Genomic DNA, 56,953 nt, shown 5'->3' with positions numbered 1-56,953 from the left:
TCGTCGTCTCCGGCGGCCGCGGCGTCGGCAACGCGGACAACTTCAAGCTGGTCGAGGAGCTGGCCGACCTGCTCGGCGGCGCGGTCGGCGCGTCCCGCGCGGCTGTCGACTCCGGCTACTACCCGCACCAGTTCCAGGTCGGGCAGACCGGCAAGACGGTGTCCCCGCAGCTCTACGTCGCGCTGGGGATCTCCGGCGCGATCCAGCACCGGGCCGGCATGCAGACCTCGAAGACGATCGTCGCGGTCAACAAGGACCCCGAGGCGCCGATCTTCGAGCTGGCCGACTTCGGCGTGGTGGGCGACCTGTTCAAGGTCGTCCCGCAGGCGGCGGACGAGATCCGCAAGCGGAAGTAACCCCGCTTCTGGTCACGGCCCGGCGATTTTCCGCCGGGCCGTCTCCATTTCCCCTGGTACGCCACCGCACCGCGCCCGTGGCGCGCAACCCGCCCGCCCACCGCGTCCTGACCCGGCCGGCTCGCCGGCGGCGGAGCGCCCCAGCACCGCCGGTCCGCCCGCGGCCCGCTCCGGGCCCTCCGGCTTCCCCTCGCCGCGGGCCCGGCCACGCCCTCGGCCCGCCCGCGACGCGGGTTTCTCGTCCGTCCGGGACCAGCCGGAAAGCGGGAGCCGCGGGTCGGCCGGGTAATGCGCGCGGGCCGCGGTTCGGCTGGCACCGGGCACGCCTCACGGCAGTGTGAGGCATCTCTCGCGCGCGGCGGGGGAGCGCGAGCCGTGGTGCCGCGCGGGGACGCCCCGGCGAGGTCCGGGGTGGCGCCGTCGGTGCCGGGGCCGGTGCGGGCGGGTTGGTTGGCAGCGGGACCAGCAGAACGGAACGAAGGGTCCGGCGATCGTCCTGGACGCGTAGCGGCCAGATCGCCGGGCCCGGCCTCGGCGTGAGCGGCGGTCCGTACACCGCTGGGCCTACGACATGAGGATCTGGCACTTGAACTTGATCTTGCGGGGGAAGCGCGGCACCGTGATCGTCGGCGGTGGCGTCCGGCCGTGAGTGAGTCGGGGCGTTCCGAGGAACTCGTTCTAGAGTGGGAAAAATGGCCTACCTCGATCATGCGGCGACCACGCCGATGCTCCCCGCGGCGTTGGACGCCTACGCGACCGCGGCCCGGGCGATCGGCAATCCGTCATCCCTGCACGCGGCCGGGCGCAGCGCCCGGCGGATGGTCGAGGAGTCGCGGGAGCGGATCGCGGCGGTGATCGGGGCGCGGCCCTCCGAGGTGATCTTCACGGGTGGCGGGACCGAGGCGGACAACCTGGCCACCAAGGGCGTCTTCTGGGCGCGGCGGGACGCCGATCCGGGGCGCCGCCGGGTGGTGGTCTCCGCGGTGGAGCACCACGCGGTGCTGGACGCGGTCGGCTGGCTCGGCCGGCACGAGGGCGCGGAGGTGACCTACCTGCCGGTGGACGGGACCGGGCGCGTCGACCCGGCGGGCTTCGCCGAGCTGGTGCGGGCGCACGGCGACGAGACCGCGGTGGTCAGCGTGCAGTGGGCGAACAACGAGGTCGGCACGGTGCAGCCGATCGCCGAGCTGGCCGCGCTGGCGGCCGGGGCCGGTATCCCGTTCCACACCGACGCGGTGCAGGCGGTGGGGCAGGTGCCGGTGGACTTCGCGGGCAGCGGGGTGGCGGCGCTCACGCTGACCGGGCACAAGCTGGGCGGGCCGGTCGGGGTCGGCGCGCTGGTGCTCGGGCGGGACGTGGCCTGCACGCCGCTGCTGCACGGCGGGGGCCAGGAGCGCGACGTGCGGTCCGGGACGCTGGACACCCCCGGAGTGGTGGCCTTCGCGGTGGCTGTCGAGACCACCGTGCGGGCCCGCGAGCAGTACGCGGAGCGGGTTGCCGCGTTGCGTGACGAGCTGGTGCGGCGGGTGCTCGCGGCGGTGCCGGACGCGATCCACAACGGTGACGCCGAGCACCGGCTCCCGGGGAACGCGCACTTCTCCTTCCCCGGCTGCGAGGGCGACGCGCTGCTGCTGCTCCTGGACGCGAAGGGGATCTACTGCTCGACCGGTTCGGCCTGTTCGGCGGGGGTGGCGCAGCCCAGTCACGTGCTGCTGGCGATGGGCGCCGACGATGCCCGGGCGCGGTCCTCGCTGCGGTTCTCGCTGGGGCACGACAGCACCGAGGCGGACCTGGACGCGCTGCTGGCCGCCCTGCCGGGCGCGGTGGAGCGCGCCCGCCGGGCCGGGGCGTGGAAGACGCCCAGATAGGCTTGGGCCATGCGAGTTCTTGCGGCCATGTCCGGCGGTGTCGACTCCGCGGTCGCGGCGGCCCGCGCCAAGGATGCCGGGCACGACGTCACCGGCGTTCACCTGGCGCTGGCGCGTAACCCACAGACCTACCGGACCGGCGCGCGCGGCTGCTGCACGCTGGAGGACTCGCGGGACGCGCGGCGGGCCGCCGATGTGATCGGCATCCCGTTCTACGTGTGGGACATGGCCGACGAGTTCCACGCCAGCGTCGTCGACGACTTCGTCGACGAGTACGCGGCCGGCCGGACGCCGAACCCCTGCCTGCGATGCAACGAGAAGATCAAGTTCGCGGCGGTGCTGGATCGGGCGGTGGCGCTCGGCTTCGACGCCGTGGTCACCGGGCATCACGCCCGGCTCGGCGCGGACGGGCTGCTGCGGCGCAGCGTCGATCTCGCCAAGGACCAGTCCTATGTGCTCGCCGTGCTGACCCGCGCACAGCTGGACCGGGCGGTCTTCCCGCTGGGTGACTCGACGAAGGAGCGGGTGCGGGCCGAGGCGGCGGAGCGCGGGCTGGCCGTGGCCGACAAGCCGGACTCGCACGACATCTGCTTCATCGCGGACGGCGACACCCGCGGCTTCCTGGAGGGGCGGCTCGGGTCCGCGCCCGGCGACATCGTCGACGGGCGGACCGGGGCGAGGCTGGGGACGCACAACGGGGCGTACGGTTACACGATCGGCCAGCGCAAGGGGCTGAACCTGCGGGTCCCGGCCGAGGACGGACGCCCCCGGTACGTGCTGTCGATCACTCCGGTGACCAACACGGTGACCGTGGGACCCCGGGAGGACCTCGAGGTCGACACGGTGACGGCGACCCGGCCGATCTGGCACGAGGCCTCCGCGAGCGTCCGTTGTGACGTGCAGCTGCGGGCTCATGGCGAGGTGGTGCCGGCCTCGGTGACCGTCGCCGCCGGGGAGCTGACCGCGCGCCTGGAGACGCCGGCCCGGGGGGTTGCCGCCGGCCAGGCGATCGTCGCCTACCGGCCGGATCCGGGCGGGGACATCGTGCTCGGCTCGGCCACCATCACGGCGGGCACCCGGGAGTCGGCCCATGCCTGATCTGCCCTGGCCGCCGGGCGCCGCGACGGGCATCGGCTCGCTGCCCGGCACCGACATCGCCGAGGCCCAGCGCATCGTCCTCGGTGAGCTGCCCGACCTGTCGCACCTGCCGGAGCTGCCGGACCGCGGCCCGGGGGCGGAGATCATCGGCCGCGGCGCGGGTTTCCTGGTCGAGATGCCCGTCCAGCTGTACGCGGGCCGCTGGCAGATCGCCAGTCGTCCCGGCACGGACCTGCGGCGTACGACGGACCTGCTGGAACGCGATCTGGACCAGCTCACCGAGCAGGCCGACGGCTTCACCGGCACGCTGAAGGTCCAGGCGGCCGGGCCGTGGACCCTGGCGGCCTCGCTCGACCTGCCGATCGGCGGGCGGATGCTGCGCGACCCCGGCGCGGTCCGCGACCTGACCGACTCGCTCGCCGAGGGGCTCCGGCGGCACGTCGCCGACGTGCGCAAACGGGTGCCGGGCGCGACAGTGCTGCTACAGCTCGACGAGCCGTCGCTGCCCGCGGTGCTGGCCGGGCAGGTGCCGACCGAGAGCGGCCTGAGCGCGTACAAGGCGGTGGACGGGCCGGACGCCGCGACCCGGCTGCGGACCGTGGTGGAGGCGGTGGGGGCGCCGGTCGTGGTGCACTGCTGTGCGCCGGACCTGCCCTGGCAGGTGATCCGCGACTCGTCGGCCCGGGCGGCCGCGTTCGACCTGTCGCTGGTCAAGGATCTGGACCCGGTGGGCGAGGCGATCGAGGCCGGCCTCGGGCTGTTCGCCGGGGTCACGCCGGCCAAGCCGGACTCCAGGCAGATCGCCGAGCGGGTGCGGCGGCTGTGGCAGCGGCTGGGCTTCCCCGCCGCGCGCCTGCCACGGCAGGTGGTCGTCACGCCGGCCTGCGGCCTGGCCGGAGCCTCCGTGCCGTACGCGCGGGCGCTGCTCAAGGCGTGTCACGAGGCGGGGCGGCGGATCTCCGAGGTGTGACCCCGGTTTTGTCGGGGGGTGCGACTACCGTGCCACGTAGGTTTCGCGAGACACGGAGGTTACGGTGACATCACCCAGCGCCGAGGCCAGCGCCCGCCACGCCGAGCTCGCCGACGAGATTCGCGGTCATCAGTATCGCTACTACGTCCTCGACGCGCCCACCGTCTCCGACGCGGAGTTCGACAAGCTGCTGCGCGAGCTCGAGGCGATCGAGACCGAGTTCCCCGAGCTGCGCACCCCGGATTCTCCCACGCAGAACGTGGGCGGCACGTTCTCCACGCAGTTCACCCCGGTCGAGCACGCCGAGCGGATGATGTCGCTGGACAACGTCTTCGACTTCGACGAGCTGAACGCCTGGGCGGAGAGGACGGCGCGCGACGCCGGCGGCCCGGTGCGGTTCCTCTGCGAGCTGAAGGTGGACGGCCTGGCCATCAACCTGACGTATGAGAAGGGCCGGCTGGTCCGCGGCGCCACCCGCGGTGACGGGCGCACCGGCGAGGACGTGACGCCCAACGTGCGCACCATCCGGGAGATCCCGGAGCGGCTGACCGGCGACGACGTGCCCGACCTGCTGGAGGTGCGCGGCGAGATCTACTTCCCGGCCGAGGCGTTCGCCGATCTCAACGCGTCGCTGGTGGAGCAGGGCAAGGCCCCGTTCGCGAATCCGCGGAACGCGGCGGCCGGCAGCCTGCGGCAGAAGGATCCGCGGATCACCGCGTCCCGCGGGCTGCGGATGGTCGTGCACGGCATCGGCGCGCGGGAGGGCTTCAGCCCCGCCTCCCAGTCCCAGGCGTACGAGGCCCTGCGGGCCTGGGGGCTGCCGACCAGCTCGCGGTGGAGGCTCGTCGACGACATGGCGGGCGTCCGCGAGTTCATCGACTACTACGGCGAGCACCGGCACGCCGTCGAGCACGAGATCGACGGCGTGGTGGTCAAGGTCGACGCGGTGGCGATCCAGGGCCGGCTCGGCTCGACCAGCCGGGCGCCGCGCTGGGCGATCGCCTTCAAGTATCCGCCGGAGGAGGTCACCACCAAGCTCCTCGACATCGCGGTGAACGTGGGGCGCACCGGGCGGGTCACGCCGTTCGCGGTGCTGGAGCCGGTGCCGGTGGCCGGGTCCGTGGTCGCCCAGGCCACCCTGCACAACGCGCAGGAGGTGGTCCGCAAGGGCGTGCTGATCGGCGACACCGTGGTGCTGCGCAAGGCCGGTGACGTGATCCCGGAGATCCTCGGCCCGGTCGTCGACCTGCGGCCGGCGGACGCCCGGCCGTTCGTGATGCCTACCGAGTGCCCGTCGTGCGGCACGCCACTGGCGCCGGCCAAGGAGAACGACGTCGACATCCGCTGCCCCAACAGCGAGTCCTGCCCGGGCCAGCTGTGGGAGCGGCTGACCACGCTGGGCAGCCGGGACGTGCTCGACATCGAGGTGCTGGGCTCGAAAGCGGCCAAGGCGCTGCTCGACTCGGGGGTCCTGCGCAACGAGGGCGATCTGTTCTCGCTGACCGAGGAGGACCTGCTCCGGGTGCCGTTCTTCGTCAAGCAGGACGGCACGCTCAGCACGAATGCCGGGAAGATGCTGCGCAGTCTGGAGGAGGCGAAGTCGCGGCCGTTCGGGCGGGTGCTGGTGGCGCTCTCCATCCGGCACGTGGGGCCCACGGCGGGCAATGCCCTGGCTCTGGAGTACGGCTCGATGACGGCGCTGGAGGAGGTGCTGGCGCGGACGGCCGCCGACCCGGAGGTGGTGGCGGCCAGCGCCGAGGCGGCTTCGCTCGCCACCGTCACGGAGACCGAGGACGGCGGGGCCGCCGAGGCCGCCGAGGGCGCGGCGGTGGAGACCGCCAAGCGGAAGGCGAAGGCGATCGACCCCATCGCGGCCGTCGAGGGGGTCGGGCCGATCATCGCGGACAGCCTGCGTGAGTGGTTCACCGTTCCGTGGCACCGCGAGATCGTCCGGAAGTGGCGCGACGCCGGCGTCAAGATGGCCGACGAGCGGGTGGAGACCGGGCCGCGGCCGCTGGACGGGCTCACCGTGGTGGTCACCGGCACACTGGCCGGGTTCACCCGTGATCGGGCGGCCGAGGCGATCACGTCGCGGGGCGGCAAGGTGAGCGGCTCGGTGTCGAAGAAGACCGGCTTCGTGGTGGTCGGGGAGAACCCGGGCAGCAAGTACGACAAGGCGGTCAGCCTCAAGGTGCCGGTGCTCGACGAGGCCGGCTTCGGGGTGTTGCTCGCCGACGGGCCGGACGCCGCGAGGGCGGTGGCCGAGGGCGCCGCCGAGGAGACCCCGGCGCAGGGCGTTGCCGCCGAGGAGACGCCGGCGCAGGGCGCTGCCGCCGAGGAGACCTCGGTGCAGGGGGCTGCCGCCGAGGAGACCCCGGCGCGGGGCGTCGTCGCCGAGGAGGCCCCGGCCGGCTGACGAGCCAGGCGGGGTGGCCGGGGCCCGGCCGGCGGCAACGGTCCGGGCGACGGGATGGTAGGGCTTCGATGAGTGCCGGATGTCACCCGAATTGGTGATCTTGAGAGGAAAACCCGTTTCGGGACACCTGTCGGATACATTGCTGGTTGCCGCTTTCTATCGTGTAGGCGATCGGTGATCGAGGCCATCGTGGAGGTCGTATGGACGCCGTCCGCCCCCGTACGGCTGCCTCCGGGCCCCGGCGCCGCCGCGCGCTGATCGTCACCGCGGCGCTGACCGCGGGCGCCGATCTGGCGCTCTGGGCGGCTGCCCCGGGCGCGTTCCGGGAGCTGCCGCCGGCGTACTGGATGATGGCGGCGCTCGCGGTGGTGGCCGACGCCCGGCCGCATCCGCTGCCCGGCCGCCGGGTCAGCCGGGTCATCCTGCCGTCCATCTGCTTCACCTTCGCGATCGTGCTGGCCTGGGGATTCGTGCCGGCCCTCGCGGTGCAGCTGGTCGCCGTGACCGTCGCCGGGGCACGGATGCGGCACGCGGTGCCGCGATCGGTCCACCTGGCGTTGCAACACGCCGCCGGGCTGGGGGCGGCGTCGGTGGTGGCCGGGCTGGTCTCGTGGCGGATCGGGGCCCGGCCGGACCTGCGCGACGCGGCGCTGACCTGCGCCGCGGCGGGGGCCTGGATGGCCGCCCGCCATGCGGTGGCGGCTCTGGTGCGGCGGTGGACGTCGGAACGGCGTACCAGGCATCGCCGCCGTGCCCGCGCCGACCTGCTCGGCACCGCAGCGCTGCTGCTGCTGGCCCCGGTCCTGCTGGTCGCCGCGCAGGTCAGCCCGGCCCTGCTGCCGCTGTCGCTGCTCGCCCTGCACGCCGTGCACCGGATGGTCCGCTGGGCCGGCGAGTCCGAGCGGGCCACCCGGGTCGACCCGCTCACCGGGCTGCCGAACCGGCGGGCCCTGCAGTCCACCATGTCCGAACGCGGGCCGGACCGGCAGCGCGCGCTGATCCTGCTCGACCTGGACCGGTTCCGCACGGTCAACGACGCGCTCGGGCACGGCGCCGGGGACCGGCTGCTGGCCCGGGTCGCCGACCGGCTCACCGCCGCGGTGCCCCGGCACGATCTGGTGGTACGGCTCGGCGGGGACGAGTTCGCGGTGCTCGCCACCCGGGTCGAGGGCGCGGCGTCGGCCCGGCGGATCGCCGAGCACCTGACCGAGGCGCTGAGCCGGCCGTTCCCGATGGACGGCACCCCGGTCGAGCTGACCGCCTCGATCGGGATCGCGCTGCAGTCCGGCCGTCGCGACGGCGCCACGCTGCTGCGCGAGGCGGAGACCGCGATGTACGAGGCCAAGGAGCGCGGCGACCAGGTGGCGGTGCACGGCCCGGACGCCGCGCACGCCTCGCCGGAACGGCTGGCCCTGCTCGCCGACCTGCGCGCCGCGCTGCGCGCCGAACCGCCCGGAGACGGGATAGAGCTCTACTACCAGCCGCAGATCGCCATCGCGACCGGCGAGGTGCTCGGCGTGGAGGCGCTGCTGCGCTGGCGGCACCCGCGGCGTGGCCTGGTCGGCCCGGAGGAGCTGCTCCGGGTGGCCGAGCCGACCCCGGTGATGCGGCTGCTCACCGCCCGGGTGCTGGACGAGGTGGTGGCGCAGCTGGCGGACTGGCGTCGGCGCGGGCGGCCGCTGCGGGCCGCGGTCAACGTGAGCGCCCGCGACCTGCACGCCGGCGACATCGCGGACCGGGTCGGCGGGCTGCTGCGCGACTACGAGGTGCCAGCCGACCTGCTGCAGCTGGAGATCACCGAGAGCGCGCTGATGACCGACCCGCACCGGGTGCTGGACACCATCACCCGGCTGGACCGGATGGGCGTGGCCATCTCGCTCGACGACTTCGGCACCGGTTTCTCCTCGCTGCAGCATCTGCGCCGGCTGCCGCTGGCGGAGGTGAAGATCGACCGCTCGTTCGTGCTCGGGATGGCTGACGACCGCGGCGACGCGGCGATCGTCCGCTCGGTGATCGGGCTGGCCGAGTCGCTCGGGCTGCGCGCGGTGGCCGAAGGGGTGGAGGACGAGGTCACCTGGCGGCTGCTCGCGGCGGCCGGCTGCCACGCCGCGCAGGGCTGGTTCCACGCCCGCCCGATGCCCGCCGCGGAGCTGGCCGGATGGCTGGCGCGCCATCGTCCCGTGCGGCCCGGGGTTCTTCGCGGGCCCTGGATCCCGGCGAAATAGACTCTGGGTGTTTGGACACCGACGCTTGAACAAGGGGGCAGGATGGCCGCCATCTCCCGCGAAGAGGTAGCGCACCTGGCGCGCCTGTCGCGGCTCGCCGTGACCGAAGAGGAGCTCGATCGATTCGCGGGACAGCTCGACGTGATCCTGCAGTCGGTCGCCCGGGTCGGTGAGGTGGCCGCGGAGGACATCCCGCCGACCTCGCACTCGGTCCCGCTGACCAACGTGTACCGCGAGGACGTTCCCACGCCGAGCCTGGCGCAGGAGGCCGCCCTCTCCGGCGCCCCCGACGCGTACGAGGGCCGGTTCCGGGTGCCGCGCATCCTGGACGAGGAGGAATGACCGTGAGCGACCTGACCCGGAAGACCGCTGTCGAGCTGCGCGAACTGCTCGACGCGAAGGAGGTTTCCGCAGTCGAGGTGGCCACGGCCCACCTGGACCAGATCGCCGCGGTGGATGACCGTGTCCACGCGTTCCTGCACGTGGACCGCGAGGGCGCGCTCGACGCGGCGCGCCGGGTCGACGCCGGTGAGATCACCGGGCCGCTGGCCGGCGTGCCGATCGCAGTCAAGGACGTGGTGACCACCAAGGGCATCCCGACCACGGCCGCCTCCAAGATCCTGGAGGGCTGGAAGCCGCCGTACGACGCGACGATCGTCGAGCGCCTCAAGGCGGCCGGCATGCCGATCCTCGGCAAGACCAACATGGACGAGTTCGCGATGGGCTCCTCCACGGAGTACAGCGCGTACGGGCCCACCAACAACCCGTGGGACCTGGGCCGCATCCCGGGTGGCTCGGGTGGCGGCTCGGCGGCGGCGCTGGCGGCGTACGAGGCGCCCCTGGCGATCGGCACCGACACCGGCGGCTCGATCCGCCAGCCGGGCGCGGTCACCGGCACGGTCGGCGCCAAGCCCACCTACGGCGGCACCTCGCGGTACGGACTGATCGCGTTCTCCTCCTCGCTCGACACCCCCGGCCCCTGCGCCCGGACGGTGGAGGACACCGCTTTGCTGCACGCCGTGATCGCCGGCCACGACCCGCGCGACTCCACCTCGATCGCGCAGCCGGTGCCGGACGTGGTCGCCGCCGCCCGCCTGGGCCTGCAGGGTGACCTGACCGGCGTCAGGCTGGGCATCGTCAAGGAGTTCACCGGGGAGGGCGCCGAGCCGGGCGTGCTGGCCGCCTTCCGGGAGTCGCTGGAGGCGCTGGTCAAGCTGGGCGCCGAGGTCGTCGAGGTGTCCTGTCCGCACTTCGAGTACGCGCTGCCGGCGTACTACCTGATCGCCCCCAGCGAGTGCTCCTCCAACCTGGCCCGCTTCGACGGCGTACGGTACGGGCTGCGCGTCGGCGACGACGGCCAGCGCTCGCTCGAGGAGGTCATGTCGCTGACCCGGGAGGCCGGCTTCGGTCCCGAGGTCAAGCGCCGGATCATCATCGGGACGTACGCGTTGTCCAGCGGTTACTACGACGCGTACTACGGTCAGGCGCAGAAGGTCCGCACCCTGATCACGCGCGACTTCGAGACGGCGTTCTCGAAGGTGGACGTGCTGGTCTCGCCGACCACGCCGTTCGTGGCGTTCCCGTTCGGCTCGCGTACCTCGGACCCGTACCAGATGTACCTGGCCGACCTGTTCACGATCCCGACGAACCTGTACGGCGGTCCGGCCATCTCGGTGCCGTGCGGCCTTTCCGAGGGCCTGCCGGTCGGCTTCCAGATCATGGCTCCGACCATGGCCGACGACCGGATGTACCGGGTCGCCGGCGCGCTGGAGTCGGCGGTCGGCACGCTCACCCCGCCGGCCCTGTAACAGCCGGACGCCGGGAGGGGCCGGAGCGCGCTCCGGCCCCTCCCGGCCGGCTCGGGCCGGCCTGCTCCCTACTTCGGGGTGGACTTGGAGTCGAGCCAGGCGTTGATCAGCCTGCTGTAGTCCTTGCCGGTCTTCTCCTGGACGAACGCCACGAAGGCCGCCCGGTCCTGGTTGGTGTTGCGGTGCTCGGCCACCCACGCCTTCATCAGGGCGAAGAACTTCTTGTCGCCGAGCGCGTCGTTGAGCTCCTTCAGCATCCCCGCGCCGCAGACGTAGACGTTGCTCTCGGCGAAGTTGGCCGCCTTCGGCTTGCCGGGCGGGCCCACCGACTTGCGCAGCTCGGCGTCCCGCTTCCGGATGAAGCGCTCCAGGTCGGCGTCGCTGAACTTGTACAGCTTCTGCTCGTACAGATACTGCATGTACTGGGCGAAGCCCTCGTTGAGCCACAGATCGGTCCAGCTGCTCGGTGTGACCGTGTCGCCGAACCACTGGTGGGCGTACTCGTGGACCAGCGTCTCCTCGAACCAGTCCTGGTCGGCCTTCGCCCACTTGCCGGTGGGGCGCCCCAGGCTCAGCATCTGCTGGGTCTCCATGGCCGAGACCGAGCCGTTGACCAGGGCGCCGGCCGTCTCGAACGGGTACGGCCCGAGGTTCGCCTCCAGCCAGCTGATCAGCGCCGGCGACTTCTTCAGCACCGGCAGCAGCTTGTCGTCGGTCTTCGGCAGCACCCAGTAGCTGAGCTTCAGACCGTGCGGGCCGGTCTGCGTCACCTCGTGGAACTTGTCCACCGCGAGCGTGGTCAGGTACGCCGCGGTCGGCACGGCGGAGGTGTACCGGTAGGTGTTGCCCTCGACCGGGCCCGGCGTGCCGCTCGCGACGGCCGCCCAGCCCTTGGGCACGGTGACCGCGATGTCGTACATCGCCTTGTCGGAGACCAGCTCGTTGGCCGGATACCAGGTCATCGCGCCCCACGGCTCCTGCATGGTCCACAGGCCGCCGGTCTTGGTCGGGCGCAGGCCCACGCCCTCCTTGGCGTCGCTGCGGTGCGACGGGTAGCTCACCTGCTTGGGCGTGCCGTGGTAGTCGACCACCAGCGTGACCGGCCGGTCGGCGACCAGCCCGGCGGGGACGGTGAGCTTCTGCCCGGCCAGGGTGCCGGTGGCCGGAGCACCGTCCACGGTCACCTTGTCGACCGACAGGTTCGCGAAGTCCAGCTTGATCTCACTGGACGCGGCGGTCGGGCGGATGCGCAGGGTCGCCGTACCGGTGAAGATCTTGGTGGTCGGTTTCCAGTCGAGCTTCAGGTCGTACTGGAGGACGTCGAGCCCGGCGTTGCCGTGCTCGGGGTAGAGCCGGTCGGCGATCGGGGTGGACCGCCCGCCCTGCCAGGCCGTGTAGTCGACAGCCGGTGCGGCGCTCGGCGCCGCACCGGACGGAGATACTGGTTCAGTGGTGTCTGTGCAGCCCGCGCACAGGACCGCCGTGGCCAGGGCCACGCCGGCGAGAGATCGAAACATGGGCGGGAGGCTACCGCGAAGATCATTTTCTGTGGGGGCACGTAAACCCGGCGACGAGGCTTCATACCGGGCGACTAGGCTGGTCGTCTGTCCGTATACCGATGCCGCAGTGAGCCGGAGCCGAAGCACATGACCATCATCGCGCTGCCGTCCTACGACGACGCCATCAGCCGCTACGAGCCGGTCATCGGCCTGGAGACGCACGTCGAGCTGGGCACCCAGACGAAGATGTTCTGCGGCTGCCGGACCGACTTCGGCGCCGAGCCGAACACGCAGGTCTGCCCGGTCTGCCTGGCCCTGCCGGGCGCTCTGCCGGTGATGAACCGGGCCGCCATCGAGGCGACCATCCGGATCGGCCTCGCGCTGAACTGCGAGATCGCGCAGTGGTGCCGGATGGCCCGGAAGAACTACTTCTACCCGGACATGCCGAAGAACTTCCAGACCTCGCAGTACGACGAGCCGCTCTGCGTCGACGGCTACGTCGACGTGACCCTGGACGGCAAGGAGTACCGGATCGGCATCGAACGGGTGCACATCGAGGAGGACACCGGCAAGACCCTGCACGTCGGCGGGGCCACCGGCCGCATCCACGGCGCCACCGAGTCGCTCGTCGACTACAACCGGGCCGGCATCCCGCTCGTCGAGATCGTCACCAAGCCGGTGCCGGGTCTCGGCGCGTTGGCCCCCGAGGTCGCCAAGGCCTACGTCGCCGAGCTGCGTGACATCGTCCGCTCGCTGGGCGTCTCCGACGTGCGGATGGAGCAGGGCTCGATGCGCTGCGACGTCAACACGTCGCTGAACAAGCCGGGCGAGGAGTGGGGCACCCGCACCGAGACGAAGAACGTGAACTCGCTGCGCTCGGTCGAGCGCGCGGTCCGCTCCGAGATCATCCGGCAGGCCGGCCTGCTCGACGAGGGCGTCCGGATCTTCCAGGAGACCCGGCACTTCCAGGAGACCACCGGCGACACCCGGCCGGGCCGCTCCAAGGAGACCGCGACCGACTACCGCTACTTCCCCGAGCCCGACCTGGTCCCGATCGCGCCGGACCCGGCGTGGGTGGAGGAGCTGCGCGCCTCGCAGCCGGAGAAGCCCAGCGTGAAGCGGGCCCGGCTGCGCGAGGAGTGGGGGATCTCCGAGGTCGAGATGCAGTCGGCGGTCAACGCCGGCGCGATCGAGCTGATCGAGGAGACCATCGCGGCCGGCGCGTCACCTGCCGGCGCCCGCAAGTGGTGGCTGGGTGAGCTGGCCCGCCGCTCCAACGAGCTGGGCATCGAGCTCGCCGAGGTGGGCGCCGGTCCGGCGCAGGTCGCCGAGCTGCAGAAGCTGGTCGACGACGGCAAGCTGAACGACAAGCTGGCCCGGCAGGTGCTGGAGGGCGTCGTCGCCGGCGAGGGCTCGCCGGCCGAGGTGATGGCCGCGCGCGGCCTCGAGGTGGTCTCGGACACCGGCGCGCTGCAGGCCGCGGTGGACGAGGCGATCGCCGCCAACCCGGACATCGCCGCGAAGATCCGCGACGGCAAGGTGGCGGCCGCGGGCGCGCTGGTGGGCGCGGTCATGAAGACCACGCGAGGCCAGGCGGACGCCAAGACCGTCCGCGACCTGATCCTGTCCCGGCTCGGGGTTTCCTGATTTAGCTGTACGGTGTTCGGCCGGGTCCGCTGGGCGTTCCGCGACCCGGCCGGTCATCGCCCTTCGCCCGGCCCGTTTCCGGCGGGCCGGGCATCGGCTCGGCTCCTTGCCGGCAGTGCGCTTCGCGGGCCGCGGTCTCAGCCCTCCGCTTCCAGGCCTCGGGCCTCGCTTGTCCGGTCGCCGGTGTCGTCCACCAGGCCGGGAGCCATGCTGCCGCCGTGCGCCTCCTCCGGCCGCTCCTCGTCGGCGGCCCATCCGGCATCGGCCGGCTGCGCCTCGTCGTGGATCACGGAGTCGGGGTCCTGTTCCGGATTGACGTCGCTCATGATCGGCGTATACCCATCCGCCGCCCGCTGACTCCTCCCCGGCTCAGCGGCCGACAGCCGCCCGGTGGCCTCCAGCCGGAGCGCTCGGCGCCGGAGACTGCCGCTCGGTGACTCCTTGCCGGGTCAGCGGCTCGGCCGGCGCACCGGAGTGCTGGAGACCGTCGCCGGGGTCGAGGGCGCCGGAGTGACCCCCTTCTCCTCGTCGTCGAGGCCGACCACGTTGCGCTGCATCTCGACGTTCGACTCGCCGGTGCCGCCCAGCTCGATGTCGTCGTACGCCTTCAGTTCGTGGTTCTCGTCGAAGTACAGCACCGACAGCGAGAGCGGCGTCGGCTCCTCGTTCTCCAGCCCGCGCAGGCCGGCGCCACCTGTCGACCCCTCGACCATCAGGCGGGTCGGCATCGGGGCCGCAAGCGCCGCCGACGCCGACGGCGCGGGGGAGGGCGACGCCGACGCCGACGGGTCCGGCGTGGGCGGCGACGGCGCCGGCAGCATGGCGACCGAGCGCTTGTGCTTGTGGCCGGAGAGCACCAGCGGAACCACGCCGGACAACGGCTGGGCCATCGCCGGGTCGTGGACGAGCGCGATGTCCACCTTCCTGCCGGACTCCTGGATCGTCTTGACCAGGCGTTCCCCGGAGGCGGTGAGCAGCTCCGCGCCGGCGTTGTCGCCGGCCGTGTTCGACTCGCTCTTGTCCGGGGTGAACTGGGGGTCGCCGATCCCCGCGATGGTCAGCCCGTCGACCGTGGTGAGCTTGTCGTCGAGCACGACGGCGTTGCGCTGGCGGCCGACCGCGGCCTGGACGGCGACCGAGTCGTGGTTGCCGCGGACATAGATGTACGGCACGTTTGTCGACGGGATCGACGAGACGTAGGAGGTCTCGGCGCTGCTGCCCCAGTCGACCATGTCGCCGGTGTCGATCACCGCGTCGATGTCGAAGGTCTGCACCACGGTGCGGATCAGGCCCCACGCCGCCGGGTTCAGGTGCAGGTCGGAGACGTGCAGGATGCGGGTGGTGTTGCCGGCCGGCTCGTAGACCGGCAGCGCCGACACCGTGGTGTAGATCCGGCTGACGTTGCTGACGATCTGCTGCAGCTGATCCGCGTACCGCCCGTAGTTGTCCGCGATCCGCCGGGCGTCACCGACCACGGCCGGCGCGTTGACCAGCAGGCCCTCGTAACGCGGCTCACTGATCGCGTTCGGCCGGATGGTCGCGGCGGCCAGCCCGACGCTGCCGACGCTGACCACCAGCGCGGTCAGCCCGGCCGCCGCGGTGCGCCGGACGCTGCGGAAGATCAGCGCGGCCGCCAGGACCGCGCCGAGCACCGACAACCCGACCGTACGCAGGGCGAGCCGGGTCACCCCGTCGGTGACCTCGTCGACCGCGCGGTCGCCGGCCGTGCTGATCGCGGTCGGGTTGTCGATCAGCGCCTCGGTGCGGCTCTGGTCGAGCGAGCCGAGCTCCACCTTGAGGTGCAGCGTGCCACGGTGGCTGTCCAGGTGCAGCGACCCGAGCGGCGGGATGTCCACCTCGGTGCCGCCCAGCACGGTGGGCCGCAGCGACATCTCCGCCCGGAACGGGCCCACGTCGATGCCGGTGTGCGCGAACAGCATCACCCCGATCATCGCGGCGGTGATGCTGACCAGGCCGACCGCGGCGGCGATCCGGGTGCTGCGGAACCACCGGTGCCTCCAGACCCGGACGGTCAGGTCGGCCGCCGCGCGCAGGCGTCGGCGCCACGCGGGTGTGGCCGGGACGGTGAGCTCACTCATCGCGGCTCACCTGCCCAGCCGTGCGGATGGCGAAACAGTCATCGCCGTCTCAGCCCCGGCCGGGCGTGCGGCGGGGCGCTCATCCCCGTCCGAATTCCGATGGGCCTGTGGCGAAGCCGTCATCACCGTCTCAGCTCCGGCCGGCGCCGCCGTCCGAGAAGACGAGCCGGATCAGGCGGTCGTCCTCGGGGTCCGGCTTGCCGGTGTCCTCCTGGTTGGAGGTGCTCACCCAGAACGACCCGTCCGGCGCGGCGACCAGGGCGCGCAGCCGGCCGTACTTTCCGGTGAGCAGCTCCTGCGGGGTGCCCAGGACGGTGCCGTTGCCGGTGACGTCGAGCAGGTAGATCCGCTTGCCGAGCAGGCAGGCGGTGGCCACCATGGTCTCCAGCGAGGCCACCCCGCCGCACGACGAGTCGGCGGTCGGCCAGGCCATCAGCGGGTTGACGAACTTGCCACCGCCGGCCGTGCCGTCGGCCTTGGGCCAGCCGTAGTCCTTGCCCTTCTGCACCACGTTGAGCTCGGAGAACTTGGGCTGGGTGTTGTCGGTGGCGAACATCCGCCTGCTCTTGTCCCAGGTCAGGCCCGGCACGTTGCGGTGGCCGGAGGACCAGACCAGGGAATCCTTCACCGGGTTGCCCGGGGCCGGCCGGCCGGCCGTGGTCATCCGCAGGATCTTGCCGCCCAGACTCTTCGGGTCCTGCGCCTGGGCGCCGGTGGAGGTGCCGTCGCCGGTGCCCGCGTAGAGGTAACCGTCCGGCCCGAAGGCCAGGGCCCCGCCGTTCTGCTGGGGGGAGCGCGGGATGCCGGTGAGGATCGGTTCCGGCGCCTGGCCCAGGACCAGCTTGCCGATCCGGTTGTCGGTGGCGGTGGAGTAGTAGACGAAGATCGTCTTGTCGGACGTGTACTTCGGCGAGACGGCGATGCCCAGCAGGCCGCCGTCGCCGGAGGCGCGCACCTCCGCCAGGCGGGCCGCCTCGGTGACCTCGAGGCCGTCCGCGTCCGAGTCGGGACCGACCTTCAGGATGCGGGCCGTGTCGCGCTCGGTGACCAGGGCCGACCCGTCGGGCAGGAAGGCGATGCCCCAGGGCACCTCGAGGCCCTTGGCCAGCACCGTGACCGCGACCTCCCGGTCACCCGGGGCGTCGCTGGCGGTGGCGGCGATCGACGGGGCGGGCAGATTGGGCGCGGTGCCGGCCTGGTCCGGCCCGGGTGGGCCGAAACTGCACCCTGCGGTCAGCGCCAGCACGACCGTCAATGTCGCGACCGCGGCACGGCCCCGGCGGGAACGCACGGCCAGACCACCCCCTCAGCTCTGCTGCCGGTCACAGGGTAACCGCGGCCCCTGACAGTTCCCGGGGAGGCGGGTCACGGCCGCACGGTGGCTGGTTCGCCCTCCTCGTCAGCCGTGTCCGCGTCCTCCGCGGACGCCGGTGACTTGCCGGCCGCGGCCAGCACCAGCGGCAGGTTGTCCCGGGTGACGCCGGTCAGGCGGATCACGTTCCCGTTGTCGAGCAGGGCGGACACCCGGCCCCGCTGGTCCGGCGCCAGCTCGGTGATCCGGCTCCAGGGCACCCGGTTGCCGCCGAACAGGGCGCGGACCCGCAGCTCGTCGGCGTAGACGTCGGTGCCCGCGCGCCAGGACCAGGCAAGCGCGCCGAGCGGGACCAGCAGCACCGGTGCGAGCGCCCAGGAGGCGCCGGCCAGCGGCACCGTGCCGACGAACGCGATGCCGGAGGCCACCAGCGTGGCGCCGGATTTGCGAACGCGCAGGACGGGACGTTTGCTCACGCCTCCCATCCTCCCACTGGCGCACCGGCGGGTTTTCCGCAGCCCCGAGTTGACCCCGCGTCCGTCCATGGCCTTGCGATCCGTGGCCGGGCGGTCCGTAACCGATCCGGCGGCGTTTCGTTGTCCGGTGCAGCGACCGCTTGTTCCGCCCCGCGCGTCGGGAGCCGATCCCCGGCCTGAACGCAGAGGACTTCGTCGTGGCCGTGCCGCCCCGCACGCCGGCCCGCCCGGGCGCCGACGGCCGGGCGGTCCTGCTCGCCGTCGCCTCGGCGGCGGTTCTCGTGCTGCTCGCCGTCGCCGCCGGGCTGCTGCCCGGCCCGGCCGCACAGGCCGTGGGGGTGGGCGCCGCCGGCCTGTGCGCCGCCGCCCACCTGGTGGCCCGTCCCCGCCCGGTGCCCGCGCTCCGGTCCGGGTCCGGGGTGGCGCTGGTGCTCACCGCGGTGGCGGTCGCGGCCGCGGTCGGCATGGCGGCGGTGTGGCGCCCGCTGACCTCGCCCGGCTTCGGCGCCGAAGCCGTCGTCTTCGCGGTGATCATGGTCAGTGTGCTGGTCATGCGCGAGTTGCTGGTGGTCCGCGACATCCGGAGGTACGCGGCCCGCCTGCGGGTCACCGAGGCGCACTTCCGGTCACTGGTGGCCGGCGCCACCGACCTGACCCTGGTGCTCGACGAGCACCTCACCGTGCGCTGGCAGTCGCCGGCCGCGGCGCGGCTGTTCGGGCTGCGCGACGACGAGGTGGTGGGCCGCGCGTTCGGCGAGCTGATCCACCCGGAGGACGCCGGCGACGCGCTCGCGGTGATCGGGGCGGTGCTCGCCGGCGAGCACGAGGGCGGCCCACCGGTGCTGGTCAGCGCGCGGCTGCGGGACGGCGCCCAGCTCTGGCGGGACACCGAGTCGACCATCTCCGACCAGCGCGCGGTGCCCGAGGTCGCGGCGCTGGTGGTGCACGTGCGGGACGTCGGCGAGCGCCGCCACCTGGAGCGCACCCTGCACCGCCTGGCATACCTCGACCAGCTCACCGGCCTGGCGAACCGGCAGGCGCTGATGCGCGACCTGCTGGCCTCCCGCCGCCGCCCGGGGCCGCAGGGCACGCTGCTGGTGGTCGACCTGCACGGGCTGGCGGAGGTGAACGACACCCACGGGCGGGCGGCCGGCGACGCCGTGCTGATCGAGGTGGCCCGCCGGCTGCGCGCGCTGACCGGAGCCGAGGACGTGCCGGCCCGGCTGGGCGGGGACCAGTTCGCGGTGCTCACGCCGGAGTCGGCGGTCCCGGCTTACGCACTGGCCACCCGCATCGTGACAGCGCTCGGCGAACCGTTCGCGCTGCCCGGCGCGCAGGTGCGCCTGCACACCAGCGTGGGCCTGGCCGAGCTGGCCGGAGCTCCCGGGCCGGACGGGGCGCTGCGGCGCGCCGACCTGGCCCGCCGGCGCGCCCACCAGCTCGGCCGGGACTCGGTGGAGTGGTACGACCCGGATGTCGGGCTGCAGCTGCAACGCCGGACGGACCTGGAGCGCGAGCTGCCCGGCGCGGCCGGTCGCGGCGAGCTGGACGTCGTCTTCCAGCCGGTCACCGACCTGCGCGACGGTCGCCCGGTGGGGGTCGAGGCGCTGCTGCGCTGGTGGCACCCGCGGCTCGGGGTGATCCAGCCGGAGGAGGTGCTGCCGATCGCCGCCGATCTGGGCATCACCGCGGAACTGGACGAGTGGGTGCTGGACGTGGCCTGCCGGCACCTGCGGGACTGGACCGGCGCCGACGGCGGGTTCTGGGCGTCGGTCGGCGCCGGCCCGCGGGAGCTGCTCACCGCCCGCTTCCCGGAGCAGGTCACCGCCGCCCTGCGGCGGCACCGCGTGGCCCCGGAACGCCTGGTCGTCGAGATCGCCCAGACGTGGATCGCCGAGGACGGGCCGGCGATCGTGGCGGCGCTGGCCGGCCTGCGCCGGCACGGGGTGCGCGCCGCGCTTGACGACTTCGGCTCCAGCCGGACGTCGTTGACGCAGCTGCGCCGGCTCCCGGTCGACATGCTCAAGCTCAGCGAGCCGGCCGGGGGCGCGGAGCTGGAGGTGGTGGTCGGCCTGGCCCGCCGGATCGGGCTGGACATCGTGGCCAAGGGCCTGGACACGCCGCAGCACATCGAGCGTGCGCTCGCGGCGGGCTGCCGGTACGGCCAGGGGCTGGCGGTGGCCCCGCCCGCGCCGGCCGAACGCATCGAGGCCTACCTGGAAAGCCACCGGGTCGACCGCAACCAGTGACCGCCTCGGCGCCAGCGGGTTCGACAGACGCCCGGCAGTCAGCCGCCACCCCGGAGGCGTCGCGCGGGCCTCGAGAGGCCTGCGAAGTGGCCAGTCCGGGCGGCTGGGAGGTGTCTCGCGGGCTTCGGGTGGGCGCGGTGGGTCACGGGCGGGGTGGGGCGGTGCTTCCGCGGGGCGTCAGGTGGGCGGTCTGGGCCTGGACGTTCCCCACCCTCCGGCCGTCGATCGCGTTCAGCAGCTCCCGTGCCGCCTGCGCCCCGTACCCGGAGACGTCCCGGCTCAGCGCGGTCAACGGCGGGTGCACCAGACTGCACAGCGGCGAGTCGTCCCAGGCCACGATCGACAGGTCGCCCGGCACCGACAGGCCCATCTCCTGCGCCACGGCCAGACCCGCCACAGCCATCACGTCGTTGTCGTAGATGATCGCGGTCGGGCGGTCCCCGCCGATCAGCAGCCGGCGGGTGGCGCGGCTGCCCTCCTCGCCGGTGTAGTCGGCCGGCACGGTCACCGCGTCGGTCAGCCCCAGCGACGCGCACACCTGGTTGAACGCCTTGGTCCGCACCTGGGTGTGCAGCAGGTCCGGCACCCCGCTGACCCGGGCGATCCGGAAGTGGCCGAGCGCCACCAGGTACCGCACCGCCTCGGTGATCGCGCCGCCGTCGTCGGACCAGATCTGGGTGACCGCGCCGGCCTCGCCGGACCCGCCGATCACCACGGCGGGCAGCTGGAGCTGCTGCAGCACCGGGATGCGGACGTCGTTCTCCCGCAGGTCGGTGACGATCACGCCGTCGATCCGGCGCTCGCCCCACCACCGCCGGTAGACCTCCACCTCCTGCTCCGGGGAGGCCACCACCTGCAGCGTCAGCGCGTACGACTGGGCGCCGAGCTCGGCCTCGAAGCCGCTGATCAGGCCCATGAACCAGGGCTCGATGCCGAGGATCCGGGCGGGCCGGCAGAGGGTCAGGCCGACGGCGCGGGCCCGCGCGCCGGAGAGCGCCCGGGCGGCGCTGTTGGCGTTGAAGCCGATCTCCTGCGCGATGGCCAGGATCCGCTTGCGGGTCGCCTCGGAGACGCCGGGCTGTCCGTTCAGCGCATAGGACACGGCGCCCTTGGACACACCGGCACGCCGGGCGATGTCGGCGATCGTGGGCCGTTTCACTCAGTCTCCTCTGTGCCCGCCCGTGTGCGGAGAAGCCGGAAGCCGGAACCGGGAGCGGAAAGGTGGAAAGGCGGTGGTTTGCGGCTGAGCTTATCCGGCGGTGGCCGAGGGGAGCCGAACCGGCATCCGGAGTGTACTTGACCGGTTAAGTCACGGGGAGTCGATCGAGATCCGTCACGCTGCCGCCGGGGCCACGGCTTCGCCCAGCGGGAAGACGTCTCATCGAACGAGTCGGACGCCACGCACTAGCCTGCAGCCATGGCACTGCGACCTGACGAGTTCTACGAGCACGCCCTCGCCGCGACCGACGACGACCGGAGGCTGCCGCCGGCCCGGATGACGATGTGGGAGGTGAGCCCGTTCGAACCGGAGGGGTTGCGCGTCTCGCCCCTGCGCCCGCCGGTCCTGCCGGAACCTCCGCGGCACGGTGAGGACCCGTCGGACTGCGACAGTTGCCGGCACCGTGACCAGGGCATCTGGCTCGACGACCACTGGCGGCTGACCAGGGTGGCCGGCGCCGGCGTGCCGCTGGTCCTGATGCTCCATCCGCGTGACCACCACGATCTGGCCGATCTTCCGGACCCGCTCGCCGCCGAGTTGGGCGTGCTCACCAAGCACATCGCCGGCCACGTCCAGGCGCTGCCGCACGTCGCCCGGGCGCACGTCTCCCGATTCGGCGACGGCGCCGCGCACCTGCACCTCTGGTTCTTCGGGCGTCCGGAGGGCCAGGGCCAGTTCTTCGGGTCGTGGCTGCCGGTCTGGGACGATCTGCTTCCGGCGTACCCGGACGACGTGGCCGAGGCCGACGCCGCGAAGGTCGCGCAGGCGCTGGCCGAGTCCTACGGCGGCCGGGTGCCGCGTGGAGAACCCGGCGCGGCCGGGTGACGCGCTGAAAAGCGCCGAGAAGGCGGAAAAGCGTGAGGAGACCACGGCGGCCGGGTGCCGCGTGGAGAACGCCGCGCGGCGGGTGACGCGCTGAAAGCGCCGAGAAGACCGGGCTGACGCCGTACGACGCGAACGGAAGCGGCCGGGACCCAGGTCCCGGCCGCGCCGAAGGAACAGCTCTATTCCGGAACGCGCCGGTAGGCGCCGTCGCTCGCGCTGGTCGCCATCGAGGCGTAGGCGCGCAGCGCCGCCGAGACCGGCCGCTGCCGGTTGGCCGGGGAATACGGCTTGGGACGCCGCTCCTCCTCGTGCCGGCGCTGGGCCAGCACGTCGTCGTGGACGTTGAGGGTGATGCTGCGGCCCGGGATGTCGATGGTGATCTCGTCACCGGTCTGGACCAGCGCGATCAGGCCGCCGCCGGCCGCCTCGGGGGAGACGTGGCCGATGGAGAGGCCGCTGGTGCCGCCGGAAAACCGGCCGTCGGTGATCAGCGCGCAGGCCTTGCCCAGGCCCCGGCCCTTGAGGAACGAGGTCGGGTAGAGCATCTCCTGCATGCCGGGGCCGCCCTTGGGACCCTCGTAGCGGATGATCACGACGTCGCCCTCGACGACCTCCTTGCCGAGGATGCCGGCGACCGCGTCGTCCTGGGACTCGTAGACCCGGGCCGGACCGGTGAACTTCCAGATCGATTCGTCGACGCCGGCGGTCTTGACGACGCAACCGTCCGGGGCGAGGTTGCCGAACAGGATCGCCAGCCCGCCGTCGACCGTGTACGCGTGCTCCACCGACCGGATGCAGCCCTCGACCGCGTCGGTGTCCAGCTTCGCCCAGCGGTTCGTCGTGCTGAACGGCTCGGTGGTGCGCACCCCGCCCGGCGCGGCGTGGAACAGCTCCAGGGCCTCGGGCGACGGGTTCCCGCCGCGGATGTCCCACTTGTCCAGCCAGACGGACAGCGACGGGGCGTGCACCGCGCGGACGTCCGTCTTCAGCGCGCCGCCGCGGTTCAGCTCGCCCAGCAGCGCCGGGATGCCACCGGCCCGGTGCACGTCCTCCATGTGGTACTTCGGGCTGTTCGGCGCGACCTTGGCCAGGCAGGGCACCCGGCGGGAGATCGCGTCGATGTCGGCCACGCTGAAGTCCAGGCCGGCCTCCCGCGCCGCGGCCAGCAGGTGCAGCACGGTGTTGGTGGAGCCACCCATCGCCACGTCCAGGGCGACCGCGTTCTCGAAGGCGTCCCGGTTGGCGATCGAGCGCGGCAGCACCGACTCGTCGTTCTTCTCGTAGTACTCCTTGGCGATCTCCACGATCAGCCGCCCGGCCTCGGTGAACAGCGCCTTGCGCGAGGCGTGCGTGGCCAGCGTCGAGCCGTTGCCGGGCAGCGACAGGCCGATCGCCTCGGTCAGGCAGTTCATCGAGTTGGCGGTGAACATGCCCGAGCACGAGCCGCAGGTCGGGCACGCGGAGCGCTCGATGGTGTCGAGCTGGGCGTCGGTGACGTTGTCGTTGGCGGCCGCGCTCATCGCGTCGACCAGGTCCAGCTTCTCGTGGACGATGCCCTCGACGGCCACCGTCTTGCCGGCCTCCATCGGGCCGCCGGAGACGAAGACCGTCGGGATGTCGAGCCGCAACGCGGCGATCAGCATGCCCGGGGTGATCTTGTCGCAGTTCGAGATGCAGACCAGGGCGTCGGCGCAGTGCGCGTTCACCATGTACTCCACCGCGTCGGCGATCAGCTCGCGGCTGGGCAGCGAATAGAGCATGCCGCCGTGGCCCATCGCGATACCGTCGTCGACGGCGATCGTGTTGAACTCCCGCCCGACGCCGCCGGCCGCGGCCACCGACTCGGCGACCAGCCCGCCGAGGTCCTTGAGGTGCACGTGCCCCGGTACGAACTGGGTGTAGCTGTTGGCGATGGCGACGATCGGCTTGCCGAAGTCGTCGTCGGTCATGCCGGTGGCGCGCCAAAGGGCGCGCGCGCCGGCCATCGTGCGACCGTGGGTCGAGGTCCGGGAGCGCAGCTCAGGCATTTCCCCATAGTGCCACCGAGCAGGGGCGCGACGGCCAGGGACGTCCACAGCGCGGGACGCCCAGGGTTTCGCGATCGATGAAGATCCGGCAGAGTGTGTGCGTGCATTCACCGTCCGGTATGGAGCTTGCCGGCCTCGCTGGCCTGCTCGCCGCCGTCCCGGCCGTCGCCCTGCTCGGGCAGTCGGGCCGCCGCCACACCGGGGCCGCGCGCCGCGCGCATCTGCTGCTCGCCGCGGGCGGCGCGTTGATCGTCGGGGCCGCCCTGGCCGGTCTGGCCACCGCGGTGCTCACCGAGCACCGCGGCGGCGGCCTGGCGCCGGGCGCCACCACGCTGGCCACGCTGATGGCGGTCGGCATGGCGACCGGCACGCTGGCGCTGCTGGCCGGCACCGTGGCGTTGCCCGGCGCGGCCCGCGGACCGGCGGCGGCGCTGCGCCACGTGCTGGACGGCCTGGTCATCGCGGCGGCGATCTGGTTCGTGGGCTGGGTGCTGGTGGCCCGGCCGACCCGGCTGCTCGGCGGCGCCACGCCGTACCAGTGCGCCGCGGTGATCCTGCCGGCCGTGCTGGCCGTGGTGGCGCTGGGGCTGACCGGGGTGCTGGCGTTGCACGCGCACCGGCCGCGGCGGCACACGGTGCGGGTCGGCGTCGGGGTGAGCCTGTCCGCGGTGGCCTCGGCCGGGGTGTCCGGCGGCATCTGCCGCCGGGGCGACGAGCTGGTGCTGACCTCGGTGCTGCTGCTCAGCGCGGGGCTGATCCTGGTGGCCTGGGCGGTGCGGGCCGCGGACCGGCCGGTGCGGGTGACCGGCGACGTGCTGGAGCGCGGCGGGGCGTACGCGGTGGTCCCGATGCTCGGGGTGGTCGCCGCGCTCGGCTACCACCTGGCCGAGGGCGGCACGCTCGACGCGTACGGCTATTTCGGGATCAGCGTCGAGGGTCTGGCCCTGGTCGCCCGGCAGTTCCTGGCGCTGGACGACGTGCGGCGCTACACCGTGCAGCTGCGCCAGCGGGAGAAGCACTTCCGTGACCTGGCCCACACCGACCCGCTCACCGGCCTGGCCAACCGCCGTGGGCTGCAGCTGGCGCTCAAGGGCCAGGACGGGCGGAAGGCGCTGATCGGCATCGACATGGACGGCTTCAAGACCGTCAACGACCTGCGCGGGCACGACGTGGGCGACGCGGTGCTGGCCGAGGTCGGCGCCCGGCTGCGGCGCAACCTGCTGGACGGCGACGTGGCGGCCCGGCTGGGCGGCGACGAGTTCGCGGTGCTGATGCGCGGCGACGCGGACGAGGCGGTGCTCGCCGCGCACCGGCTGCTCGCGGTGCTGGGCGAGCCCTACGACGTGGACGGCGGCCAGATCTTCCTCTCCGCCAGCGTCGGCGTCGCCTCCACCGGCGAGCTGCTGCACGACGCCGACCTGGCCCTGCGCTACGCCAAGCAGCGCGGCAAGAACCGGGTAGAGCGGTACCAGGCGGGCTACGACGAGCTGCTGCGCCGCCGCGGCACGCTGACCGGTGAGCTGCGCCACGCGATCGACCGTGACGAGCTGCGCCTGGTGTTCCAGCCGGTGGTGGCCCTGCCGTCGATGCGGCCGGTGGGCGCCGAGGCGCTGCTCCGCTGGACGCACCCGGAGCTGGGCCCGGTCCGGCCGGACGAGTTCATCCCGGTGGCCGAGGAGTCCGGCCTGATCAACCGGATCGGCGCCTGGGTGCTGGAGCAGGCCTGCCGGCAGCTCGCCGACTGGCTGGCGGCCGGCCACGACATCTGGATGTCGGTGAACCTGTCGCCCAAGGAGCTGCACAACGCCGACTACGCCGCCCAGGTCGCCGACATCCTCGCCGAGCTGGGCGTCCCGCCGCAGCGGCTGGTGCTGGAGGTGACCGAGCACGCGGTCGCCACCGACATGGAGGAGCTGGTCCGGCGCCTGGCCGAGCTGCGCGAGACGGGGGTGCGGATCGCGCTCGACGACTTCGGCGCCGGGTACTCCTCGCTGACCCAGCTGCGCACTCTTCCGGTGGACATTCTCAAGATCGACCACGCGCTGGTGGCCGAGCCGGAGTCCCGGACCGGCACGGCGGCGCCGCTGGTGGACGTGGTGGTCCGGCTGGGGCACCGGCTCGGGCTGGAGGTGCTCGCCGAGGGGATCGGCACGCAGGCCCAGCGCGAGGTGGTCGAGGAGGCCGGCTGCCGGCTGGGCCAGGGCTCGCTGTTCGGCTGGGGCGTGCCGGCCGAGCACTTCGAGTCGCGGCTGGAATCGCTGCGCCCGGTCGGCCCGCGGCCGCTGCCGGCGCCGCGCTCGGGGCCGCCGGCCGGCGCGCCGGCCCGCAGCCAGGTGATCCGCCTCGGCCCCGGAATGCGGCAGCTCAGAGCGTTGTTGCCGACCGATCCGGAATTCTCCGCCTCGGTCGGTGATCAAAATGTGGGATCAGTTGACTCAGGCCGTGAGATGGGGCAAGGTTAGCCGCATGTGCTTCGCGTCCCGAGTACTTATCTGAGCGCACCGCTCCTCTGCCGAGGAGGGTGCGCTAGGTCCCGTGCTTCTGCACGAGGACCTTTTTTGTTGCTCGAGTGCTGGACGCCAAACCGAAAAGGTCTGAACTGCCATGACGAGACCCACGCCTGAAACCCTCGCCCATCGAGTCACTCCGGCCACCGTCGCGGCGGCCGTGAACACCGCTCCGGTCGCCACGGCTCCGGTAGCCACCACGGGCGCCGGCGCGCTCGTCCGGTCGCTCGAGGCGCTCGGGGTGGAGGTCGTGTTCGGCATTCCGGGCGGGACCATCCTGCCGGCGTACGACCCGCTGTTCGACTCCAAGGTCCGGCACATCCTGGTCCGGCACGAGCAGGGCGCGGGGCACGCCGCCACCGGGTACGCCCAGGCCACCGGCAAGGTCGGGGTGTGCATGGCGACCAGTGGGCCGGGCGCGACGAACCTGGTCACCGCGATCGCCGACGCGTACATGGACTCGGTGCCGATCGTCGCGATCACCGGCCAGGTCTCCCGCTCGGCGATCGGCACGGACGCCTTCCAGGAGGCGGACATCCAGGGCATCACCCTGCCGATCACCAAGCACAACTTCCTGGTGCAGACACCGGAGGAGCTGCCCCGCGTGCTCGCCGAGGCGTTCCACCTGGCGGCCACCGGCCGGCCCGGCCCGGTGCTGGTCGACATCCCGAAGGACGTCCAGCAGTCGCAGACCACGTTCGCCTGGCCGCCGACCCTGGACCTGCCCGGGTACCGGCCGACCCTGCACCCGCACGGCAAGCAGATCCGCGAGGCGGCCCGGCTGATCGCGACGGCCAGGCGCCCGGTGCTCTACGTCGGCGGTGGCGTGCTGAAGGCCGGCGCCACCGAGGGGCTGCGCAAGCTGGCCGAGCTGACCGGCATCCCGGTGGTCACCACGCTGATGGCCCTCGGCGCCTTCCCCGACTCGCACCCGCAGCACCTGGGCATGCCCGGTATGCACGGCACCGTCCCGGCGGTCTACGCGCTGCAGAAGTCGGACCTGCTGATCACCCTGGGCGCCCGGTTCGACGACCGGGTCACCGGCCGGCTGGACTCGTTCGCGCCGGACGCCAAGGTGGTGCACGCCGACATCGACCCGGCCGAGATCGGCAAGAACCGGCACGCGGACGTCCCGATCGTCGGCGACGCCCGGCACGTGATCGACGAGCTGATCGCCGCGGTCTCCGCCACGGCCGGCGGCGTCGAGCAGTACACCGCCTGGTGGAACACGCTCAACGAGCTGCGCGAGCGGTACCCGCTGGGTTACGAGGAGCCGACCGACGGCACGCTGGCCCCGCAGTACGTGATCGAGCGGATCGGTGAGCTGGTCGGCCCGGACGCGATCTACTGCGCCGGCGTCGGGCAGCACCAGATGTGGGCGTCGCAGTTCATCAGGTACGAGAAGCCGGGCTCCTGGCTCAACTCCGGCGGCGCCGGGACCATGGGGTACGCCGTGCCGGCCGCGATGGGCGCCAAGGTGGGCCGGCCGGACACCCCGGTCTGGGCGATCGACGGCGACGGCTGTTTCCAGATGACGAACCAGGAGCTGGCCACCTGCGCGCTGGAGGGGATCCCGGTGAAGATCGCCGTGATCAACAACGGCAACCTGGGCATGGTCCGGCAGTGGCAGACCCTGTTCTACGACGGCCGGTACTCCAACACCGAGCTGGGCACCCACAAGCACCGGATCCCGGACTTCGTGAAGCTGGCCGAGGCGCTCGGCTGCGTCGGCCTGCGCTGCGAGTCGAAGGCGGACGTCGACAAGGTCATCAAGCAGGCCATGGAGATCAACGACGCCCCGGTGGTCATCGACTTCACGGTCGGCAAGGACGCCATGGTGTGGCCGATGGTCGCGGCCGGCACCAGCAACGACGAGATCATGTTCGCCCGGGACGTGCGTCCCACGTTCGACGAGGACGACCTCTAGGTCATGACGAACTGCACCGAGCGGCGGCCAGCCGCACCTGAGGACGGCCTCGCAGGCGAGGGCCGGGCGGGCATGACGGAGGAGGCACAGTGACGAACAAGCACACGCTCAGCGTGCTGGTCGAGAACAAGCCAGGTGTGCTGGCCCGGGTCAGCGGGCTGTTCTCCCGGCGCAGCTTCAACATCGACTCCCTGGCGGTCGGCGAGACGGAGAACCCGGACGTCAGCCGCATCACGATCGTGGTCAACGCCGACTCCTCACCCCTGGAGCAGGTGACCAAGCAGCTCAACAAGCTGGTCAACGTCCTGAAGATCGTGGAGCTGGACCCGGTGCAATCGGTCCAGCGTGAGCTCCTGCTGGTCAAGGTGCGCGCCGACCGGGCGCAGCGTGGCCAGGTGCTCGAGACCGTCGAGTTGTTCCGGGCGCGGGTGATCGACGTCGCTCCGGACACCCTGACGATCGAGGCCACCGGTAATCCCGACAAACTGGATGCGTTGCTGCGCGACCTCGAGCCGTACGGCATCAAGGAGATGGTCCAGTCGGGTCTCGTGGCGATCGGCCGCGGTTCCCGCTCCATCACCACCGGCCCCGCGCTGCGTGCCGCTTAGTTTTCCCCCGTCCGACCGCCCCACCCACCGCCCTAGAGCGGACTGAAGACTCAACATTCGAAGAAGGAAGTTCATGACCGCGGAAGTGTTCTACGACGACGACGCCGACCTGTCGATCATCCAGGGCAAGAAGGTCGCCGTCATCGGCTACGGCAGCCAGGGCCACGCGCACTCGCTCTCGCTGCGCGACTCGGGTGTCGAGGTCGTGGTCGGTCTGCAGGAGGGTTCCAAGAGCCGCCCGAAGGCCGAGGAGCAGGGCCTCACGGTGAAGACCCCGGCCGAGGCTTCCGCCTGGGCCGACGTGATCATGGTGCTGGCGCCGGACACCGCGCAGCGCAAGATCTACGCCGAGTCGATCGCCCCGAACCTGTCCGCGGGCAAGGCGCTCTTCTTCGGCCACGGCCTGAACATCCGCTTCGAGCTGATCAAGCCCCCGGCGGACGTGACGGTCGCGATGGTCGCCCCGAAGGGCCCGGGCCACCTGGTCCGCCGCCAGTACGTGGACGGCAAGGGCGTGCCCGCCCTGATCGCTGTCGAGCAGGACCCGGACGGCAACGGCCAGGCGCTCGCCCTGTCCTACGCGAAGGCGATCGGCGGCACCCGCGCCGGCGTCATCAAGACGACGTTCAAGGAGGAGACCGAGACCGACCTGTTCGGCGAGCAGGCCGTGCTCTGCGGCGGCACCGCGGCGCTGGTGCAGACCGGGTTCGAGGTGCTCACCGAGGCCGGCTACGCGCCGGAGATCGCGTACTTCGAGTGCCTGCACGAGCTCAAGCTGATCGTGGACCTGATGTACGAGGGCGGCATCTCCCGGATGCGCTACAGCGTCTCGGACACCGCCGAGTTCGGCGACTACGTCTCCGGCCCCCGGGTGATCAACTCGGAGACCAAGCAGGAGATGAAGCGGATCCTCTCGGACATCCAGTCCGGCGAGTTCACCCGCCGCCTGATCGCCGACGACGAGGCCGGCGGCCCGGAGCTCAAGAAGTACCGGGAGCAGGGCGCCGAGCACCCGATCGAGGTCACCGGCAAGAAGCTGCGCGGCATGATGAGCTGGGTGGACCGGCCGATCACCGAGACCGCCTGATCTCCGCGACGCGAAGGAGCCCGACCGGTCGACCGGTCGGGCTTTTTCCGTGAGTGAACCGGACCGGTGGGGCCGCGGGTCCGTACCATTCGGGTCCGTCAATGCCGACGAACCCGGATGGAGGCTCCATGACGTCCGTCGTCCTGGTAACCGAGGAATTGGCGCCCGCCGCGATCGAGGTGCTCACCGCCGACCACGAGGTCAGATCGGTGGACGGCACGGACCGGCCCGCGCTGCTCGACGCACTGCAACCGGCCGAGGCGGTGATCGTCCGGAGCGCCACCCGGATCGACGCCGAGGCCCTGGAGGCCGCACCACACCTGCGCGTCGTGGCGCGGGCCGGGGTGGGGCTGGACAACGTCGACATCCCGGCTGCGACCGCCCGCGGCGTGCTGGTGGTCAACGCCCCGACCAGCAACATCATCTCGGCCGCGGAGCAGGCGGTGGCGCTGCTGCTGACCACGGCCCGGCACACCGCGAGCGCCAGCGCGGCGCTCAAGGCGGGGCACTGGAGGAGGTCCGCGTACACCGGTGTCGAGGTGTACGGCAAGACCGTCGGCGTCGTCGGGCTGGGTCGGATCGGTGTCCTGGTGGCCCAGCGGATGGCGGCCTTCGGGACGAACCTGATCGCCTACGACCCGTACGTCCAGCCGGCCCGCGCCGCGCAGCTCGGCGTCCGCCTGGTCGGCCTGGACGAGCTGATCCGGGAGAGCGACTTCATCTCGGTGCACCTGCCGCGCACGCCGGAGACGATCGGCATGATCGGCGAGAAGGAGCTGGCCGAGGCGAAGCCCGGGGTACGGATCGTGAACGCGGCCCGGGGTGGCCTGGTCGACGAGCGCGCGCTGGCCGACGCGATAGCCGCCGGGCGGGTGGCCGGGGCCGGGCTGGACGTGTTCGAGACCGAGCCGCTGAGGTCGTCGCCGCTGTTCGCCTTCGACACCGTGACCGTCACCCCGCATCTGGGCGCGTCCACCGTCGAGGCGCAGGACAAGGCAGGCCTGGCGGTGGCCCGGAGCGTGCGGCTGGCGCTGCGCGGCGAGTTCGTGCCGGACGCGGTCAACGTCCGGGCCGGCGGGGCGCTGGACGAGGACGTACGCCAGCTCCTGCCCCTGGCCGAGAAGCTCGGCCGGGTCTTCACCGCGGTCGCCGGTGGTGTGGCCGCCCGGGTCACCGTGGAGGTCCGCGGCGAGGTCGCCACGCACGACGCCGGCGTGCTCCGGCTGGCCACCACGAAGGGCCTGTTCGCCTCCGTGGTGGCCGAGCGGGTGACCTATGTGAACGCGCCGCAGCTGGCCGCCGGCCGGGGGGTCGAGGTGGAGCTGGCGACGTCGGAGGACGCCGGCGGGCACGAGAGCCTGATCGTGGTCCGGGGCGCCCTCGCGGACGGCCGCACCGTCGCGGTGGCCGGGGCCGGCGCCAAGCTGGTCGAGGTGGACGGCTTCGAGCTGGATCTGCCGGCCGACGGCGTGCTGCTGTTCTTCCGCTACCGGGACCGTCCCGGTGTGGTCGGCCGGATCGGCACCACGCTGGGCCGGGCCGGCGTCAACATCGCCGCGATGCAGGTCGCCCGGAAGGCCGCCGGCGGCGAGGCGCTGATGACCCTCACCGTCGACTCGTCCGTCGACCCGGAGCTGCTGGCCACGGTGGCCGCCGGGGTGCGCTCGACCAGCGCGGCCGCGGTCGATTTGCGGGCTGCGTAGGGCCTGTCCCGCGGACAGGCCCTACGCCACCCGGGCGGGTGGCGGATACACCGTGCCGTCCTGGAGGTCCAGCAGGTCGAGGTTCAGCTCGGCGGCCAGCCGCTCCACGGTCTCCAGGACCACGTCCGGGCAGTTCTCGTCCAGGCGCATCTGGATGTGGTCCGCGGCGGCGTGCAGCGGGGTGCTCGCCCACGGCGAGCCGGGTGCCGTCGCCCGCGGCCCGCGATCCGGGTAGGTGCTGGTCAAGGCGTCGTAGAAGGCGACGACGCGGGGGTCGGCCGGGCGCTGCGGGTGTACGCCCGCGGCGCACCGGGCATTCGCCGCGCGCACCTCGTCCGGCGCCGCCGTCGGGTTCATCGCCCACACCACTAGGTCGAAACTCACCGGCGCATGGTGCCACTACCGCCGCCCGTACGTTGAGAACCCGTGTGCCGACACGCGGGGATGCGTCTTGCGCGTCTTTAGTCCGCATCGCTAGCGTTGGTCCCAGCCGCACGTTCTTCGGTGGGCGCGTCTTCGGGTGACGCGGTCTGCCGTGGGCCGGGCGGTGGGATTTCGGCGGGACCGAGCCACGCGTACTCGTCGCAGCAGCCCCCGTGATCGTTTGCCGCGATCCGGGGGCTGTTCGTGTCCGGGGTAGTTCACCATGTGGGACTCGCGTTCCGAGTCGCGGGACTGCGGGTTACCGTGTGTGTTGCTTGTCCGGACGTGTGTGGGGAGTCGACGTGAGCGTGGCGCGGATCGCGGTGGTGGCCGGCGACGGCATCGGAACCGAGGTGACCGCGCAGGCGCGCAAGGTGATCGACGCGGTCCTGCCCGGGGTCGAGTACCAGGAGTACGACCTGGGCGCCCGCCTCTACCACCGCACCGGCGAGGTCCTGCCGCAGTCGGTCCAGCAGGAGCTGGCCGGCCACGACGCGATCCTGCTCGGCGCGATCGGCGACCCGAGCGTCCCGCCGGGCGTCCTGGAGCGCGGCCTGCTGCTCAGGCTCCGCTTCGACTTCGACCAGTATGTGAACCTCCGCCCGTCCAAGCTATGGCCGGGCACCACCAGCCCGCTGGCCGGCGTGAAGCCCGGCGAGATCGACATGGTGGTGGTCCGCGAGGGCACCGAGGGCCTCTACGTCGGCGCCGGCGGCGTGCTGCACAAGGACACCCCCGCCGAGATCGCCACCGAGGAGAGCCTGAACACCAGGCACGGCGTCGAGCGGGTGATCCGGGACGCGTTCGACCGCGCCCAGCGCCGCGAGCGCCGCCACCTGACCCTGGTGCACAAGACGAACGTGCTCACCCACGCCGGCAACCTGTGGTCGCGGGCCTTCGCCGCGGTCGCCGCCGAGTTTCCCGACGTCACCACGGAGTACCAGCACATCGACGCGGCCAGCATGTTCATGGTCAGCAACCCGCAGCGGTACGACGTGATCGTCACCGACAACCTGTTCGGCGACATCCTCACCGACATCGCCGCCGCCGTGACCGGTGGCATCGGCATGGCGGCCAGCGGCTCGGTCAACCCGGAGCGCCGGTTCCCGTCGACCTTCGAGCCGGTGCACGGCTCCGCGCCGGACATCGCCGGCCAGGGTGTCGCCGACCCGGCCGCGGCCATCCTCTCCGCGGCGCTGCTGCTCGAGCACCTGGGCCGGCACGCCGAGGCCGGCCGAGTAACCGAGGCGGTCGCGGCCGAGGTCGCGTCCCGCACCGCGGGCGCGCCGCTGCGTACCGCCGAGGTCGGCGACCGGGTCGCCGCCGCCGTCTGACGCTCCGCGTCCCCGCGCTTCACGACGCCCCACGGTCATTGTTTTAACGACCGTTCGGGGTAGATTCATGGGCGCACCACGGGTACCCCTCGCATGCTTGTTTCCCAGAAAGCAGGTCCTCTTGTCATGAGCGGTGGTGACGGCCTCGAATTCGAGATCCGCCCGAACCCGGCGCCGGTAGGCGACGCAGAGCGTGCCGCGCTGCTGGCCAATCCCGGATTCGGCCGGATCTTCACCGACCACATGGTCACCGTGCGTTACGCCGAGGGCAAGGGCTGGTACGAGCCCCGCGTCGAGGCCCGCGCGCCGATCCCGATGGACCCGGCCAGCGCCGTGCTGCACTACGCGCAGGAGATCTTCGAGGGCCTGAAGGCGTACACGCTGCCCGACGGCGGCGTCGCCATGTTCCGCCCGGACGCCAACGCCGCGCGCTTCGCCCAGTCGGCCCAGCGGATGGCCATGCCGCAGCTGCCCGAGGAGCTGTTCCTCAGGTCGCTGCACGAGATCATCTCGATCGACCGGCGGTGGATCCCGGAGGGCGAGGACGGCAGCCTCTACCTGCGCCCGTTCGCCTACGCCAGCGAGGTCTTCCTCGGCGTGCGCCCCGCGCGGGAATATCTGTACCTGGTGATCGCCTCCCCGGTCGGGGCGTACTTCTCCGGCGGCGTCAAGCCGGTGTCGGTCTGGGTCACCCCGGACTACACCCGGGCCGCCCCCGGCGGCACCGGCGCGGCCAAGTGCGGCGGCAACTACGCCGCGGGTCTCTCCGCGCAGGCCGAGGCCATCGAGCACGGCTGCGACCAGGTGGTCTACCTGGACGCGGTGGAGCGCAAGTACATCGACGAGCTGGGCGGCATGAACGTCTTCCTGGTGCTGGACGACGGCAACCTGGTCACCCCGCCGCTGACCGGCACGATCCTGCCGGGCATCACCCGCGACTCGGTGATCAAGCTGGCCGGGCGGGCCGGCCGACGCGTCGAGGAACGCCCGATCAGCCTGCAGGAATGGCGCGACGGCGCCCGCTCCGGCCGGGTCCGCGAGGCCTTCGCCTGTGGGACCGCCGCGGTGATCACCCCGATCGGCACGCTGAAGAGCCTGGACGGCGAGGTCACCATCGCCGGCGGCGCTCCCGGCGAGGTGACGATGGGCCTGCGCGGGGAGCTGGTGGACATCCAGCGTGGCCGCGCGGAGGACACGTTCGGCTGGGTCCACCGCGTCTTCTGAGAAGACCGTCCCGGGTCAGCGGAGGCGTTTCGCTCTCCGCTGACCCGCTTTTCGTCGGTACGGGTTGTGGCCATCTCGCCGCTTGCCGCGCGCCGGGTCAGCCCTCCAACAGGTGGCGGCGCATCGCGGCGATCTCGGCGCCGGTCAGGCCGATCTCGCGGACGTAGTCCTCGACCGAGCCGTGCAGCGCCCGCAGATCGTCCAGGAACAGCCGCATCGCCGCGGGCGGCGAGTCGAACATGTGCTCGTTCCCGGCGATCGTCTCCGGGCTCGTGGTCAGCAGGTACTCCGTGAGCGGGGCCATCGCCGCAGTGGTCAGCGCGTAGTCGGTGGCGATGTCGTGGTCGGAGACCCCGAGCAGCGCGAGCGTGAGGGCGCAGATCGTGCCGGTCCGGTCCTTGCCGGCCATGCAGTGCACCACCACCGGCGCGGCGGCCGGGTCGGCGATCAGGCGCAGCGAGTCCAGGATGCCGGCCCGGCCGTCCTCGGCGAAGTTGAGATAGCGGTCGGCCAGCCAGCGCTCGTGCACCGTGCCCTCGGGGTGCTCGACCTCCTCCCAGTCGATGTGCTCGAGCACCAGGTTGCGGTAGTCGGCGCCGTACCGCTCGTGCACCCGGCCGAACCTCTCCACCTCGAACGGGCGGCGCAGGTCGATCACGGTGCGGATGCCCAGGGCGGTGAAGGCGGCGGCGTCGTCGTCGCCGAGCCGGTGCAGCGAGTCGGCCCGGAAGAGCCGTCGCCAGCGGACGGTCCGGCCGTCGAGACCGGGGTAGCCGCCGACGTCGCGGAAGTTGTAAGTGGCGGAGAACCTTAGATTTCGCGAGTATGATTCGGCAACCACGCCGACAAAACTAGTCCCGATAAGTGGAACAGCGCTCTTTCCGGAGCCGGATAGTGGCATGCTTCATCTCGTGACCCACCTCGTGCTGATTATTCGCACTTAGCGCGCCGGCTGAAGCAACGCCGCCGCGCAGACCTCCCGCATCCGCGGGGGGTCTTTTTGTTGTGGTGTGGGTGACCGACGGAAAGGACGTCCCCGATGGAGTACCAGGTCTTCGACACGACGCTGCGCGACGGTGGGCAGCGCGAGGGAATCAGTTACACGGTCGCCGACAAGCTTGCCGTAGCGCGGCTGCTGGACGAGTTCGGCGTGGGCTTCATCGAGGGCGGCTGGCCCGGCGCCATGCCCAAGGACACCGAGTTCTTCGAACGCGCGAAGACCGAGTTGCAGCTCAAGCACGCGGTGCTGGTCGCCTTCGGGTCGACCCGCAAGGCCGGCGTCGACGTGGCCGCCGACGGGCAGGTCCAGGCGCTGCTGCAGGCCGGCACGCCGGTGGTCTGCGTGGTGGCCAAGTCGGACGTCCGGCACGTGGAGCGGGCGCTGCGCACCACGCCCGAGGAGAACCTGGCGATGGTCCGGGACACCGTGCGGCATCTGGTCGCCAACGGCCGGCGCGCGTTCGTCGACTGCGAGCACTTCTTCGACGGCTTCCGGTTCGACCCGGAGTACACCGCCAGCGTGGTACGGACCGCGATCGACGCCGGCGCCGAGCGCGTGGTCATGTGCGACACCAACGGCGGCATGCTCCCCTCGATGATCACCAAGGCGATCGAGGAGGTGGTGGAGCGCACCGGGGTGAGCGCCGACCGGCTCGGCATCCACTGCCAGAACGACACCGCCTGCGCGGTGGCCAACACGGTCGCCGCGGTAGAGGCCGGGGTGAAGCACTTCCAGTGCACCGCGAACGGCTACGGCGAGCGCCCCGGCAACGCCGACCTGTTCGCCACGGTCAGCAACCTGCAACTCAAGCTCGGGCTGAAGGTCCTACCGGACGGATGCCTGGAGAAGGCGACGCGGGTCTCGTCCGCGCTCGCCGAGATCGCCAACATCGCCCCCGACACCCACCAGGCCTACGTCGGGGCCGCCGCCTTCGCCCACAAGGCCGGGCTGCACGCGAGCGCGATCAAGGTGGATCCGCTGCTGTACAACCACGTCGACCCGGCGGTTGTCGGCAACGACATGCGGATCCTGGTGACCGAGATGGCCGGCCGGGCCAGCATCGAGCTCAAGAGCCGCGAGCTCGGCATCGACCTGGCCGGCCGTCCGGACACGCTCTCCGCGGTCACCCGCAAGGTGAAGGACCTGGAGGCCACCGGCTGGTCCTTCGAGGCCGCCGACGCCTCGTTCGAGCTGCTGGTGCGCGGCGAGCTGCCCGGCGGGGAGGTGGCGGAGCCGTTCACTCTGGAGTCGTACCGGGTGCTGGTCGAGCACCGCGAGGACGGCAAGGTGATCTCCGAGGCGACCGTCAAGGTGCGGGTCAAGGGCGAGCGGATGATCGCGACCGCCGAGGGCAACGGCCCGGTCAACGCCCTCGACGAGGCGTTGCGCGGCGCGCTCTCCAACCACTATCCGGCACTGAGGTCGTTCGAGCTGACCGACTTCAAGGTACGCATCCTGGAGGGCGCGCACGGCACCAACGCGATCACCCGGGTCCTGCTGGAGACCGGTGACAGCCAGCGCGAGTGGACCACTGTCGGCGTGCACGAGAACATCGTCGAGGCCAGCTGGACCGCCCTGGTCGACGCCCTGACCTACGGCCTGGCCCGGTAGATCGCCGGCCGGTCAACCGGCGGCGATCACCAGGTCCCGGTCGTCGGTGACGCGGGCGGCGGCGACCGCGCGGATCAGCGAGATCGCCTCCGCCCCGGGCATCGGGTCCAGCTGCCGGCCGCCGCGCAGGCGCAGCGAGACCAGGCCGTCCGCCGCCTCGCGGGCGCCGATCACCGCGACGTACGGGACCTTCGCGGCCGCCCGGATCCGTGCGCCGAGCGACCCGTCGTGGTGTTCCTCGACGCGCAGGCCGGCGGCCACGGCGTCCCGGGCGAACGACGAGTCCACCCCGGCGAGCGGCAGCACGGCGAGCTGCACGGGCGCGTACCAGACCGGGAACGCGCCGCCGCGCTCCTCGATGAGCTGGCCGAACAGCCGCTCCATCGAGCCGGCCAGGCTACGGTGCACCATCACCGGCCGGGCGCGGGCGCCGGAGGAGTCGACGTAGGACAGATCGAACCGCTCCGGCTGGTGGAAATCGATCTGCACGGTGGCGATGGTCCACTCCCGGCCGGCCGCGTCCACGACCTGGACGTCGATCTTCGGACCGTAGAAGGCGGCCTCACCGGGTTTCTCGTCGTACACCAGCGAATTGTCGGCGAGCGCGCGCCGCAGCAACGCCTCCGACTCCGCCCAGGTCTCCTCCCGCCCGCCGTATTCCTTCCCCGGCCCGCGCAGCGAGAGCTGGTACGACGCCGGCCGCAGGCCGAGCGCGGCGTGCGCCTCGCGCATCATCCGCAACACCGCGGAGACCTCTGACGACGCCTGCTCAGGAGGGCACAGGACGTGCGAGTCGTTGAGCGAGATCGAGCGGACCCGGGACAGCCCGCCGAGCACGCCGGAGCGCTCCTGGCGGTACATCTGGCCCAGCTCGGCGATGCGCAGCGGCAGGTCACGGTACGACCGCTGCCGCGCCTTGAAGATCAACGCGTGATGCGGGCACAGGCTGGGCCGCAGCATCAGCTCGTCGTCGCCGACCGGCATCGGCGGGAACATGTCGCCGGAGAAGTTCGCCAGGTGCCCGGACAACTCGTACATCTGGCGCTTGCCCAGCACGGGGGAGTAGACGTGCTGGTAGCCGTTGCGGCGTTCCAGGTCGTACAGGTAGGACTCGACCTCGTGCCGGGCCGCGGCGCCGGCCGGGAGCCAGAACGGCAGGCCGGCGCCGATCAGCGGGTCGGAGTCGAAGAGGTCCAACTCGCGGCCGAGTTGGCGGTGGTCGTACATCGGGGTCTCCTTCGCGAGAGCCCGCGCGACCTGCCGATGCCCCGGGCGGGTCGCCCGGGGCCGTTTCAGTCAGCGCGACTGGACGCCGGGGTCTGCCGGCGTGGTCGTCATCGCGCTGCTGCACATGCCGCTGAGGTTACGATCCGGCCCGCGAGGCGGCCAACCAGTTTTCCGCGACGATCTGGAACAGGTGGTGGTCCTGCCACTCCCCGGCGATCCGCAGGTAACGCGGGGCCATCCCGAACTTCTCGAAACCATTTTTGATCAGTACGCGCTGTGACCGCCTGTTGTGCGGCAGCGTGCCCGCCTCGACCCGGTGCAGGTCGTACTCGGTGAAGGCGCGCCGCAGCGTCTCGGCCACCGCGGACGTCGCCACCCCACGGCCGGCGTGCTCCTCGGCCACCCAGTATCCGAGGCTCGACGACTGGAACGGGCCGCGCACGATGTTGTTCAGGTTGATCTGGCCGGCCGGCGCGCCGTCCACCAGGATCACGTGCGGCAGCGAGCTCCCGGCGCGCAGCACCTCGGAGATGATCCTCCGCTGCCCCTCCACGGTGTAGAAACTCTCCTCGCGGATCGGTTGCCACGGCTCCAGGTACTCCCGGTTCGCGGCCAGGATCCCGGTCATCGCCGGCACGTCGTCGAGGGTCAGGGCGCGGACGGTGACCTTCATGACGCCGCCGGGAGGATCAGCTCGGCGATCACCGAGCGGTGGTCCGAGTCCTTCACCGGGTGCACCGACACGTCACGTACTCCGATCTGCTCGTCGACCAGGACATGGTCGATGATGACCGGTGGGATCGGGTCGCCGTCGTACGGCCCCCAGGTGCCGATCAGGCCCTTGCCGGCGGCGGCCGCCGCGTCGCGGTAGCCGCGCGAGACGAGTTGCCGCAACGCGGCGTGGTCCAGCGTCGAGTTGAAGTCGCCGAGCAGGATCCGGCGCGGGTTGCCGCCGTCCGATCCCGGTTCGGCGGCCAGGTCGGCCCGCCAGCCGGCGAACGTGTCCGGCGCGGACGGGGCGAGCGGGTGCACCGACTCGACGACGACCGGGACGGCGCCGGGCGGCTGGATCGTCCCGTACGTCTGCAGGAAACCGCCGCCGTTGCGCTTCGCGCCCGGCTCGGCCAGCGGGAACCGGGAGTACAGCCCGGAGCCGCTGGCGCCCGGCTCGGCGGCGAGCGACCGGTAGGGCAGCAGGTCGCCGAGCCCGGCCGCGGCCAGGCGGGTCTCCGCGTCCGGCGAGAACTCCTGCACGGCCAGCACCGCCACGTCGTACTCGCGCACCAGCCGGACGATCCGCGCCGCGTCCGCGCCGCCGAACAGCAGATTCGCTGTCATCACCGGCAGCCGCACGCCCGTGCTCGGGCCGGGGCCCGGATCGGGCAGGGCGCGCGGCAGCACGCACGCCACCAGAGCCACGGCGGCCAGCGCCGCCACGATCCCCGCCGCCCAGCGCCGGAGGGCCAGCGCCAGGACGGCGAGGATCACCACCCCGAGGGCGACGTACGGGGTGAAGGCCATCATCTGGATCAACCGGCCCGGCTCCCACCCGCCGAGCCGGAACCCGGTCCAGACCAGTCCCGGAGCGAGCAGGAGCCAGAGCAGAACGGTCACGCCGGTGCGGCGGGCCGGGCGCGTCTGAGGGGGCGCGTCGGTGATCGTCATGGCCGCGACGTTAGCTGGCGGGTTACACAGTGGCCTCGGTCAGCGCACCGAACTCGGCCAGTTCGTCGCGGATCGCCGCGCCGTCCCCCTCGACCACCAGGGTCAGCCCGTCCACCGCGAGATGGCGCCCGGCCGCCGCGGACACCTGCTCGACTGTCGCCTCCAGGTATTCCCGGCGCAGCGTCTCGTAGTAGTCGTCGGGCAGCTCGTGCACCACCAGGGTGGCCAGCGCCCCGGTGATCGCGCCCGGGGTCTGCATCTCCACCGACAGCTGGCCGGCCCGCCAGGAACGCGCCACCGCCAGCTCCTCCTCGGTCACACCGTCCTGCTGGGTACGCCGGATCTCACCGAGCGTGTCCCGGATCGCCGGCCCGGTCACCGCTGTCTGGACCCCGGCGGCCACCTCGAAACGGCCGGCCCGGCGGGTCATCGCGTACGACCCGCGGATCCCGTACGTGTACCCCTTGACCTCGCGGATCAGGTGGTTCAGCCGGGAGGTGAACGCCCCGCCGAGTACCGTGGCGGCCAGCGTCATCGGCACGTAGTCGGGCGTGACCCGCTCCGGCGCCCGGTGCCCGATCCGCAACGTCGACTGCACCGAGCCCGGCCGGTCCACCAGGATCACGTGCGGCGCCGCCGGCACGGCCAGGCCCAGCGGCGCCTCCAGGTCCAGCGCCTGCCCGGTGGTGTCGGCGAACGCCGCCTCGGCCAGCTCGGCCAGGTCCAGCCCGTCCAGGTCGCCGGCGACCAGCAGCACACCGGGCCGGAGCATCCACCGCTCGTGGAAGGCGGCCACGTCGTCCACGGTGACGGCGGCCACCGAGGCCGGGTCGCCGTGCAGCGGCCTGCCGTACCGCCCGTCGGCGGCGAACAGGTCGGCGCGCAGGGCGGCGTCCGCCCGCGGGCCGGGCTGCGCCCAGTCCATCCGCAGCGCGGTCACCTCGTCGTCGCGCACCCGCTCCACGTCGGCCGGGTCCAGCTTCGGGGTGCGGGCCGCCTCGGCGGCCAGCCGGACCGCGCCGGCCAGCCGCGGGGCCGGGGCGGAGACGCCGACCCGGAACGTGTCCCAGTCCACCGACGGCGAGAGCTCGGCGCCCAGACCCTCCAGGGCCAGCGCGTACGCCGTGGAGTCACGCTTCCTGGTGCCCTCCTCCAGGGACTTGGCCAGCACCGTGGCGGTTCCCTCGCGACCCGCCGGCTCGCGGGCCGCGCTGGCGTCCAGCAGCAGCACCGCGCTGGCCAGGAACTGGCCGGGCAGGTGCGCGGCGATCACGGTGCCGCCGTGCGCGGTGACCCGCCGGACGGCCGGGAACGCGTACGGGCGGGCGGTGCCGGCCTCCGGGCGGGTGGTGATCAGGCTCATGCTTTCGTCTCCGGCAGGTATGTCAGGGTGACGCGGGATTCCTTCTGCAGGGTGCGGACGGCCGCCTCGGTGACGTCGTCCGCGGTCACCGCCAGCCACGCCGGGAGCCGGGAGCCGGCGGTCGCCGGGTCGCCGAACTGGGTGGTGTAGCGGCCCAGCGTGTCGGCGCGCCCGCCGACCGTGGACACCTGCCGCCACCAGCTCGTGGTCAGCAACGCCTTGGCCCGGTCCAGCTCGTCGCCGGTGACCGGCTCGTCGATCAGGCTCTGCACCACCTCGGCGAGACCGTCCTCCAGGGTCTCCACGTCCACGCCGTCCTTCGCGGTGGCCGTGATGATCAGCGGGGCCGGGCCGTGCGCGAGGTCCACCCCGTACGACCCGATGTAGTCCGGCTGGGCGATCCGCTTGCCGTCGGCCAGCCGCTGGTAGAGACGGCTGCCCCGGCCGCTGCCGAGCACTGTGGCGAGCACCGTGACCGCGTCGTAGCCGGCCGTGCCGAACGGGTACGTCCGGTGGGACAGGTAGATCCGGGGCGCGGGCACCGCCGCGGTGACCGTCTCGCGTACCGGCTCGGTGGCTGGCCCGGCCAGGTGCCCGGCCGGCGCCGTCGGGATGCCGGGCACCTCCTCGATCGCCCCGAAGTACTTCTCGGCCAGCGCGAACACCTCGGCCGGCGAGGCGTCCCCGGCGACCGTGAGCACGCAGTTGTTCGGCGCGTAGTACTGCTGGTGGAACGCCTTGAACGTGTCCAGGCCCGCCGCGTTCAGGTCCTCCATGGACCCGATGGTGGCGTGATGATACGGATGCCCCTCCGGGTAGAGCAGCGGCAACAAGCGCAGCCACGCGTCCCCGTACGGCACGTTGTCGTACCGCTGGCGGCGCTCGTTCTTCACCACCTCACGCTGATTGTCCAGGGTCTCCTGGGTCAGCGCGGGAACCAGCCCGCCCATCCGGTCCGCCTCCAGCCAGAGCGCCAGCTCCAGGTGCTCGGAGGGCATGCTCTCGAAGTAGTTCGTCCGGTCCGGATTGGTGGTGGCGTTCAGCGAGCCGCCGTTGCCCTGCACCAGCCGCATGTGCTCGGTCTTGCGCACGTGCTGCGAACCCTCGAACATCAGGTGCTCGAAGAGGTGCGCGAAACCGGTCTGGCCGGGCGGTTCGTGCCGGGAGCCGACGTCGTACCAGAGATTGACGCAGACGACCGGAACGGTCCGGTCCTCGCTGACGACGACGCGCAGGCCGTTCGCCAGCCGCGTGGTTTCGATGGGCCACGGATAGCCGGTCTCGGTGACCGGTGCGGTTGGGGACGTCACCCGACCCATCATGCCCTGTAACGCTGGCTTTCGGCCCCGGTGTGCCGGTCCGCGTATCGCTTGCCGGTCTCCGCCGCTTCCCCCTTCCGGCGTCCTCACGGCCACCCTCTCCACCCGGCCTTCTCGCGGCTCTCGCCGGGGTCCGGGTGATCGATAACCCCGTGGCGGGGGGATCGGTAGGGGTGCGATGCTGGGCGGCGTCCGGCTTTCTGCGAGGGGGACCCCATGGCCGACGTGCTGATCCGGCCCGGTCTGGCCATTCCCGAGGCCGAGCTTTCGTGGCGCTTCTCGCGCTCCAGCGGTCCAGGCGGTCAGGGCGTCAATACGACCGATTCGCGGGTCGAGCTGTCGTGGAACCTGCTCGCCTCCAACCTGCTCCCACCCGCTCTGAAGCAGCGTGCGGTCGAGCGGCTCGGCAGCCGGCTGATCGACGGCGTGCTGACCATCACGGCGTCCGAGCATCGCTCCCAGCTGCGCAACCGCGAGGCCGCCGAGGCCCGTCTCGCCATGCGGGTCGGCGAGGCCATCGCCGCCCCGCCTCGCCAGCGCCGCGCCACCAAACCCACTCGGGGCTCGGTCGAGCGCCGCATCGGCGAGAAGAAACGCCGAGCCCAGATCAAGCGCAACCGTCGCGGCGACATCGACTGACGCGCCGCGCGGCCACGGTCCCGGCCGATGCTCCTCGCGCCGCCGGCTGACGCGGCCGGCGCTCTCGCCCGTCCCCGGGGTGTCCGGACCGGCCCGGCCGGTCCGGAAGCCGCGGTCAGCGGTGGTTGAAGGGGGCTACCGCCTCACGGTTGCGGGCGGCGCCCTCCGGCCCGAGCAGCGCCTCGCAGACCCGGATCAGGCGGCTTCGCAGGCCGGCCGCACGGCGGGCCAGTTCGCGCTGGCGAGCGACGTACTCCGCCTTGCCCTCCGGGGTTTCGATCTTCACCGGCGGATGGCCGTAGGAGGTCAAATCGTACGGACTGGCCTGCATGTCCAGGAGCCGGATCTCGCCCGCCAGGGCGAAGCAGTCCAGCGCCAGCGCGCCCGGGACGGCGGGACCCAGCTTCTGGGCCCACTTGTGCACGTCCATCGCGGCGTGCAGGCAGCCCGGCTGGTCGAGGTCCACCTGGGTGGCACGGGTGGGCTGCAGCCGGTTGAGGCCGACCGCCTCCGGGGTGAAGAAGCGGAACGCGTCGTAGTGCGTGCAGCGGATGGTGTGCTGCTCGACGACGCGATCGGTTTCGGACTGGCCGAGGCGCAGGGGAAGCGGGTGGCGGTGCTCCGGGTCGCGGTAGACCATGGCCCACTCGTGCAGGCCGAAGCAGCCGGAGAAGACCGGGCGGGAGGCGGTGGCGGTGAGCAGGCCGTGGATGTAGCGGACGCTCTCGCCGCGGGCGTGCATGAACGCGTCCTCGTCGAGGGCGACGATGCCGTCCTGGTAGGTCAGATAGAACTTCCAGCCGGACTGTTCGGCCAGGCCGTCCGGGGCCTGGGCCAGGCCGGCGCCGACGCCCGGGTGCCAGCGGCGCAGCATGGACGGGCGGGTGCCGTAGTAGTCGTAGAGGAAGTCCTCGATCGCGTGTTTCTCGCCGGTCGCCCGACGGGCGCGGTGGCCCGCGGTCATCTGGTCGGCGCGCTCGGCGTGCGCCCGGGCGAGGGGTATCCAGGTGACCGAGGGCAGCGTGGTGGTGAGTGCCCTCACCTGCTTGATCCCCATCGCACCAATGTATCTAGCCGAAGCGATCAACACGATCACCGTTAGGCGCGAATGAGGTCCGCCACGGCGTGTTCTTTCGGGTCGGGCCCCGACCCGTTTCCGGCTTCTTCGTGAATGTGACGTTTTGGGATCAGCGGCGACCGGCGGGACCGGGCGCGCCGGCAGGGCAACCCCGGCCGGGCGGATCACCCGGCCCTGGCCGGTCGACGACCTGCTGGCCGCCGTCGGGTTGACCGCCGCATGGCCTGACGACCACCGCGCAGCTGCTGATCATGGACCGGGAGGACGGCACGCTGCAGCGCGCCGAGGCCGTCGGGCCGGCTGCGGGCTGTGGCCCAGGTCTTCCCCGGCGGCCCGGCGTAGATTCAGAGGCGTCCGCCGCTTCTGCAGATGGGAATCCCGTGCGCTTCGCCCGTTTTGTTCATGCCGCTGGAGTGTCGTTCGGCGTCGTCGAGGGTGACGGCGCCTCCGGCCTCACGGTGGCCGAGATCAGCAGCCTGCCGTTCGAGAAGGTGGTCCGCACCGGGCAGCGCTGGGCACTTCCGGACGTACGCCTGCTCGCGCCGATCTTCTCCAGCAAGGTGATCGGCGTCGGCCGCAACTACGCGGAGCACGCCGCGGAGCTGGGCAACGAGGTGCCCAAGGAGCCGCTGATCTTCATCAAGCCGTCCACCTCGGTGATCGGGCCGAACGACGCGATCCGGATCCCGTCGGTCTCCAGCCAGGTCGAGGAGGAGGCCGAGCTCGCCGTCGTGATCGGTGCCACCGGCGCCCGCCGCGTCGACCGGGCCGGCGCCCAGAAGGCGATCTTCGGCTACACCTGCGCCAACGACGTCACTGCCCGCGACCTGCAACGCAAGGACGCGCAGTGGACCCGGGCCAAGGGCTTCGACTCGTTCTGCCCGCTCGGGCCGTGGATCGAGACCGAGCTGGACGTGAGCGACGTCGAGGTGCGCTGCGAGGTCGGCCGTGACCCGGAGCACATGGAGGTCCGGCAGATCGGCCGGACCAAGGACATGGTCTTCGACATCCCGGGCCTGGTGTCCTATGTCTCGCACGTGATGACGCTGCTGCCCGGGGACGTGATCCTGACCGGGACGCCGGCCGGCGTCAGCAAGATCGAGCCGGGGGACACGGTGTCGGTAAGCGTGCAGGGGATCGGTGAGCTGCGCAACACGGTGGTCGCCCAGGACTGAGCCGGCGCGGCCGCGCTGCTGGTCGCGCTTGCGACCGACTTGGGGGTACGGGCACCGCCGGCGTCCCGTGACATCGGTGGTGCCCGCCTCGTGGCCCGCTCACCGGGGCATCTGCCGCGCCCGCCTCTTGCCGGGCCGCATCGCATCCCCTTCCCGGGTCGCATGGACGTCGCAGGCGTCCTGAGGCATCGACGGCGTCCACCCCCCCTGTCGGGTCACTGCGAGTGTCCATGGGGTCACGCAGACCGGATTCGGTAACCCGATTTGGCGGGCGGGGAGGGCTCGGGTAAAGTTCTCCACGGCTCGGCAAGCCGGGCCAAATGGGGTATGGGGTAATTGGCAGCCCGACTGATTCTGGTTCAGTTAGTCTAGGTTCGAGTCCTGGTACCCCAGCGGTGTCAACACTCCGGTGTCGGCAACGCTGGAGCGCGAGTTTCGCGCAAAGGCAGTTCTGGTCCCGTCGTCTAGCGGCCTAGGACGCCGCCCTCTCAAGGCGGTAGCGAGGGTTCGAATCCCTTCGGGACTACTCCTGAGAACGGCCCACATCCACCCGGATGTGGGCCGTTTCTGTTTCCCTTTCATCGCGACCCGGCACGGTGCCGCCCTCGGGCCGCTCCGCGCTTCCCCCGCTCCGAGCCTGCCCGCACTCCGGGCTTCCTCCTCGTTCTCGCCCTTTCCCTCGCTCTGCGCTCCGGCTCGCGCTGGCCGAGCTCGAGGGGCCGCAGGCCCGGCCGTCTGCCGGCGGTGAGCGGGTGTATCCGCGACGCCTGCGGGGCTGCCGGGAGCGGGCGCGTGGTGGGCGTGAGTGGTGTCTCGCGGGGCCGGTGGAGAGCTGCCGGGAGCCGGCGCGTGGTGGGCGTGAGGGGTGTCTCGCGGGGCCGGTGGAGAGCTGCCGGGAGCCGGCGCGTGGTGGGCGGGCTGGGCGTGAGGGCCGTTGGGGCCGGCTGGTGACTCCGGCTGCGGCCGGGAGGTGTCTCGCACCATTCGTGGGGCCGGCGGCGGGCTGATGTGCGGGCTGCTGGACGCGTGGATGTTCGGGGCTGTGGGGGTGGTCACTGCGCGGGGCGGGGAGGGGCGGCCGATTCGGAGGTGGGTCCAAGGGGCTGATAGAGTTCAGCGCGCCGCTCGGGGAGAGCGGTGCAACGGAAGTTCTCGGTCCCGTCGTCTAGCGGCCTAGGACGCCGCCCTCTCAAGGCGGTAGCGAGGGTTCGAATCCCTTCGGGACTACCAGGAGACATGGCCCGCACCGATCATGGTGCGGGCCATTTTCGTCGTGGCCCGTGCCTCTCTGCCGTGGGGGTCGGCCGCGTTCGTTGCCGGCTGGTGGTTCTGGTCTCGTGGGGTCGGCGGCGTTCGTTGCCGGGCTTCGGTTCTGGTGTCGTGGGGTCGGCGGCGCTTGTGCCGGGCGGTGGTTCTGGTGTCGCGGGGGTCGCGACCTGGTCAGGGGGTCCAGACGGCGTTGTCGTGGGCGAACACGACGCGGCGGGGGTCGAAGGACAGCAGGCGGTCGAGCCAGGCCGGCGTCGGGGCGATGCCGGCCCGGTGGGCCAGGACGTCACCGGTGAAGGCGGTGGCGTGGTCGTGGCTCTGGCCGGCGACGATCAGGGTTCCGTCGGGGGTGGTGACGATCACCGACTGGTGGCCGGCGGTGTGACCGGGCGTGGGGATGATCACCACGCCGGGGAGGATCTCGGTTTCGCCGTCCAGCTCCTGCAGGACGGCGCCCGGATGGTCGACGAGGGACGCCAGATACTCGTCAGAGGTGCGGGCCAGGGTCAGCTCCGGGCGCTGGGTGAAGACCGGGGTCCCGGCCAGGTCCGCATTGCCGCCACAGTGGTCGAAATGCAGGTGGCAGTTGACGACGTAGCCGATCTGATCGGTTCTGCTGCCGGCGGCCGTGAGCGCCTCGGCCAGCGGGACCCGCCGCGGGCGGTAATGGGCATCGACTCCCGGGACCTGGCCCATTCCGGTGTCCACCAGGATCTGCCCGCCGGGATGGTCGATCAGGTAACCCAGGGTGGGCTCGACGCGCGGGGATCCGGTCCCGGTCTCCTCCGGCGGGCGGACGAAGTAGCCGTAGCCGAGCCGCCGGACAGTGATGTTCCTCATCGTCGAAGTATCCCCGCGGCGGGGCCGACCCCCGCCGGAACTCTGCTGGAGGCAGAGCCGGCGCGAACGGGTGGTGGTTACAGGCCGGAGAGCCGCTGGCCGGCGCGGACGACGGCCATGGCGTGCCGTTCGCCGGGGCGGCGGCCCAGGCGCTCGATCGGTCCGCTGATCGAGATGGAGGCGATCACCCGGCCGGTGCGGTCCCGGATCGGGGCGGAGACGCTGGCGACGCCCGGCTCGCGCTCGGCGACGCTCTGCGCCCAGCCCCGGCGGCGCACCTCGGCGAGTGTGCGGCCGGTGAACTTGCAGCGGGGCAGCAGCGGCATGACCGCCTCCGGCGGCTCCCAGGCGAGCAGGATCTGCGCGGCCGAGCCGGCCACCATGGGCAGCACCGAGCCGACCGGAACGGTGTCGCGAAGACCACTCGCCCGCTCGGCCGCGGCGACGCAGATGCGCTCGTCCGCGCGGCGCAGGTAGAGCTGCGCGCTCTCCCCGGTGGCGTCCCGCAATGCGGAAAGCAGCGGCTCCGCGGCGGTCAGCAGCACGTCCGGCGCGGCGTTCGCCAGCTCGCCCAGGCGCGGGCCGGGGCGCCATCGTCCCTGCGTGTCCCGGACCAGCATCCGATGGATCTCCAGGGCCTGGGCCAGGCGATGTGCGGTCGCCCGCGGCAGCTTGGTGCGCTCGACTAATTCGGCCAGGCTGGCGCCGTCGACACAGGCGGCGAGGATGACAACCGCCTTGTCGAGAACGCCTACACCGCTCATACTGTGTCCCACAAGCCGAAACATACATTCCAGAATTTAGGATGTCCAGATGGTGGGAGTCACTCCCCGGAGCGGGAAACCCAGGACCCTGGCCGAGAAGGTCTGGGATGACCACGTGGTGCGCACGGCCGACGGCGAGCCCGACCTGCTCTTCATCGACCTGCACCTGCTGCACGAGGTCACCAGCCCGCAGGCGTTCGACGGTCTGCGGATGGCCGGCCGGCGGGTCCGCCGGACCGACCTCACGCTCGCTACGGAGGACCACAACACCCCGACCGGGTACGCGGATCCGTCGTTCAACACCCGCCGCGGCGAGCTGCTGACCATCGCGGACACGGTCTCCCGGACGCAGATCGAGACCCTGCGGAAGAACTGCGCCGAGTTCGGTGTCGAGATCCGCCCGCTCGGCGACGTGAACCAGGGCATCGTGCACGTGATCGGCCCGCAGCTGGGCCTGACCCAGCCGGGCACCACGATCGTCTGCGGCGACTCGCACACCGCGACCCACGGCGCGTTCGGCGCGCTGGCCTTCGGCATCGGCACCAGCGAGGTCGAGCACGTGCTGGCCACCCAGACGTTGCCGCAGTCGAAGCCGAAGACGATGGCCGTCACCGTCGTCGGCGACCTGCGGCCGGGGGTGAGCGCGAAGGACCTGATCCTCGCCCTGATCACGCAGACCGGCACCGGCGGCGGCAACGGCCACATCGTGGAGTACCGCGGGGACGCGATCCGCAAGCTCTCCATGGAGGGCCGGATGACGATCTGCAACATGTCGATCGAGTGGGGCGCCAAGGCCGGCATGATCGCGCCGGACGAGACCACCTTCGCGTACCTCAAGGGCCGCAAGCACGCCCCGCAGGGCGCCGATTGGGACGCCGCGGTGGAGTACTGGAGGACCCTCGCCACCGACGAGGACGCGGAGTACGACACCGAGATCATCCTGGACGCCACGAAGATCAGCCCGTTCATCACCTGGGGCACCAACCCCGGCCAGGGCGCCGCGCTGGACAGCGTCGTGCCGGACCCGCGGGACTTCCCGGACGAGGTCCAGCGGTCCGCCGCCGAGCGCGCCCTGGCGTACATGGACCTCACCCCGGGCACGCCGTTCCGCGACGTCCCGGTCGACGTGGTCTTCGTCGGCTCGTGCACCAACGGACGGCTGGAGGACCTGCGCGCCGCGGCCGATGTGATCCGCGGCCGCAAGGTCGCCGACGGCGTCCGGATGATGATCGTCCCGGGCTCCTACGTCGTGCGCGAGCAGGCCGAGGCCGAGGGCCTGGACAAGATCTTCACGGACGCGGGCGCCGAGTGGCGGTTCGCCGGCTGCTCGATGTGCCTGGGCATGAACCCGGACACGCTGAGCCCGGGGCAGCGCGCGGCGTCCACCTCCAACCGCAACTTCGAGGGCCGGCAGGGCAAGGGCGGGCGCACCCACCTGGTCTCGCCGCAGGTCGCCGCCGCCACCGCCGTGGTCGGCAAGCTGGCCGCCCCCGCCGACCTCTGAGTCAAGGGATACCCAAGTCATGGACAAGTTCGTCACCCACAGCGGCAAGGTCATGCCGCTGCGCCGCTCCGATGTGGACACCGATCAGATCATTCCGGCGGTCTACCTGAAGCGGGTCACCCGTACCGGCTTCGAGGACGGTCTCTTCAGCGCCTGGCGCGAGGACCCCGGCTTCGTGCTGCACGACCCGGCCCACGCCGGCGCCACCATCCTGGTCGCCGGGCCGAACTTCGGCACCGGCTCGTCCCGCCAGCACGCCGTCTGGGCGCTGCGCGACTGGGGCTTCAAGGTGGTGATCGCCGCCCGGTTCGGCGACATCTTCCGCGGCAACGCGCTCAAGGAGGGCCTGCTGCCGGTCCAGCTCGACCAGAAGATCGTGGAAAGCCTCTGGGATCTGGCCGAGAGCGACCCGGAAAAGCGGATCACCGTCGACCTGGCCGACCGGGTGGTCCGCGTGGACGACGCCGCCTACGAGTTCCCGATCGACGATTTCAGCCGTTGGCGTCTGATGGAGGGGCTCGACGACATCGGACTGACGTTGCGCCACGAGGAAGCGATTAGCGCGTACGAGAAGAGCCGCCCGTCTTTCAAGCCGGTCGTCACTCTTTAACCGTGTCGGAGAATTCGCCCCCGTCGGTGTCGCCGACGGGGGCGAATTTCGTTGGGACACAACGGATTTTTGCCACGAATGTTTGTGTCTGCAGGTCAGAGGGCATACGGTGCGCGCAGAATGGCCTGCGACGGGCCAGTTCTCACGTCCGGGAGGAAACCGTGAACAAGGCCGAGCTCATTGAGGCGCTCGCCGTCAAGCTGGGGGACAAGAAGACGGCGAGCGTTGCGCTGGACGCGTTCATCAGTGAAGTGCAGAACGCCGTCGCCAAGGGTGACAAGGTGTCCCTCACCGGCTTCGGATCCTGGGAGAAGCGGACGCGCAATGCGCGAACCGCGAGGAATCCGCGAACCGGTGAGCCGGTGAAGGTGAAGAAGACGTCGGTCGCCGCATTCCGGGCCGGCAACACGTTCCGGGAACTCGTCGCGAGCGGGAAACCGGCGAAGAACGCGACGGCCAAGAAGACCACCGCCACCAGGACGACTGCCACCAAGGCCACCGCCGGCCGGACGGCCACCAAGACGGCGACGCCGGCGAAGACCACGACGACCGCCCGGAAGACGGCGGCCACCAAGGCCGCTCCGGTGAAGACCACGGCGGCGAAGAAGACCAGCGCGGCCAAGACCGCCGCGACCAGGACCGCCGCGGCCAAGACCGCGGCCACCAAGACGACGGCCACGGCGGCGAAGAAGACCACCGCCACCAGGACGGCGACCGCGACGAAGAAGACCACGGCCACGAAGAACACGGCGGCCAAGAAGACGGCGACGCCGGCGAAGAAGACGACGGCCCGCAAGACCGCGGCGCCGGCGACCTCCTCGGCGCGGGCCAAGAGCACGTCGACGGCCCGGGCGGCGTCGAACCGCAAGGCCCGCTGAATCCCGTCGAGAAGCAGGCGTCCACCCGTATGGTGGGCGCCTTTTTCGATTCCGGCGCGGCCCGCACCCGTACGAGCGAAGTCGGTGATTTCGGTGCGGCCGGGCCACCGGCCGGGCCTAGCGTCCGGGTGTGGAACGCAGACCCAAGGGCGCGCAGCGCGGCCGCACACGGCCGGAACGCGGACCGCGCGGGTTGGTCGGCCGGGCCGGAATGGCGGCGCTCCTGTTCGCGGCCGCTGTCGTGCCCGGATGGACGTTGGGCGACCTGGCCGAACGGGCGACCGACCAGCCGGCGCTGGACTGGCTGATCACCTGCGGCTGGTCCGGCCTGGTGGTGAGCGCGCTGGCGCCGTGGTCGTCGTACCGGGCCCGGGACGGCCTGGCCGGCGCCGTCCCGCTCTACGGCTGGTATCTGGCCGGACTGCTGAGCTGGCGGGTAGCCCTGCTGCCCTACCGCGACTGGGAGCCGCGCCGCGACGAGTTGTGGCGGGCCCGCTGGCTCACCGGCGACCTGATCGGTTACTGGCGGGCCGACCAGGTCACCAGTGAGAGATCCCTAGCAGCCTCTCGCCGGACCAGGTGAGCAGCCAGCCCTCCCCCTTGCGGGTCCGGTAGACGTCGGCCTCCGCGGAAAGGGAAGCGCCCGCGGCCGGGGAGGCGTCCGTGGAGAATCGAGCATCCGTGGCAGGGGACGCCTCAGCGGTGAGGGAAGCGCCGGCGGAAGAGGAAACCTTCGCGGCGGGGGGGTCGTCCGCCGCGGACGGAGCCGGAACGCCCGAGTCACGCGCCAGCGAGGCCAGCAGCGGCGGCATCACCTTGCCCTGACTGCACACCACGACCCGCCCGGCCGCCCGCGCCTCGACCAGCCGGGCCCGCGCCGCCGCCAGCCGGGCCGGCAGCCCGGACGCGTCCTCCGGCTCGGCGAACGCGGGATCCGCGACCACCGGCAGCCCGGTCGCCGCGGCCAGCGGCTGCAGCGTCTGCAGGCAACGCAGCGGAACGGCCGCGATCAGCCGCTGCGGCCGGAACGTGGCCAGCCGGTCGGCGACCAGGGCGGCCTGTTTGCCGCCCCTCGGGCTGAGCGGGCGCAACGAGTCCGGCCCGGACCAGTTCTTCCGGTCGCCGGCGTGCGCGTGCCGGACCAGCGCCACCACCGCGGTGATCGGCGGCAGCCCGGCCACCACGTCGAGCAGCGGGCGCTCGTCCGGATAGCTGAGCCGCAGCGCCGCCTCCGGCAGCGGCAGCCAGGCCAGCTTGTCCACCTCGTCGGTGTCCCGCACCGGCCCGGACTCGGCCGCGCGCATCAGCCAGTACCGCACGGTCTTCGGCCGCCCGCCGGGCAGCCGGTACGCCACCTCGGGCAGCCCGAACTCGGGGAGGCCCACAGTGCCGGTCTCCTCGGTGACCTCCCGCACCGCGGCGGCCAGCTCCGGCTCGTCGTCCTTGACGGTGCCCTTGGGCAGGCTCCAGTCGTCGTACCGCGGGCGGTGCACCAGGCACACCTCGGGGACGCCGCCGGCGCCCGGGCGGTACAGGACTCCGCCCGCCGCGCGAATCGCCTCCCCCATCAGCTCTTCTTGACCACGCGACGCAGCAGGGCCTCCTGCAGGTGGACCTGTGTCTTGCCGGGATCACCGGTGTTGCGCCGCCAGGCGCCCTCGCCGTCCAGGTCCCAGCCCTCGGTGCCGTCCGCCATGGACAGCTCCAGGACGTTGCGCAGCTCCTCGCGGGCCGACGGCATGGTGACCTTGACCAGGGCCTCGACCCGGCGGTCCAGGTTGCGGTGCATCAGGTCGGCGGAGCCCATCCAGTACTCCGCGTCGTCGCCGGCGCCGAACCGGAAGATCCTGGAGTGTTCCAGGAACCGGCCGACGATCGAGCGGACCCGGATGTTGTCGGAGAGGCCGGGCACGCCCGGACGCAGCGTGCACATGCCCCGGATGATCAGATCGATCTTCACGCCGTCCTGCGAGGCGCGGTAGAGCGCGTCCGTGGTCTCCTCGTCGACAAGCGAGTTCACCTTGAACTGGACCAGCGCCTCGCCGCCCGCGCGGGCGATCTTGGCCTGCTCCGCCAGCCGGTCCAGCAGGCCGCGGCGCACGCCGTGCGGCGCGACCAGCAGGCGGCGGTACGTGGTCTGCTGGCTGTATCCGGTGAGCACGTTGAACAGGTCGGTGACGTCCGCGCCCACCTCCGGGTCGGCGGTGAGCATCCCGAAGTCCTCGTACAGCCGGGCGGTCTTGGGGTGGTAGTTGCCCGTGCCGATGTGGCAGTAGCGCCGCAGCTGGTTGCCCTCCTGCCGGACCACCAGCGCGGTCTTGCAGTGGGTCTTGAGGCCGACCAGGCCGTAGACCACGTGGCAGCCGGCCCGTTCCAGGGTGCGCGCCCAGGCGATGTTGGCCACCTCGTCGAACCGGGCCTTCACCTCCACCAGCACCACCACCTGCTTGCCGGCGGCTGCCGCGTCGACCAGGGCGTCCACGATCGGCGAGTCGCCCGACGTGCGGTACAGCGTCTGCTTGATGGCCAGCACGTTCGGGTCGGCGGCGGCCTGCTCGATGAAGCGCTGCACGCTCGTGGAGAACGAGTGGTAGGGGTGGTGGACCAGGATGTCCGACTCACGCAGCCGGTTGAACACGCTGCGCGGCACCTCACCGTCGGCCAGCTGCGGGTGCGTCGCCGGGACGAAAGGGCGGTCCTTGAGGTCGTCGCGGTCGCACTCGCCGAACACCTGCCAGAGCGCCGACAGGTCGAGCAGGCCGGGCACCCGCAGCACGTCGTGACTGTCCATGTCGAGCTCGCGGACCAGCAGGTCGAGCACGTGGTCGCTGATCGAGGCGGCCACCTCGAGCCGGACCGGCGGGCCGAACCGGCGCTGCGCCAGCTCTCGCTCCAGGGCCTGCAGCAGATCCTCGTCGCGGTCCTCGTCGACCTCCAGCTCGGCGTTGCGGGTCACCCGGAAGGCGTGCGTCTCCAGGATCTGCATGCCCGGGAAGAGTTGGTCGAGGTGGTTGGCGATGAGCTCCTCGATGGGCAGGAAGCGCACGCCGCGGCTGTCGTTCTGCACGGTGACGAACCGGGACACGTTGTTCGGCACCTTGATCCGCGCGAACAGCTCGGGGTTGTCGCCGTCCGGGTAGCGCAGGGCCACCGCGAGGTTCAGCGAGCGGCTGGAGATGTACGGGAAGGGGTGCGCCGGGTCCACCGCGAGCGGGGTGAGCACCGGGAACACCTGCTCCCGGAAGAAGGTGCGCAGCCGGCCCCGCTCCGGGTCGTCCAGCTCCTTCCAGCTGACCACCTCGATGCCCTCGGCGGCCAGCTTCGGCCGGACCTCGTCGGCGAAGCAGGCGGCGTGCCGGGTGACCAGGTCGGCGGTGCGCTCGGTGATGGTTTCGATCTGCTGACGCAGCGGGGACCGGTCACCGCTGCGGACCGGCAGGCCGGCGCTGAGCCGGCGCTTCAGGCCGGCCACCCGGACCATGTAGAACTCGTCGAGGTTGCTGGCGAAGATGGCCAGGAACTTGGCCCGCTCCAGCAGTGGGGTCCCCGGGTCCTCGGCCAGCGCCAGCACGCGCGCGTTGAAATCGAGCCAGGACAGTTCCCGGTTCAGGAAGCGATCCTCGGGGAGGTGGTACTCGTCCTCGACCGACTCGACGGGCTCGACGGGGATGTCCGTCACCTCGGTGCTCTCCACCGCCACCTCCACCACGGACTCGACCGGTTCGGTTGACTCGGGGGTGTCGGCGGGCTCGGGACGGGAGAGAAAGCGGCCGTTCGGGCCACGCCGGCGGGTATCGGGGGTCCGGGGCGGGTTCATGCGTCCATCATTGCCGCTCCGAGCGGAACGTGAAACGAACTACCGGATGATCAACTCAGCCGATTCCTGGAATCGACACCCGGTGTACCCGGCCGTCCGGTTGGGCCTCGATCGAGACCCGCTGCCCGAGCCTGAGCAGGCGCAGGCCGGAGCGGCCGAAGGCCTCCGCCCCGAAGGCCAGCTCAGAGCCGTCGTCGAGGAGCAGCGTGCCGCTGCGGGTGCCGGGGTCGAAGGTGGCGATCGTGCCCTGCATGCAGTTGACGCTACCCGGCGCAGGCAGCCGGTGCGCACGCCCGGCTGAGTCCGAGATCACGAAGCAGCGTCCGGGTGCGCGCGCCGGCCCCCAGCCGCAGCACGGTGGCGAGATCGGCGGCGGTGTCCACGTCCTGCCGCAGGCCCGGCCAGTCGCCGGTCAGCGGGACGGCGCCGGAGGCGCGGTGCGCCCCGGCCGAGCCCGGACCGAAGCGCGGCTCCAGCGGCTCCCGCGGCGGGGCGGCCAGCAGCACGGTGCCGGTGCCGGCCGCGTCCGGCACGAACGCCCGGCCCGGCGCGGTGGCGGCCAGCGCCGCGTCCAGATCCGCCGGCCGCAGGGCCGGGAGATCCCCGGTGAGGACCGCGCGATGCGCGGCCAGGCCGCCGACCTCGTCGGCGCCGAAACGCAGGGCCGCGTTCAGACCGGCGGCGGGATCCGGTGAGACCTTCGCCCCCATTTCCCGTACGGCTCGGGCCACCACCTCGTCGTCGGTGACGACGATCAACTCGGCGACCACGGTGGCGTTGAGCACAGCGGCGGCGGTGTCCAGCATCATCGCGAGCACCAGCTCGGGATGCCGCTCGGGCGGCACCGCGCCGCGCAACCGGCTCTTCGCCGCGCCGAGTCGCTTGACCGGAATCACCGTCATCCACTTACGCACAGCCACCCAGCAAGTTTGCACGAGTTGATGGGCAATACCCCTGCCTGGTACGCCGGGCCGGCAAGGGGCATGATTTCGTCGCAGGTGAACGGGCGACGTGGTCGCCGATCGAGGGACGGAGAATGCCGTGACGCAGCACCGGCTCGGGTTCTGGCAGCGTTTCGCGGCGATGCTGGTGATCCCCGTCATGACCGTCTGGACACGGCGCACCTGGCTCGGGCGGGAGAAGCTCCCGCGGGCCGGCGGCGTGATCCTGGTTCCCAACCACGTGTCGCACTTCGACCCACTGGTCGTGGCGCACTACATCTACCGGTCCGGCCGCTGGCCCCGCTTCCTCGGCAAGGCCAGCCTCTGGCGGGTGCCGATCGTCGGC

Annotated in this window: 47 protein-coding genes and 3 tRNA genes (2 of these 50 only partly in view); 29 read left to right on the top strand and 21 right to left on the bottom strand. The window is 72.1% G+C overall.

All coding sequences use genetic code 11. The annotated features are described in order from the left end of the window. The 8 genes from Asi03nite_RS02785 to gatA form a co-directional block, all read left to right on the top strand. On the top strand, positions 1-356 hold the final stretch of the coding sequence (locus Asi03nite_RS02785) for an electron transfer flavoprotein subunit alpha/FixB family protein (RefSeq protein ID WP_203676763.1). Its footprint begins 595 nt before the window's first position; 356 of the gene's 951 nt are visible here — the last part of the coding sequence; its start codon lies beyond the left edge, outside the window; the stop codon is at positions 354-356. Between the two features lie 692 nt (positions 357-1,048). Next, complete coding sequence (locus tag Asi03nite_RS02780) at positions 1,049-2,224, top strand: cysteine desulfurase family protein (protein WP_203676762.1); 1,176 nt, start codon at positions 1,049-1,051, stop codon at positions 2,222-2,224. Positions 2,225-2,233: 9 nt separating this feature from the next. After that, positions 2,234-3,322: a tRNA 2-thiouridine(34) synthase MnmA gene (mnmA, locus tag Asi03nite_RS02775; RefSeq protein WP_203676761.1), complete on the top strand. Its 1,089-nt coding sequence runs from the start codon at positions 2,234-2,236 to the stop codon at positions 3,320-3,322. Further along, a complete protein-coding gene (locus tag Asi03nite_RS02770; RefSeq protein ID WP_203676760.1) occupies positions 3,315-4,292 on the top strand; it encodes a methionine synthase in 978 nt (325 codons plus the stop codon). Before mnmA ends, Asi03nite_RS02770 begins: the two co-directional genes overlap by 8 nt. A gap of 64 nt (positions 4,293-4,356) precedes the next feature. After that, positions 4,357-6,708 carry an NAD-dependent DNA ligase LigA gene (ligA, locus tag Asi03nite_RS02765; RefSeq protein WP_203676759.1) on the top strand — a complete coding sequence of 784 codons (2,352 nt, stop codon included), beginning with the start codon at positions 4,357-4,359 and terminating at the stop codon, positions 6,706-6,708. A gap of 200 nt (positions 6,709-6,908) precedes the next feature. Next, the gene (locus Asi03nite_RS02760) at positions 6,909-8,933 is read left to right on the top strand and encodes a putative bifunctional diguanylate cyclase/phosphodiesterase (RefSeq protein WP_203676758.1); all 2,025 of its coding nucleotides are present in this window, start codon (positions 6,909-6,911) and stop codon (positions 8,931-8,933) included. A 42-nt stretch (positions 8,934-8,975) separates the two neighbouring features. Next, on the top strand, positions 8,976-9,275 hold the full coding sequence (gene gatC, locus Asi03nite_RS02755; protein WP_203676757.1) for an Asp-tRNA(Asn)/Glu-tRNA(Gln) amidotransferase subunit GatC: 300 nt from the start codon (positions 8,976-8,978) through the stop codon (positions 9,273-9,275). Between the two features lie 2 nt (positions 9,276-9,277). After that, positions 9,278-10,741, top strand: coding sequence for an Asp-tRNA(Asn)/Glu-tRNA(Gln) amidotransferase subunit GatA (gatA, locus tag Asi03nite_RS02750; protein ID WP_203676756.1), 1,464 nt, complete (start codon positions 9,278-9,280; stop codon positions 10,739-10,741). A 68-nt stretch (positions 10,742-10,809) separates the two neighbouring features. On the opposite strand, the gene Asi03nite_RS02745 is transcribed toward gatA, so the two are convergent. Beyond that, positions 10,810-12,258, bottom strand: a complete 1,449-nt coding sequence (locus tag Asi03nite_RS02745; RefSeq protein WP_203676755.1) for a M1 family metallopeptidase — start codon at positions 12,256-12,258, stop codon at positions 10,810-10,812. Between the two features lie 129 nt (positions 12,259-12,387). Here Asi03nite_RS02745 and gatB point away from each other — a divergent pair, with 129 nt between their 5' ends. Next, on the top strand, positions 12,388-13,887 hold the full coding sequence (gene gatB, locus Asi03nite_RS02740; RefSeq protein WP_203676754.1) for an Asp-tRNA(Asn)/Glu-tRNA(Gln) amidotransferase subunit GatB: 1,500 nt from the start codon (positions 12,388-12,390) through the stop codon (positions 13,885-13,887). Positions 13,888-14,024: 137 nt separating this feature from the next. Here gatB and Asi03nite_RS02735 read toward each other — a convergent pair whose 3' ends face one another. The 4 genes from Asi03nite_RS02735 to Asi03nite_RS02720 all read right to left on the bottom strand — a co-directional run bounded on the left by Asi03nite_RS02735 (position 14,025) and on the right by Asi03nite_RS02720 (position 17,774). After that, complete coding sequence (locus tag Asi03nite_RS02735; protein ID WP_203676753.1) at positions 14,025-14,213, bottom strand: hypothetical protein; 189 nt, start codon at positions 14,211-14,213, stop codon at positions 14,025-14,027. A gap of 123 nt (positions 14,214-14,336) precedes the next feature. Next, entirely contained in the window at positions 14,337-15,986 is a 1,650-nt protein-coding gene (locus Asi03nite_RS02730) for a metallophosphoesterase family protein (protein WP_203676752.1), read from the bottom strand. A gap of 130 nt (positions 15,987-16,116) precedes the next feature. After that, complete coding sequence (locus tag Asi03nite_RS02725; protein WP_203676896.1) at positions 16,117-17,283, bottom strand: PQQ-dependent sugar dehydrogenase; 1,167 nt, start codon at positions 17,281-17,283, stop codon at positions 16,117-16,119. Between the two features lie 68 nt (positions 17,284-17,351). After that, positions 17,352-17,774 (bottom strand): PH domain-containing protein, encoded by a 423-nt coding sequence (locus Asi03nite_RS02720; RefSeq protein WP_203676751.1) that lies wholly within the window; start codon positions 17,772-17,774, stop codon positions 17,352-17,354. A gap of 197 nt (positions 17,775-17,971) precedes the next feature. Here Asi03nite_RS02720 and Asi03nite_RS02715 point away from each other — a divergent pair, with 197 nt between their 5' ends. After that, positions 17,972-20,023 (top strand): putative bifunctional diguanylate cyclase/phosphodiesterase, encoded by a 2,052-nt coding sequence (locus Asi03nite_RS02715; protein ID WP_239102312.1) that lies wholly within the window; start codon positions 17,972-17,974, stop codon positions 20,021-20,023. 142 nt (positions 20,024-20,165) lie between these two features. Here the strand turns inward: Asi03nite_RS02715 and Asi03nite_RS02710 are convergent, their stop codons facing one another. Beyond that, positions 20,166-21,182: a LacI family DNA-binding transcriptional regulator gene (locus Asi03nite_RS02710; RefSeq protein WP_203676750.1), complete on the bottom strand. Its 1,017-nt coding sequence runs from the start codon at positions 21,180-21,182 to the stop codon at positions 20,166-20,168. A 258-nt stretch (positions 21,183-21,440) separates the two neighbouring features. Between Asi03nite_RS02710 and Asi03nite_RS02705 the strand changes: the two genes are divergently transcribed. Next, positions 21,441-22,067 carry an HIT family protein gene (locus tag Asi03nite_RS02705; protein ID WP_203676749.1) on the top strand — a complete coding sequence of 209 codons (627 nt, stop codon included), beginning with the start codon at positions 21,441-21,443 and terminating at the stop codon, positions 22,065-22,067. A 179-nt stretch (positions 22,068-22,246) separates the two neighbouring features. Here the strand turns inward: Asi03nite_RS02705 and ilvD are convergent, their stop codons facing one another. Beyond that, positions 22,247-24,094, bottom strand: a complete 1,848-nt coding sequence (gene ilvD, locus Asi03nite_RS02700; protein ID WP_203676748.1) for a dihydroxy-acid dehydratase — start codon at positions 24,092-24,094, stop codon at positions 22,247-22,249. Between the two features lie 77 nt (positions 24,095-24,171). Here ilvD and Asi03nite_RS02695 point away from each other — a divergent pair, with 77 nt between their 5' ends. The 5 genes from Asi03nite_RS02695 (at position 24,172) to serA (ending at position 31,926) form a co-directional block, all read left to right on the top strand. After that, positions 24,172-26,556 carry a putative bifunctional diguanylate cyclase/phosphodiesterase gene (locus Asi03nite_RS02695; protein ID WP_373872077.1) on the top strand — a complete coding sequence of 795 codons (2,385 nt, stop codon included), beginning with the start codon at positions 24,172-24,174 and terminating at the stop codon, positions 26,554-26,556. A gap of 142 nt (positions 26,557-26,698) precedes the next feature. After that, entirely contained in the window at positions 26,699-28,528 is a 1,830-nt protein-coding gene (locus tag Asi03nite_RS02690) for an acetolactate synthase large subunit (protein ID WP_203676747.1), read from the top strand. Positions 28,529-28,617: 89 nt separating this feature from the next. Further along, positions 28,618-29,136, top strand: coding sequence for an acetolactate synthase small subunit (gene ilvN, locus Asi03nite_RS02685; protein ID WP_203676746.1), 519 nt, complete (start codon positions 28,618-28,620; stop codon positions 29,134-29,136). Positions 29,137-29,209: 73 nt separating this feature from the next. Then, on the top strand, positions 29,210-30,223 hold the full coding sequence (ilvC, locus tag Asi03nite_RS02680) for a ketol-acid reductoisomerase (RefSeq protein WP_203676745.1): 1,014 nt from the start codon (positions 29,210-29,212) through the stop codon (positions 30,221-30,223). Between the two features lie 128 nt (positions 30,224-30,351). Beyond that, positions 30,352-31,926, top strand: coding sequence for a phosphoglycerate dehydrogenase (serA, locus tag Asi03nite_RS02675; RefSeq protein ID WP_203676744.1), 1,575 nt, complete (start codon positions 30,352-30,354; stop codon positions 31,924-31,926). 21 nt (positions 31,927-31,947) lie between these two features. Here serA and Asi03nite_RS02670 read toward each other — a convergent pair whose 3' ends face one another. Continuing rightward, complete coding sequence (locus tag Asi03nite_RS02670; RefSeq protein ID WP_373872083.1) at positions 31,948-32,283, bottom strand: hypothetical protein; 336 nt, start codon at positions 32,281-32,283, stop codon at positions 31,948-31,950. Positions 32,284-32,657: 374 nt separating this feature from the next. Between Asi03nite_RS02670 and Asi03nite_RS02665 the strand changes: the two genes are divergently transcribed. Both Asi03nite_RS02665 and Asi03nite_RS02660 read left to right on the top strand, forming a co-directional pair. Next, a complete protein-coding gene (locus Asi03nite_RS02665) occupies positions 32,658-33,683 on the top strand; it encodes a 3-isopropylmalate dehydrogenase (protein WP_203676893.1) in 1,026 nt (341 codons plus the stop codon). A gap of 126 nt (positions 33,684-33,809) precedes the next feature. Next, entirely contained in the window at positions 33,810-34,907 is a 1,098-nt protein-coding gene (locus tag Asi03nite_RS02660; RefSeq protein ID WP_203676742.1) for a branched-chain amino acid aminotransferase, read from the top strand. A gap of 97 nt (positions 34,908-35,004) precedes the next feature. On the opposite strand, the gene Asi03nite_RS02655 is transcribed toward Asi03nite_RS02660, so the two are convergent. Continuing rightward, positions 35,005-35,748: a tyrosine-protein phosphatase gene (locus Asi03nite_RS02655; protein ID WP_239102310.1), complete on the bottom strand. Its 744-nt coding sequence runs from the start codon at positions 35,746-35,748 to the stop codon at positions 35,005-35,007. A 198-nt stretch (positions 35,749-35,946) separates the two neighbouring features. Between Asi03nite_RS02655 and cimA the strand changes: the two genes are divergently transcribed. Then, positions 35,947-37,518, top strand: a complete 1,572-nt coding sequence (gene cimA / locus Asi03nite_RS02650; protein WP_203676740.1) for a citramalate synthase — start codon at positions 35,947-35,949, stop codon at positions 37,516-37,518. Positions 37,519-37,530: 12 nt separating this feature from the next. Here cimA and thrS read toward each other — a convergent pair whose 3' ends face one another. The 5 genes from thrS to Asi03nite_RS02625 form a co-directional block, all read right to left on the bottom strand. Next, positions 37,531-38,745, bottom strand: coding sequence for a threonine--tRNA ligase (thrS, locus tag Asi03nite_RS02645; RefSeq protein ID WP_203676739.1), 1,215 nt, complete (start codon positions 38,743-38,745; stop codon positions 37,531-37,533). 136 nt (positions 38,746-38,881) lie between these two features. Continuing rightward, positions 38,882-39,418 carry a GNAT family N-acetyltransferase gene (locus tag Asi03nite_RS02640; RefSeq protein ID WP_203676738.1) on the bottom strand — a complete coding sequence of 179 codons (537 nt, stop codon included), beginning with the start codon at positions 39,416-39,418 and terminating at the stop codon, positions 38,882-38,884. Next, positions 39,415-40,410, bottom strand: coding sequence for an endonuclease/exonuclease/phosphatase family protein (locus Asi03nite_RS02635; RefSeq protein WP_203676737.1), 996 nt, complete (start codon positions 40,408-40,410; stop codon positions 39,415-39,417). The genes Asi03nite_RS02640 and Asi03nite_RS02635 overlap by 4 nt, the downstream gene beginning before the upstream one ends. Positions 40,411-40,432: 22 nt before the next feature. Further along, positions 40,433-41,773: a M16 family metallopeptidase gene (locus Asi03nite_RS02630; RefSeq protein WP_203676736.1), complete on the bottom strand. Its 1,341-nt coding sequence runs from the start codon at positions 41,771-41,773 to the stop codon at positions 40,433-40,435. Next, on the bottom strand, positions 41,770-43,092 hold the full coding sequence (locus Asi03nite_RS02625; RefSeq protein ID WP_239102346.1) for a M16 family metallopeptidase: 1,323 nt from the start codon (positions 43,090-43,092) through the stop codon (positions 41,770-41,772). Before Asi03nite_RS02625 ends, Asi03nite_RS02630 begins: the two co-directional genes overlap by 4 nt. Before the next feature lie 216 nt (positions 43,093-43,308). Between Asi03nite_RS02625 and arfB the strand changes: the two genes are divergently transcribed. Then, positions 43,309-43,731, top strand: a complete 423-nt coding sequence (gene arfB, locus Asi03nite_RS02620) for an alternative ribosome rescue aminoacyl-tRNA hydrolase ArfB (protein ID WP_203676734.1) — start codon at positions 43,309-43,311, stop codon at positions 43,729-43,731. 115 nt (positions 43,732-43,846) lie between these two features. Here arfB and Asi03nite_RS02615 read toward each other — a convergent pair whose 3' ends face one another. Continuing rightward, positions 43,847-44,788 carry a 3-methyladenine DNA glycosylase gene (locus tag Asi03nite_RS02615; protein WP_203676733.1) on the bottom strand — a complete coding sequence of 314 codons (942 nt, stop codon included), beginning with the start codon at positions 44,786-44,788 and terminating at the stop codon, positions 43,847-43,849. A gap of 401 nt (positions 44,789-45,189) precedes the next feature. Here Asi03nite_RS02615 and Asi03nite_RS02610 point away from each other — a divergent pair, with 401 nt between their 5' ends. The 4 genes from Asi03nite_RS02610 (at position 45,190) to Asi03nite_RS02595 (ending at position 47,214) form a co-directional block, all read left to right on the top strand. After that, complete coding sequence (locus Asi03nite_RS02610) at positions 45,190-45,984, top strand: fumarylacetoacetate hydrolase family protein (RefSeq protein ID WP_203676732.1); 795 nt, start codon at positions 45,190-45,192, stop codon at positions 45,982-45,984. A 321-nt stretch (positions 45,985-46,305) separates the two neighbouring features. Next, positions 46,306-46,377: transfer RNA gene (locus Asi03nite_RS02605), tRNA-Gln, on the top strand. A gap of 60 nt (positions 46,378-46,437) precedes the next feature. After that, positions 46,438-46,510: transfer RNA gene (locus Asi03nite_RS02600), tRNA-Glu, on the top strand. A gap of 628 nt (positions 46,511-47,138) precedes the next feature. Beyond that, positions 47,139-47,214: transfer RNA gene (locus Asi03nite_RS02595), tRNA-Glu, on the top strand. Positions 47,215-47,424: 210 nt separating this feature from the next. Here Asi03nite_RS02595 and Asi03nite_RS02590 read toward each other — a convergent pair. Together Asi03nite_RS02590 and Asi03nite_RS02585 are read right to left on the bottom strand one after the other, a co-directional pair. Beyond that, the gene (locus tag Asi03nite_RS02590) at positions 47,425-48,093 is read right to left on the bottom strand and encodes an N-acyl homoserine lactonase family protein (RefSeq protein ID WP_203676731.1); all 669 of its coding nucleotides are present in this window, start codon (positions 48,091-48,093) and stop codon (positions 47,425-47,427) included. 77 nt (positions 48,094-48,170) lie between these two features. Further along, the gene (locus tag Asi03nite_RS02585; protein WP_014447202.1) at positions 48,171-48,857 is read right to left on the bottom strand and encodes an IclR family transcriptional regulator; all 687 of its coding nucleotides are present in this window, start codon (positions 48,855-48,857) and stop codon (positions 48,171-48,173) included. A gap of 49 nt (positions 48,858-48,906) precedes the next feature. Between Asi03nite_RS02585 and leuC the strand changes: the two genes are divergently transcribed. From leuC to Asi03nite_RS02565, 4 genes are all read left to right on the top strand, one after another. Further along, the gene (gene leuC / locus Asi03nite_RS02580; RefSeq protein ID WP_203676730.1) at positions 48,907-50,361 is read left to right on the top strand and encodes a 3-isopropylmalate dehydratase large subunit; all 1,455 of its coding nucleotides are present in this window, start codon (positions 48,907-48,909) and stop codon (positions 50,359-50,361) included. Between the two features lie 19 nt (positions 50,362-50,380). Then, the gene (gene leuD / locus Asi03nite_RS02575) at positions 50,381-50,971 is read left to right on the top strand and encodes a 3-isopropylmalate dehydratase small subunit (protein ID WP_203676729.1); all 591 of its coding nucleotides are present in this window, start codon (positions 50,381-50,383) and stop codon (positions 50,969-50,971) included. A 161-nt stretch (positions 50,972-51,132) separates the two neighbouring features. Further along, positions 51,133-51,849 (top strand): HU family DNA-binding protein, encoded by a 717-nt coding sequence (locus Asi03nite_RS02570; protein WP_203676728.1) that lies wholly within the window; start codon positions 51,133-51,135, stop codon positions 51,847-51,849. A gap of 130 nt (positions 51,850-51,979) precedes the next feature. Next, positions 51,980-52,432, top strand: a complete 453-nt coding sequence (locus Asi03nite_RS02565) for a hypothetical protein (protein WP_239102309.1) — start codon at positions 51,980-51,982, stop codon at positions 52,430-52,432. Here Asi03nite_RS02565 and Asi03nite_RS02560 read toward each other — a convergent pair. The 4 genes from Asi03nite_RS02560 to cofC are packed head-to-tail and all read right to left on the bottom strand — an operon-like array spanning position 52,389 to position 56,568. Then, positions 52,389-53,417, bottom strand: a complete 1,029-nt coding sequence (locus Asi03nite_RS02560; RefSeq protein WP_203676727.1) for an NUDIX hydrolase — start codon at positions 53,415-53,417, stop codon at positions 52,389-52,391. The genes Asi03nite_RS02565 and Asi03nite_RS02560 overlap by 44 nt on opposite strands. Further along, entirely contained in the window at positions 53,417-55,666 is a 2,250-nt protein-coding gene (locus Asi03nite_RS02555; RefSeq protein ID WP_203676726.1) for an RNA degradosome polyphosphate kinase, read from the bottom strand. The genes Asi03nite_RS02560 and Asi03nite_RS02555 overlap by 1 nt, the downstream gene beginning before the upstream one ends. A gap of 55 nt (positions 55,667-55,721) precedes the next feature. Then, positions 55,722-55,919 carry a cold-shock protein gene (locus Asi03nite_RS02550; protein WP_203676725.1) on the bottom strand — a complete coding sequence of 66 codons (198 nt, stop codon included), beginning with the start codon at positions 55,917-55,919 and terminating at the stop codon, positions 55,722-55,724. Positions 55,920-55,929: 10 nt separating this feature from the next. Further along, on the bottom strand, positions 55,930-56,568 hold the full coding sequence (gene cofC, locus Asi03nite_RS02545; RefSeq protein ID WP_203676891.1) for a 2-phospho-L-lactate guanylyltransferase: 639 nt from the start codon (positions 56,566-56,568) through the stop codon (positions 55,930-55,932). Positions 56,569-56,707: 139 nt separating this feature from the next. Here cofC and Asi03nite_RS02540 point away from each other — a divergent pair, with 139 nt between their 5' ends. Beyond that, positions 56,708-56,953 carry the start of a lysophospholipid acyltransferase family protein gene (locus tag Asi03nite_RS02540; protein ID WP_203676724.1) on the top strand. It continues 477 nt past the right edge of the window, so 246 of the gene's 723 nt are visible here — the first part of the coding sequence; the start codon lies at positions 56,708-56,710; its stop codon lies off the right edge, out of view.

The sequence above is a fragment of the Actinoplanes siamensis genome (assembly GCF_016862395.1).
In the GTDB taxonomy this organism is placed as follows: Bacteria; Actinomycetota; Actinomycetes; order Mycobacteriales; family Micromonosporaceae; genus Actinoplanes; species Actinoplanes siamensis.
This window is presented reverse-complemented; position numbering and strand designations above follow the sequence as displayed.

Excerpts from the sequence above, each read along its gene's own strand:
- mnmA (WP_203676761.1), top strand. The coding sequence starts at position 2,234 with ATGCGAGTTCTTGCGGCCATGTCCGGCGGTGTCGACTCCGCGGTCGCG.
- ilvD (WP_203676748.1), bottom strand. The coding sequence starts at position 24,094 with ATGCCTGAGCTGCGCTCCCGGACCTCGACCCACGGTCGCACGATGGCC.
- cofC (WP_203676891.1), bottom strand. The coding sequence starts at position 56,568 with ATGACGGTGATTCCGGTCAAGCGACTCGGCGCGGCGAAGAGCCGGTTG.
- leuD (WP_203676729.1), top strand. The coding sequence starts at position 50,381 with ATGGACAAGTTCGTCACCCACAGCGGCAAGGTCATGCCGCTGCGCCGC.
- Asi03nite_RS02695 (WP_373872077.1), top strand. The coding sequence starts at position 24,172 with ATGAAGATCCGGCAGAGTGTGTGCGTGCATTCACCGTCCGGTATGGAG.
- Asi03nite_RS02660 (WP_203676742.1), top strand. The coding sequence starts at position 33,810 with ATGAGCGGTGGTGACGGCCTCGAATTCGAGATCCGCCCGAACCCGGCG.
- Asi03nite_RS02670 (WP_373872083.1), bottom strand. The coding sequence starts at position 32,283 with ATGAACCCGACGGCGGCGCCGGACGAGGTGCGCGCGGCGAATGCCCGG.
- Asi03nite_RS02550 (WP_203676725.1), bottom strand. The coding sequence starts at position 55,919 with ATGCAGGGCACGATCGCCACCTTCGACCCCGGCACCCGCAGCGGCACG.
- Asi03nite_RS02770 (WP_203676760.1), top strand. The coding sequence starts at position 3,315 with ATGCCTGATCTGCCCTGGCCGCCGGGCGCCGCGACGGGCATCGGCTCG.
- thrS (WP_203676739.1), bottom strand. The coding sequence starts at position 38,745 with ATGTACGACCACCGCCAACTCGGCCGCGAGTTGGACCTCTTCGACTCC.
- serA (WP_203676744.1), top strand. The coding sequence starts at position 30,352 with ATGACGTCCGTCGTCCTGGTAACCGAGGAATTGGCGCCCGCCGCGATC.
- Asi03nite_RS02640 (WP_203676738.1), bottom strand. The coding sequence starts at position 39,418 with ATGAAGGTCACCGTCCGCGCCCTGACCCTCGACGACGTGCCGGCGATG.
- Asi03nite_RS02635 (WP_203676737.1), bottom strand. The coding sequence starts at position 40,410 with ATGACGATCACCGACGCGCCCCCTCAGACGCGCCCGGCCCGCCGCACC.
- arfB (WP_203676734.1), top strand. The coding sequence starts at position 43,309 with ATGGCCGACGTGCTGATCCGGCCCGGTCTGGCCATTCCCGAGGCCGAG.
- cimA (WP_203676740.1), top strand. The coding sequence starts at position 35,947 with ATGGAGTACCAGGTCTTCGACACGACGCTGCGCGACGGTGGGCAGCGC.
- Asi03nite_RS02745 (WP_203676755.1), bottom strand. The coding sequence starts at position 12,258 with ATGTTTCGATCTCTCGCCGGCGTGGCCCTGGCCACGGCGGTCCTGTGC.
- leuC (WP_203676730.1), top strand. The coding sequence starts at position 48,907 with ATGGTGGGAGTCACTCCCCGGAGCGGGAAACCCAGGACCCTGGCCGAG.
- gatC (WP_203676757.1), top strand. The coding sequence starts at position 8,976 with ATGGCCGCCATCTCCCGCGAAGAGGTAGCGCACCTGGCGCGCCTGTCG.
- Asi03nite_RS02630 (WP_203676736.1), bottom strand. The coding sequence starts at position 41,773 with ATGAGCCTGATCACCACCCGCCCGGAGGCCGGCACCGCCCGCCCGTAC.
- Asi03nite_RS02730 (WP_203676752.1), bottom strand. The coding sequence starts at position 15,986 with ATGAGTGAGCTCACCGTCCCGGCCACACCCGCGTGGCGCCGACGCCTG.
- Asi03nite_RS02705 (WP_203676749.1), top strand. The coding sequence starts at position 21,441 with ATGGCACTGCGACCTGACGAGTTCTACGAGCACGCCCTCGCCGCGACC.
- Asi03nite_RS02560 (WP_203676727.1), bottom strand. The coding sequence starts at position 53,417 with ATGGGGGAGGCGATTCGCGCGGCGGGCGGAGTCCTGTACCGCCCGGGC.
- Asi03nite_RS02780 (WP_203676762.1), top strand. The coding sequence starts at position 1,049 with ATGGCCTACCTCGATCATGCGGCGACCACGCCGATGCTCCCCGCGGCG.
- Asi03nite_RS02625 (WP_239102346.1), bottom strand. The coding sequence starts at position 43,092 with ATGGGTCGGGTGACGTCCCCAACCGCACCGGTCACCGAGACCGGCTAT.
- Asi03nite_RS02735 (WP_203676753.1), bottom strand. The coding sequence starts at position 14,213 with ATGAGCGACGTCAATCCGGAACAGGACCCCGACTCCGTGATCCACGAC.
- ilvC (WP_203676745.1), top strand. The coding sequence starts at position 29,210 with ATGACCGCGGAAGTGTTCTACGACGACGACGCCGACCTGTCGATCATC.
- Asi03nite_RS02585 (WP_014447202.1), bottom strand. The coding sequence starts at position 48,857 with ATGAGCGGTGTAGGCGTTCTCGACAAGGCGGTTGTCATCCTCGCCGCC.
- gatB (WP_203676754.1), top strand. The coding sequence starts at position 12,388 with ATGACCATCATCGCGCTGCCGTCCTACGACGACGCCATCAGCCGCTAC.
- Asi03nite_RS02760 (WP_203676758.1), top strand. The coding sequence starts at position 6,909 with ATGGACGCCGTCCGCCCCCGTACGGCTGCCTCCGGGCCCCGGCGCCGC.
- Asi03nite_RS02615 (WP_203676733.1), bottom strand. The coding sequence starts at position 44,788 with ATGGGGATCAAGCAGGTGAGGGCACTCACCACCACGCTGCCCTCGGTC.
- Asi03nite_RS02590 (WP_203676731.1), bottom strand. The coding sequence starts at position 48,093 with ATGAGGAACATCACTGTCCGGCGGCTCGGCTACGGCTACTTCGTCCGC.
- Asi03nite_RS02690 (WP_203676747.1), top strand. The coding sequence starts at position 26,699 with ATGACGAGACCCACGCCTGAAACCCTCGCCCATCGAGTCACTCCGGCC.
- Asi03nite_RS02555 (WP_203676726.1), bottom strand. The coding sequence starts at position 55,666 with ATGAACCCGCCCCGGACCCCCGATACCCGCCGGCGTGGCCCGAACGGC.